The following is a 57,671-nucleotide window of genomic DNA, read 5'->3' as shown; positions in this document are numbered from 1 at the left end:
AAGATTTTTCATTACAATTGTATTATAATTAAGTTAAACGGTGTGTCTAAAACCAAAAAGAGATTGAGGGGAATTAGAATGGTAAAACATATTGTAGCTAAAGAAATCATATTGCCAAATGAAGTCGTGAAAAATGCCTATTTGACAATCGATCAAGGGAAATTTGTAGGAGTTTCGACGGATAAACCATCAAAAGGAGAAGTTATTGATTACAGTGAAGCAATCGTTGCACCTGGCTTGGTCGACACGCATATCCATGGGTACAAAGGGTTTGATGTCATGGATAATGATCTAGAAGGATTGAAGATCATGTCAGAGGGATTATTATCTTGTGGCGTAACTTCATGGTTACCGACGACTTTAACCGCTTCTACTGAGGCGTTAGACGCTGTGTGTCAAACAATAGGAACTCATTATCAGGAAATGACTGGGGCAAAGATACGAGGTGTTTTTTTAGAAGGTCCCTTCTTTACTGAAAAATATAAAGGTGCCCAAAATCCTAAATATATGGGTGACCCTTCAATTGAAAAATTAAATAAATGGAATCAACTTTCTGATAATTTAGTAAATAAAATTGCGATCGCACCAGAAAGAAAAGGGGTATCATCTTTCATTCGCTTCGCTAGCGAAAATGGAATCAAAACGGCATTAGCGCATAGTGATGCGAGTTTTGAAGAAGCAGAAGCTGCAGTAGAAGCCGGAGCTAATATTTTTATCCATACTTATAATGGAATGAGTGGCTTACACCATAGAAATCCGGGAATGGTTGGGGCGGCATTAGCTTTGGATAATGTCTATGCGGAAGTCATCTGTGATGGATACCATGTACATCCAGCCGCTGCAAAAGTTGTTAAAAAAGCTAGAGGTGCAGAAGAAATGGTCTTAGTTACTGACTGTATGCGTGCTGGTGGGCAAGGAGAAGGCCACTCAACTTTAGGCGAATTTGATGTCGTTGTAAAAGATGGTCAAGCCCGTCTAGCGGATTCCGGCAACTTAGCAGGTTCTATTCTAGAGTTAAAAGACTCGGTAAAAAATGTTGTCAAATGGGGAATAGCAACTCCGGAAGAAGCCATTAGGATGGCTAGCTTGGCGCCTGCGAAATCTGTTGAGATTGATCATCTTTGCGGACAAATTGCTCCAGGTTTAGAAGCAGATTTTATCGTATTAAATGACGAGTTAGAATTGTTAGCGACTTATTTAGATGGAGAAAAGAGATATCAAGCGAATTAAGTGAATACTGAGCAAATTAAGTAAATGACAGAATGTAGTTGAATGATTATGCTTGTGCTACAAATTGATTACAAACGCTATTGTGGGGCGATGTTATGATAGACTAAGTCATAATAGGAGATATCAAGGAGGGGAATTTGTGCATAAAATTAAGCGTTTTTTATTAAGCTGTATGGCTGTTGGGCTAATTTTTAGTCAGTTCAATTTACCCATTGGCCATGCGATGAGGGCAATCAATGCTCAAACAGAAGCTAACACAAGTCAAATGAATACTCCAGAAAACTCTGAATCTTACGAAGTGTCAGATTCTAGTAGTGATACCCCACCAGAACCACCAAAAGATTTCGATCCACCAGTTGATTCGAGTGCTGTTACACCTTCAGACTCACCAGAAGAAACTTCAGCAGATGAAACGAATTCAAGTGAATCATTAATCGAAAGTAGTGAATCAAGTTCAGATGAAACTTCAAACGAGAGTGAATCAAGCGAAAGTAATAGTGAAAGTAATAGTGAAAGCACCAGCCAGACAAGTAGTCAGGAAGAATCGAAGGATTCTACACCAGATGAAACACCCGTTCAGAATATTTTGCCAGGTAGTTTAATGATTAAACCAATGAACATGTTAGAACCAGTCAATGTTCCTACAACAGTTCGTCGAATTATCAATTATTATGGCAATGTGACTAAGAAATTATTTAGAGTCATGGTTCCTTTGGGGCAGTTACTCATTTTTCCTTATGAAGGGCAAGTAGTATCAGATTTTAATCTGACATTAGTAGACTATTTTGAAGATATATTAAAAACTATTACAAATTAATGCCTATCAAGGCAATAGAAAACAATCGGCTAAGGCACTGACTATTCATTGCTGTGATCGATTGTTTTTTTAATCAGCCAAGAAGCTGAATATGTTACAATGGTACTAGTCAAAATTTACTAAATAGGATCTAGGAGCTATAAGAACATGATAAAAGCGATTATATTCGATAAAGATGGCACGATTATAGATTTAGGCAATACTTGGGATGAACCTACCATTCATGCGATGGACGTTATGATGCAGTTAACGAATTTATCCCCAGAAGAACGAACGGCATTTAAAAGAAAAATGGGTGTTGAGGCAACAGAGATTGTACCAAATTCGATGGTTGCAGCAGGAAGTATTCATGAACAATCTGTTTTCCTATCAGAAGTTGTTCCTTTACCTATATCAGAAATTGAATTGAAATTAGAGCAATTATATTATGATTATATTTCTGCTTCTGAAGTATCACTTAATGTTGTGAACCATGTTGAAACCACTCTAAGTGAATTAAAAGAAACATATTTTCTAGGTCTGGTTACAAATGATAACCGCCGAATTACAGAAGCCACCTTAACTAAAACGGGACTAAACAAGTATTTCGATTATGTTGCGAGTGCGAATGACTTTAAACCCAAACCAGATCCTTCTGCGTTATATGATTTGAAAGAAAAGCATGGAATCGACTTGGATGAGATGGTTTATGTAGGTGACTCGAGTGTTGATATGGAATACGGTAAGCTAACGAGAGCAGCTATCGGTTTAGCGTTAGAACCTAGTCATCTTGAGCATTTAACAGCAGCCGATTATGTAATCGAGTCATTTAAAGAAATCCCAGCGTTAATTGAAAAAATAAACACCGAAATGGAAGGATGAACGATATGATTAACTATTTCAAACGATTATCAATTGCTTTACTGATTAGTATGAGTGTGCAGCCTGCAACTTTAATTCAAGCTCAAGATGATGAGCGAGTAAACATTTCACCTATCGAACAAATCGAAGAGGCTATTCCAACTGAAGAATCCGAAGAACCAGAAGCTTCACAAGAAGAGGAAAGTTTACCTGAAAATGAGACACCCGTGACTGAGGATACCGAGCTTTTCTCTGAAGTAACCTCTGAAGAATCAGCTGTCGATTTAACAAACGAGATTGATCCTGCCACACCAAGTTCTTTAGTTGAGGCGATTCTGGCTCAGCAAGGGCATACTACCTCTGATGTGACATTTTTTGAAAATGTGTCAGAAGATGTTTTCAATGAATCATCCAGAGCTTATATACGAGATGAGGATATTTATTATTTGATTTTACTAGACGGTTTAACTTTACCAGAAATGTTCATGCTGTCAGTTGAAGAGGGGCAAGTCGCTCGTTCATTTACGTCTATTGACGATTTAATGAGTTTAGCTGCGGAAGCTTTAAATACGAATCCTGATGCTCATGTTGGAACAATTATCGAAGATTTCTATCAAATAAGTCAAGAGAATATGGATGAATTTATGGGGAAATTTGTTGAGGAAACAAACTCACCAACGCATTACCAGGACGTGCTTGATGAAACAATCGCTTTGGATAATTTCTTACTGACTGTAATGTCTGAATGGCTTCAAAATGAAGCCGTTATAGGAACAGGTGTAGCTGTTGATGACGGGCAAGTATTCGGCTTAGACGCAACAACTGAACCAGTGTTTAGAGAAATCATTACTAAACATGCTCCAGACTATCCTGAATTGGAGTCCCTATTATCTCAATTTCCTACTGGTTTTCAAGGGAACATTGCCCTTAACTTTGAATTAGGAGAATTAGGTTTAGGTCTGGTTGGAGAAGGCGGAGGTATTCAATACTTCATTCGATTAGAAGAATTTGAAGTGCCTCTGCCTACAGAAGATCAATTGTTCACTGCAGACGAATTTATTGAAAGAGTAGGATTTGATGTGATTTCTGAGTACAGAACGATTCGTACTGAAGCTCAAGAGACAGCGGAGTAGTTTAAAGATAAGTGAGGCATAGACTATGTTTGGTAACGAAGGTGTTCCTTTAACAGCGACTTGGAAAGATCGTGTCAAAGGGAGTTGGTGGAAAGCTCCATTGATTATTCTAGGGTATTTTTATGTTCGTCTGTTACTTGAATTAGAAGTTGTTCATCGCGGATTAGACGCGATGGACTCTTCTGTTTCAATGGACTCGTTGACGACTGTTGGTGACTTGATGAGCATCATGGCTGAAGCAGAACTGTTCTATCATTTACAAGCAATAGTAACAGTGATTGCTGTTCTCTTAATTGTCAAACTATTTAAAATGAAATTATTTTCTTTTCACTCGTTAACTTGGCGAGGCTTGTTAGTTACATTTTTATTGTTCATTCTATTTATGATTATTCAAATGCTCTTTGGCTTAGGAATTGACCGTTTAGTTCCTGATTATACTCAAGCAGATAACCAAGAAGCTGTCATAAAAATGGTTGAAAAAATGCATCCTTTGGCGATGTTTTTTAATATCGTGATTTTAACTCCGATTATTGAAGAGATTGTTTGTCGTGGTTTAGTAATGAAATATACGTTTTCTTTGTTGCCTGTGATAGGTGCTTTAGTTTCAATGGTTTTCTTTACATTGCTACATGGGCCTTCGAACTGGATAGATTTCGTAGTATATTTCATCCTATCAGCAGGGATTACTCTAGTTTACTGGAAGTCTCGTCGCTTGGAATATGCTATAGTGTTCCATGTGTTTCAAAATTTCCTTGGCTTTTTATCTATTTACTTGGTACAATAGATGTTAATGGCATAGGGATTAGAATGAATATATATAATATATATGATATAAAAATAAAAAAAGGAGGCTCATCATGGCTGATTATGAGTGTCTTAACGATCATGAGATCGAACAAGAGATGGATAAAGTAAATGAAATTTTAAGTTCTGCCAACTTGGAGCGTAAGGCAACCGTTTTTAAGGTGTTAGGTGATTTGAATCGTGTGAAAATTGTCGAAGTTTTAATGAACTATGACCGTTTATGTGTCTATGAAATTTCTCGTTTTATAGATGCTTCAGTAGCAACAACGTCTCACCACTTAATTACACTAAGAAAAAACAGTATTATTAAGTCAGAAAAAGAAGGCAAACGTGTGATTTATTCACTAGAAGACAATGAAATTTCAGACTTAGTTAATACAGCAAGTCATTTAAACATCGAATGTCGTACAGTAAGACAGAAGAGAATGCTAGCACAAGAGTCTAAGATTGTCTATAACTAAACTCATTTAAAGTAAATAAGTAAATGAACGAGCTGATGAGCAAAGGAAATAAACCCTAGCAGTCAGCTTATTTTTGTGTCGATAATCCTTTTATTAAAATGTAAACGAATACATCTATTTTTAAGTAACCTCTGTTATAATGAATATGAAATTAACACATTAAAGAAGGGTGATATAGTTGGATATGATAGAGAAAAGTTTAGCTTTGCATCAAGAAAAGAAAGGCAAAATTTCAGTTGAGAGTAAAGTAGCGATCAATACACGTGAGGATTTAGCGTTAGCTTATACACCTGGAGTTGCGGAACCATGCAAAAAAATTGCAGAAAATAAAGAAGATGCTTATAAATACACAGCCAAAGGTAATCTTGTTGCGGTTATTACGGACGGTACTGCAGTTCTTGGCTTAGGTGATATTGGTCCTGAAGCAGCCATGCCAGTAATGGAAGGTAAAGCGATTCTTTTGAAAGAATTTGCAGGAATAGATGGCTTTCCGATTTGTTTAGATACGAAAGAAACAGAAGAAATTATTCAAACCATTATTAATATTGCCCCTACATTTGGCGGTATTAATTTAGAAGATATTTCTTCTCCACGATGTTTTGAAATTGAAAAAAGGTTAGATAGCTTATTACCAATACCTGTTTTTCATGATGACCAACATGGAACTGCGATTGTTGTTACAGCAGGTATTCTAAACAGTTTACGGTTAGTTCATAAACAATTAAATGAAATCAAAGTAGTTTTAAACGGACCGGGAGCAGCTGGGACAGCGATAGTTAATATGTTATTAGATTTAGGCGTTGAACATGTTATTGTGTGTGATGAACATGGAATTTTAAGTTTAGATAGAAAAGCGCCACTAATCGATCACAAACGTGATTTAGCTAGCAGAACGAATCCAAATCAAACGGTAGGCGATTTAACTGAAGCCTTAAAAGGGGCGGATGTTTTAATCGGAGTATCAATTGGTGGAATCGTTACACAGAAGATGGTAAAAGCAATGAATCGCGATGCGATTATCTTTGCAATGGCTAATCCAGTACCGGAGATTTTATATCATGAAGCAAAAGAGGCTGGGGCAAAAGTTGTTGGAACTGGACGTTCAGATTTTCCAAACCAGATTAATAATGTGTTAGCTTTTCCAGGTATTTTTAAAGGAAGCTTATCTGTTAGGGCGACAACAATTAATCCAGAGATGAAATTTGCGGCAGCCAAAGCCATCGCAGATATGGTGACTGATGAGGAATTATCCGAAGAATACGTTATTCCTGACGCTTTAAATAAAAGCGTAGCCAATCAAGTGGCTAAGTATGTCGCTCAAGCAGCAATCGACACTGGAGTTGCCACTAAAGCCAGCGAAGGAGCTTTTCATGGATAGAATAGAAATGGATTCCTTAGGTGAAGTCAGAGTAGCTAAAGAGGCTAAATGGGGCGCTCAAACGCAAAGGAGTTTAGAAAATTTTAAAATTGGTGATGAAAAAATGCCATTACCAGTTATTAAAGCTTTAATTCAAATTAAGCAAGCTTGCGCGGTAGTGAATCAAAAAGAAGGGAAGCTTTCGAAAGATATCAGTGAAAGTATTCAAGAGGTCTGTCAAAACTTACAAGAAACTTCTGAAATGACCACGGAGAATTTTCCCCTGTCAGTATGGCAAACGGGGAGTGGGACGCAAACGAATATGAATGTTAATGAAGTTATCGCTCATTTAACGTCTAAAGAATTAGCCATTCATCCGAATGATCATGTTAATCTTTCGCAAAGTTCGAATGATGTATTTCCTACTGCCATGCATATGGCAGCATACTCTCAGGTGACAAAAAGACTATTGCCAGAATTAGAAGCATGGATAAGTGAGTTAGATATCTGGATGCGACGGACGATCGATAAAATTAAGTTAGGTCGCACTCACTTACAAGATGCTACACCGATTACGTTTGGACAAGAAGTGAGTGGTTGGAAAGGAATGATAGAGGGTAGCCTTGATATGATTCGCTCAAATAATGAACGTTTATTAAAACTGGCAATTGGAGGGACAGCCGTTGGAACAGGACTGAATGCCTCGGCTAATTTCGGAGAGAGCGTTTCGATGGAATTGGCTAGTATGACGGGTTATCCATTCGTTAGCGAGCCTAATAAATTTCTAGCTTTAACGAGTCATCAGCCACTGTCAGTAGTCCATGGCACTTTGCGAGCATTATCTGCTGATTTAATGAAGATTGCTAATGACATCCGTTGGTTAGCGAGCGGCCCTCGAGGTGGATTGGGTGAACTTACCTTACCGACTAATGAACCAGGAAGTTCGATTATGCCAGGGAAGGTTAATCCAACTCAAGCCGAAGCTTTAACGATGGTTGTCACTCAAGTCATGGGTAATGATGTGACTATTCAAATGGCTGCAAGCCAAGGGAATTTTGAGTTGAATGTTTATAAACCTGTGATTATCTATAATTTTTTACAATCTGTCACACTGTTGTCAGACGCGATGCAATCATTTAGAGAAAAATGTTTAGTAGGTATCCAGGTCAATGACGACCAAATGACTGACTGGGTAAACTCTTCATTAATGCTGGTCACGAACTTAACGCCATATATCGGTTACGAGAAGGCTGCTAAAATTGCTCAATATGCGTTTATTAATGAACTGACATTAAAAGAAGCGGCTATGGCACTAGAATATGCAAATGCAGCTGATTTAGATAATTGGCTAGATGTGGATAAAATGATCTGATGTATCGATTATTTTTATAAAGAGACAATTCAACGATCTAAGAGAGGGCATCAAAACTCTCAAAGCTATCCCATTTTCTAAGTTGGTATCGTTCTAATAGATATTCGACTGGATATTCGTTAATATTAAACAGACAAGTAAAGGGGGAATTTCGATGTCAAAAGATGAGATTAAGCAAGAAGAAGTAAACGTTGATAAAATCAAAATAGAACAATTTGATTATAATATCAACCCTTATCAAGCAGTAACAACTGAAATTGATGAACATAACGAGCAACATGTTGTATTAACAAACATTAGTAAACCTAGGCGTAAACAAGTACCTGAGTATACATCGCAGTTAAGAGGGCGAATTGTAGAAGTCCCTAAAGAAATCTACGAGGCGTCAGGTATTATGATTTTTGGAAGCCGGATTAAATCTTTATTATTTACAACGGATGTTGCAGTGATTCGTAATAGTAATGCTCAATCAGTTATGGCGGTTTATCCTTTTACGCCACAAGGCACCATTACGCAAGCAGTGATTAATTCATCATCAGTTCCGGTATTTGCAGGCGTTGGTGGAGGAACAACAACTGGTCAGCGAAGTGTTCAGCTAGCCTTCCAAGCAGAAATTATGGGGGCTTATGGTGTAGTCGTCAATTCACCAATGAAAAGCGAAGTGATAGAAGAAATTAATAAAACGATTGATATTCCTTTGATTGCCACCATTTCTAGTTTCCATGATGATTTCATGTCCAAATTAAAAGCGGGAGCAGATATATTAAATATATCAGGTGGCGCAGAGACAGTTGCTTTAGTGAAACATATCCGCGATACAGTTGGACCTGAGGTTCCAATCATCGCAACAGGGGGACCATCAGGAGAAGATATCACAGCAACGATTGAAGCCGGAGCAAATGCTATTACTTACACGCCACCAACTTCTGCTGAAATATTTGCTGAAGTAATGAAAAAATATCGACACGAACTAGATGAGACATCTGAAGCTGAATTCTAAAAACTAAACTAAACGCCATCTTTTGGAATTTGTCGAAAGGTATGGCAAATGTCAAAAAATGATTAACTTAATGGATTGAACATGTTATAATGATGTGGAAAGATAGAAGGGGGAAAATTATGTTTAACGAAAAAGATATCATTGCTGTTAACACTTTACGTGCGTTGAGTGTTGACCAAGTAGAACAAGCTAACTCAGGACACCCAGGTTTACCGATGGGTGCAGCACCAATGGCATATGCATTGTGGGCAGGACATTTAAATATTAACCCTAAACAGTCGAAGTGGATTAACCGCGACCGTTTTGTATTATCTGCAGGACACGGTTCTGCTTTACTGTATAGCTTGTTACATACAGCAGGATTTAACCTATCAATCGAAGACCTAAAGAATTTCCGTCAATTGAATAGTGCGACACCAGGACATCCTGAAGTGACACATACAGATGGTGTTGAAGCAACAACTGGTCCTTTAGGACAAGGGATCGCTCAAGCTGTAGGTATGGCAATGGCAGAAACTCATTCTGCTGCTTTATATAACACACCAGAACATGAAATTATTGATCACTATACATACGCTTTAGTAGGTGACGGAGATTTAATGGAAGGTATTTCATATGAAGCTGTTTCATTTGCTGGTAAACAAAAATTAGGTAAACTAGTTGTTTTATATGATTCAAACGACATCTCATTAGATGGCGATTTAGATCAAGCTTTCGTTGAAGACGTTAAAGGTCGTTTCGAAGCACAAGGCTGGCATTATTTACGCGTTGAAGATGGAAATAACTTAAATGAAATTTCTGACGCAATCGAAGCAGCCAAAGCTCATGCTGAACAACCAACACTAATTGAAATTAAGACAGTTATTGGCTACGGTTCACCGCAACAGGGAACGGCGAATGTTCACGGAAACCCATTAGGAGCTGACAACTGGACAGTTACTAAAGGTGTTTACGGTTGGGAACATGAAGCATTCTCTGTTCCAACAGAAGCCGCTGAATTATTCTCAGAAAAAGTAACTCAACGAGGCCAACAAGCACATGCTGAGTGGGAAAAAGCATTTGATGCTTACGCTGCAGCTGAGCCAGAAAAAGCAGACGCTTTAAAATTTGCTTTCTCAGGTCAATTACCCGCTGATTACGATGAATTATTAACATTTGCTGATGTAGATACAAAGGCAGATGCGACTCGTAACTCAAGTAGTAAAGCAATCCAAGCCATCGCAGAAAAAGTTCCATTCTTCTGGGGCGGATCAGCTGACTTATCTGGATCAAACAAAACGATGAACAACTCATCAGAAGACTTCATGCCTGAATCGCGCGATGGCCGTAACATTTGGTTCGGTGTTCGTGAATTTGCAATGGCAGCAATGATGAACGGTGCAACTTTACATGGTGGTAACAGAATTTACGGAGGGACTTTCTTCGTCTTTACTGACTACTTGAAAGCAGCTGTGCGTTTGTCAGCAATTTCTGAATTACCAGTTACTTATGTAATGACTCACGATTCAATCGCTGTTGGAGAAGATGGACCGACCCATGAACCTATCGAGCAATTAGCCGCTTTCCGCGCGATGCCTAACTTAAATGTTTTGCGTCCAGCAGATGTGAATGAAACATTCGTCTCTTGGAAAATTGCATTAGAGTCTCAAACTCGTCCAACAATGTTAGTTTTAACTCGTCAAAACGTACCTGTTTTGCCAAACTCTAATAAACTTGCTGAAGAAGGCGTACGTAAAGGTGGGTATGTGATTTCACCATCTGAAGCTGAGACACCAGAAGGTATCTTAATTGCAGCAGGATCTGAGGTTTCATTAGCAGTTGAAACACAAGCTAAATTAAAAGAACAAGGAATCGATGTATCAGTAGTTTCAATGCCTGCAACGAACTTGTTCGATGAGCAATCTGCAGAATACAAAGAATCTGTTCTTCCAAACGCAGTTCGTAACCGTTTATCAGTAGAAATGGGATCAACTTTTGGTTGGGCTAAATATGTAGGGCTTGATGGAGTAACTTACGGAATTGATACATTCGGTAAATCTGCACCTGAAAAAGACGTTCTACCAGATTTTGGTTTCACAGCAGAAAACATCACAAAAGTTTATACAGATGCATTTAAAAAATAATTAGTACAATGAGTTTAAGCTACTAGTGACCTATGGTTGCTAGTAGCTTTTTTGACTCTACTTTAGATGAACGATCAGTCCCAAAAGATGAAAGAATCAGTTAGTTATGATAAAATTTAAGTATTCTTAAATAATTAAGCTTGTAGATAGGAGAATCGTCAAATGAAGTTGCCTAGGCCAAGAACACGTTCGATTAAGGCTGCGTTACTGATGATCATTTTCATCATTCAAATTGTCTGGTTAATTATAACATTCAATAATCTGTTAGCGTATTCAGTGTGGTTAAATATTCTTTTAACACTATTTTCAGTAGGGATGATTTTATATCTTGTGATTAAAAATGAATCTCCTGCCTATCGGATGAGTTGGATTATTCTAATTTCACTATTTCCGGTTTTTGGTGGCTTATTTTATTTCTTATTTGGTAATAAGAGACCCGCACGCAAAATGTCTAAAAAAATTCAAGAACAAGTTCATAAAGACTTAGATAAAATGTATGAAGTACCTAATGCTAATGAGGCCTTATTGGAACACGATTTTCGAGTAGGAAGTTTAGCAAACTATATTAATAATTATGCTAATATGCCAGTTTATTCGAATACAGACGTGGAATATTTTCCAAGCGGTGAGTCAATGATGGAGACACTTATTAGAGACTTAGAGAGTGCTCAAAATCATATATTTGTAGAGTTCTTTATTATTGAAGGGGGACAAATGTCCGACGCAATTTTTAATGTATTAAAGAAAAAAGCGGCGGAAGGCGTCGATGTCCGCCTAATTTATGATGATTTTGGTTGCTTGATGCGCTTACCAAGCAACTTCGACAAACAGATGGAAGAAATCGGCATCAAAGCGTTAAAGTTTAATCCGATTAAACCGAATTTAACCTTGGCTTATAATACCCGTGATCATAGAAAAATCATTGAAATTGATAGTACCATTGCTTATACGGGCGGTTTAAACTTAGCAGACGAGTATATTAATACGATTGATCGCTTTGGTTACTGGAAAGACAATATGATCAGACTCCAAGGACCTGCAATTTGGAACTTAACGACGCTCTTTTTAGATATGTGGAACGCATTTTATCCAACGGATGAAAGTTATGATAAATTTATAAATAAAGAAGTCCGTTTGCAGACAAACCAATTGATGGATAGTAAAGAAGCGGTTTTGGCAAAAGGCTTTGTTCAGCCTTTTGGTGATTCGCCATTGGATGATGAAGCGTTGGGTGAAAATGTTTATCGTGATATTCTCAATATCGCGCAAGATTATGTGTATATTTACACACCTTACCTAGTTATTTCTTACGAGCTTCAACAAGCTCTAACGCTAGCTGCTAAAAGAGGTGTGGATGTACGCTTATTGACGCCAGGTACACCAGATAAAAAAGCAGTTTACCGGATGACTCAATCTTACTATGCGCCTTTACTTGAGGCTGGAGTAAGAATCTATGAGTATACACCAGGGTTTTTACATGCGAAGACTTTTGTCTGTGATGATAAGATAGCTTCGATTGGCACAATTAATCTGGATTATCGTTCGTTATATTTGCATTTTGAAACGAGCACAATGCTATATTATCATCCTGTGGTTGATGTTATTAAGCAAGATTTTTTAGAGTCACAAGCAGAATCGCAAGAAATTTACTTAGAAGATACGCGAACAAATTTCTTAGGAGAATTATGGGATTCGTTTCTTAGAATATTAGCGCCATTTGTATAAAAGAAGAAAAAAATCACTTAAGGAGGGGTGTACATGAAATGGGAAGATTTAAGGAAAAGTCGAAACATAAAGGACAGACGTGGTCAAAGAGGTAGTCGAAACTCAATGCCGAACTTTGGTGGTGGTAGTAACCGTAGCGGTGGCATGGGCTCTAGTTTACTGTGGCTGTTACTGGGTTCAGGTGGCAAGAGTAAATGGATCCTCATTGCAGTTGTTGCCTTTATGTTGATAGGTGGTGGTGGTAGTGGCTTGTTTGATCTAGGGTTTAACACAGACAATAACGTGTCACAAACACAACGTCAAGAAGACGTATTGCAGAACGATTCACTAGCTGCAGATACAACAGATGCAGAGTATGAATTTTTATCCGCTGTTCTAGGGAGTACGGAAGACTTTTGGGCACAAGAATTTGAAAGGTATGGGTTAGAATATCGTTATCCGACACTGGTTGTATTCTCTGGCAGTGTTGAGACTGAAGGTTGTGGTTTTGGAACGACTCAAGTGGGGCCGTTTTATTGTCCGGCAGACGAAACACTGTATATTGATTTACAATTCTATCGTGATTTAACTAATCAATATGACGCACCAGGTGACTTTGCTATGGCGTATGTTGTTGCGCATGAAGTAGGACATCATGTCCAAAACTTATTGGGGACAATGGATGAATTCAATTCAGCAAGACAGAGAATGTCAGAATCACAAGCGAATGCTTTGACTGTTAGATTAGAATTACAAGCGGATTATTTCTCAGGCGTTTGGGCACGTTACGTTGAAGGAGAAGGAATTCTCGAAAGAGGCGATATCCAAGAAGCGATGCAAGCTGCACATGCTGTAGGGGATGATACTTTGCAAGAAGAAGCCTATGGCCGTGTAATGCCTGACTCATTTACTCATGGCACGTCCCAACAGAGACAAGAATGGTTTATGCGTGGTTTTGAAAGTGGAACAATTGAAGGTGGAGACACGTTTAATACTTCGATTGATTAATAATCGAACGAAGTCTAAAGATTTAAGCAAGAATTTGCTTCGTCACTCAATTCTTGCTTAAATCAATTATAATGTAATTTGATACACTAAAAGTTTATTAAGACTATTTTGTTAAGGGAGTTGTTGAATGTGTCACATACAGATGGTGCTGAGAGTAGAGTATCACGCCGAGCAAGTCAAGAGCGAAAGAAGCGCAATTTGATAAGTAAGATTGTGGTGATAGGATTGGGTTTGCTTGTTTGTGTAGCTGCTGCGATGTTTATCCCTTCGGATTCAGCGCAATTTAATACACAGGAAGTTCAAGCAGCAGTCCAACAACTCTATTTAAATGAGCAACAGGATTATTTAAATCCAGATGTGACTCGTGAAATGATTGAAGACACGGTTGAAAAAGTTGATTACTTAGGAATAAAGGAAACAGAAGCTGTTTATCAAAAAGCTCAAGAAGCACGCCAAAAATTCTTGGCGATTGAGGCTTTGTCTAATGTTTATGCGACAGAAACAGCTGTGATTGAAGGAGAGAGCGTTCAAGCCGATCTTAAATTAAAAGAGGATTTAACGCTCGCTTCAATTCAAGAAATAAGTACCCGTCATCAATTAACGGGTGAAGATGAGTTAACTACACAAATCAATCGTCTATATACTGAAGCGACGCAGGTGCTTGAGGAAGTGGCTACTGTTGAAGAACTACTGGGAACATTGCCGAATGACCTGTCAGGTGAGGTTAACTTAACTGAACTTTTACCACAATTAATCGAAGTTGAAACGGAACTAGAACGTTTAGAGGGGCAGCCTTCAATTGAAACTTTCCAATCAGATTTTGAGGATAAAGTAACGGAGGTAGCCGACGTCATTAAAGAACAAGCTGAGACAACGGAGTTTGATGAAGCGCTACTGGAGACGATGTTTAAATGTAATACTTTGTCCAAAAATCTTAGTGGATCGATTTTAGATTCACGTAAATTAGTTTCGTTAACCTTTGATGACGGACCTAATCCACTTTACACACAACAAGTCTTGGATATATTGGCCAAATATGAAGTAAAAGCAACGTTTTTCTTGTTGGGACAAGAAGTGGAACGTCATCCTGATTTAGCTAAGAAAATTGTTGAAGAAGGTCATATGGTTGCCAACCATTCCTTTGGTCATCCGAATTTGGCTGAAATTTCAGATGAGGAAGTATTGAAGGAAATCAATCAAACGCAAGACGTTATATTTGATGCGACGGGTGTCACACCGACAATGTATCGTATGCCATATGGGGCAGGGGGCGCTCGTGTCGTCAATCTATTTCCCGAATTGGAGTCTGTTATTTGGAATGTAGACTCTGAAGATTGGATTAGCGATGATGCGTACTTAATTTACGAAAACGTTGCTGCCAATATGTTGCCGCATACGGTTATTTTAATGCATGATAAGCACCAATCGACGGTTGATTCACTTGAACTCATTATCCCAGATTTACTCGATCAAGGTTATGAATTCGTCGACCCATTAGAAGTAGGGATGGAATTTTTATACTACGAATAAACAAAACAGCAGGTCATCTTCTCTTTTAAAAAGAAGGTGACCTGCTGTTTTTATAGGCGTTCAAGAAAGCTATGATCCCATTCATAATAAACACATGCTTTACTTAATTAATTTCAGTTGTGTATCCTCGATTTTATAAAGGTGATCAGCTACCTTTTCAACAAAATAGCGATCATGAGAAACTAATAAGACAGTCCCTGGATAGGCTATAATGAAATCTTCTAAGGCTTCCCTAGTGTTTAAATCAATAAAATTAGTCGGCTCATCCAAAATAAGAATATTTGACGGTTTGGCAAATACTCGTGCTAAGGCAATGCGTGTCGCTTCGCCTCCGCTTAATGTTTTAAGAGGTAAATGGACCTGATTATGATCAAAACCTAATCGGATCAAGAGAGCGCGGATGATGTGCTCTGGATAATCTGATTCTGATAGTAATCACTCTAGTGGTGAATGAAGTTGAGTTAAGTGATAGTCCATCTGTTGGTAAGTCATAATCTCAGCTTTAGGTGACACGCTAACTCCTTCATTTTGTTCGAGGATATAAGATAGTAAACTACTTTTACCTGTCCCATTATTGCCTGTCAGAGCAATCGTTTTATTCAATGGGAATTGAAAGCTGACCTTATCCAGTAGTGTTTTATCCCCACGTTTCAATGTAATGTCTTCTCCCATGATAGGGTAATCATTATGGAGTGTAAGATGAGAAATCGTTGGGAATTGGATCCGATCTTCTCGTTTAGGCGCATCAACTTGCTTGAGTTGTTCCAACCGTTTGACAATCGCACTAGCGGATTTGTGTAAATTCTTTTGAACAGTATCCTTTTGTTTGGAACTATTCAAGCGGCTCGGTTTTATGTGTCTCTTTTTTTGCTTAGACGAAACCGTTCCCGCCGATTTAGCTTGTTGTTGCTTTACTGAGGCTGCTTTTTCTAGACGAGTTTTTTCTAGTTGGTACTTTTCAAACGCATGGTCCTGTTCGCCGATTGCTTGATGTTTTTGAGCTAAATAAGCATCATAGTTACCAGGATAAACATTCATTGTTCCGTTTTCTATTTCCCAAATGGTAGTTGTTAGCTGATTTAACAAATAGCGGTCATGACTGACTAAAATCAAGGTCCCATAATAATCACGAAGTTCTTCAGTTAGTAAATCAATACTTGTTTGATCTAAATGAGTGGTTGGTTCATCTAAGATTAAAGCCGCTTGATAAACACTAAGTGCTTGAATGAGGCGGTATTTAGTTAATTCGCCTCCACTCAGTGAATGAAGGGGCACGTTAGATAAATTGAAACGACTCATTAAGTCACTGTCTAAATCTTCTGCTCGGTAGAGTTCGTCGATTTCAGCACTTTGAGAGAAGTAATTAAAGGCTGTATAGGTATGAACCCTTCCTTGATCAGGTACTAGTTCGCCAGCAATTAATTTAAGTAAACTAGATTTTCCATGCCCGTTACCACCAATGATTCCGATACGGTCATTTTCATAAATGCTCAGCCGATCGATTGTAAAGAGCTCTTTGCGGCCAAAGTTATGGTGAATATTCTGTAAATCTACGATTAAATTTTCCGATGTTTTGCACTCCTTTTCAGTCGTGCACGTTTGCGACAATTCTGAAGAAAGTACGCCAAAAAAGGATAGCCTAGCTATCCTTCGACATGTTTGAATGTAAAAATGAGCATACTCATCGTAAGAAAGTGTCGTTAGTACAAGACTTTTGAATAATCTATTTAATTAACATTTATTCAAAAGATCTAACTTAATTCTCATCGATGATAGCATTTCTACACCTCTTTCTACTATGTTATCCTCAATATTATCACGAACGACGGGATTGTCACCCCTTACATCGTGCGTCCTTGTGATAGACGGGTGTCTAAATATGCTCTATAATAGAAGGGTATAGAAATTATTCCTTATTCAGAAATTAAACTTTAAAGAAAAGAGGGGAGAAAAGTGAGCGAAAAACATTTAAATAGTCCATCACATCCAGAAAATGATCATGATGAGATTAAAGTGTTTCAAGGATTGACTCAAACGGCTATTACGAATAATCGTCAATTATTGGATATTCTTGATTTAAATGCCGAACAATTAACTTATTATTTAGAAGAGGCTATCCTAGAAAATCCATTTATTGATTTAGATTATGCTTTAGAAAAAGGTGTTGCCAACATTCATCATCATGAGAAAGATGCGACGATTCAAGGTGTGGATCCGCAACTGCCACGTATGCCTCAAAATTTATCGACATTTTTATTTGAACAAATCATGTTATATCGTCAAACAGACATTCGTGATGCGATGGTCCAAATAGTGGATTATCTAGATGAACGAGGTTACTTGCCGGATTCTTATCAAGACTTGGCTAAAAAAATTAACATGCCACCGATTGTAGTCTTAGATGCGATTACGCTACTTAAGCAGCTTGAACCAGCAGGAGTAGGAGCACGCGACTTGCAAGAGAGTTTGATGTTGCAAACGGAACAAGATAATCATGCGCCGAACGTCGCTTATCTATTATTGGAAGAACATTTCGCTTCATTGTCTGAACAAGATTATGCTGAAATAATCGATCAAACAGATTTAAGCTACGAAGAAGTGATGGAATGTGTGAACTATTTCCACACCTTGCGCCCTTCACCAGCGACCTTATTTGACCAACAAGAAAAAATTAATTTAATCCCTGATGTGACGGTTGTTAAAACACAATCTAAGTTAGGTGTGAGGTATAATCGTCAATACTATCCTAAAATTAACTTCAATCAAGCTTATTATGATGAAATGAAGAATAAAAAAGATAGTGAGTTACTTGCTTATATCGAGCCACATCAAGCAAATTATTTAAAACTATCTGAGAATTTACGCTTAAGAGAACAATTAGTTTTAGAGGTAACCAAAGCGATTGTCATTGCTCAAAAAGATTTCTTTACGAAGAAAACTCAAGAACACTTGCCTTTATTAATCAAAGATATTGCACAAACCGTACGTTTGTCAGAACCTATTGTTAACTTAATTGTCACAAACAAAAATCTAGAGTTTGATAAGTATGTCTGCCCACTCACAGACTTCATTAATGTGACAGCTAAAAGAGGGCGCAGTGGGCTATCAGCGTCTAATATTAAGCAATTAATTTATGAAATTTTAGAAAAACATTCGGATGAGATCTCTGATGAAGAAGTAGTGGAATTACTAAAAGATCAGAAAATTATGATGAGTCGCCAATTAGTGCATAATTATCGTCATGGTTTCTCTCAAACATAGTCATTAAAAATAAATATCCCTCATGACCACTTGGTGGTTTTGAGGGATATTTGGTCCGATTAATTAGTTAGGTTCGTAGTAAAACAAGGAGTGGCTTAAGTTCATCACATGCATCGGTGTGAGAATGTCGGTTGCTGGATTATAGTAAGCAATCATCACTAAGCGGTTACCTACTTCGGTGATGGCTGAGTTGAATAAAGCAACGTCATTTTCAACTACAAGCTGCGCTGATTCGCTATATGGCATTGGCACAATGATGCGCGGGATATAAAGCGTTTGGCCATTTAATTGCATCGAAATTTGGTCAACAGAGACATCTAATTGAGCTAAGGCTTCGTTAGAGTGAATAGTGTCAGTAATATTTGTAAGTGCACCGTCGGTTACTTGAGGCGTATTAGCGAACTGTTCCTCCTCGCTAAAGTTTGTTAGATAATACTCTTCCACTGCGACCAGTAATTGAGCGGGATCAATATTGTCTGGGCTCGTGGATACAGGATAGTCTGATTGTCCAATTATTTCTTCCTTAAATAACGAGTTAACGGCATTAGTTTCTTCATCTTCTTCAATAACAGTGACGCGTTCAGTTTCGGTTTCAACTAAGGCGCTTGAGGTTTCAACAGAATCACTGTCTGTTTGTGCGTCCTCAGTAAACAATTGACACCCTGTTAAAAGAACAAGGCTGAGAAGACTTAATATATACTTTTTCATTTTATGTTCCCTTCTTTCGACTTAGTATTGGACTAGGTCATTCATCCAGTCAATTATAACAAAATAGGACGGATACTCTATAACAAACTGATAACAGCCAGATTAAATTGCCAGAGCGAAGAAGGATTTGTGCGTTTTTTTTGCTACTTTAAGGACGAACTACTTGCATATCTCTAATTCGTTACTTATAATTAACAAGGTTAACTATTCAAACAGTTAAATAATTTATAAAGGTGATGAAAATATGATAGAGAATGACTTAGCACAGAAGATGTTCCAATTATTCTATAATATGGCTCGTGTAGCCAATTGGGACCTACTGCCTATGATGTCGAAAAGTGAGTATATTTTATTGAGAAAAATAAATAATTGTCAAATGCAAAATCATCGCTTAACTCTATCTCAAATCGCACAGGAACTAAAACTGTCTAGTCCGGCTATTTCGCGGACAGTAAAAAATGTAGAAGCCAAGCAGTGGATTGTGCGTGAAATCGATGAAGATGATCGCCGTAATTCCTTTATAGAATTAACAGCCTTAGGAAGCGAAGAAATCACCAAAGCAAATGCGATTATTTATAACTTGATGAATGAATCTTTGAATAAAGTTGGTGAAGAAGAAGTGCTTGCCTTCTTTGAAACGGGGGATAAAATATATCAAGCAATAGGTGAAACCTTGGCAGAGACTGTCAATAAAAGTAATAAGTAAAAGAAGAGGTGTAAATTTATGAAGTATTTATTAGTACAACTGAAACCGCATTGGAAATATATTGCCATTATTTTAATTGCCCATATTGTCCAAGCCTATACAACCATTTTATTACCAAGCCATACGTCAAATTTAGTTGACACTGGGATTCAGAATAGTGGTTTTGAGCACGCTGTGCCATTAGAATTAACAGAAGAAACCCATCATTATCTTTCAGCTGTGATGTTACCGCAAGAACGTGAAGTGCTTGAAGAAAACTATGCAGTTAATGATGAGGGCCATTATAGTTTAGTTGATGTAGACAGTGTTTCTACAGATGATTTTGAAACGTTGGAAAGCAATTTTTCTTTACCGTTAGCGATTTTACAAACGATCAGTACTTTACCAGAAACAGAAGCGACCCAAGCTAAGCAGATGATTAGTCAAGTAGCTGGAGACGCGGATGCTGTGACGAGTATGCGTGAAGCCATCGTGCCAGAATTAGAAGTTCTAGGCGAGTCTGCCGTTCGTAATGCGGGGATTCAACTAGTGATTTCTGAATATATTGCGACAGGTAACGATGCAGATGCAGTTAAAATAGATTACTTGTTCCGAGAAGGAGCAACGATGTTACTAATCGCTTTGATAACATTCGGCTCAGCAGCCTTAGCCTTTTATCTAGCATCAATTGTTGGTGCTGAGGTTGGTTATGATTTAAGAGACAAAATATTCAGTAAAGTGTTAACATTTTCGCAAAACGAGATGGGTGAATTTTCTACTGCCTCGTTAATTACTCGAAGCACTAATGATATTCAACAGTTACAATTAATCGTCACACTACTGTTGAGAGTGATTATCTTCTCTCCAATTCTTGCAATGTTTGGAGTCTTTACTATTTTTACAACACACTTTAGCATGGCTTGGGTGTTGGTATTAGCCGTTACTTTAATCGGAATTTTAGTAGCGATACTTTTCAAACTGACAATGCCAAGATTTAAGATGTTACAACAACTAATTGACCGTGTAAACTTATTAGCACGTGAAATCTTAACAGGTTTACAAGTCATTCGTGCCTTTGGCCGCCAAGACAAAGAGAGCGAACGTTTTGATGGAGGAAATACTGATCTCAGAAATACCTTCCTATTTGTTGGTCGCACGATGTCCCTAATGATGCCAACGATGATGTTGATTGCCAATGCTATTTCGGTCTTAATTGTTTGGGTAGCTGGAAGTCGTATTGGTGCAGGCGAAATGCAAGTAGGGGAAATGATGGCTTTCATTACCTACACAATGCAAGTGATTTTCTCATTCTTAATGTTCTCATTAATGTCGATGCAAATACCACGTGCGTTAATTTCAGCAGGTCGTATTCAAGAAGTGTTGGATAAACCTTTATCCATTGCAGATCCTGTTGAACCAGCTGTACTTGAGGACGTTAAAGGTGAAGTAACGTTTGATAATGTGACCTTCAGTTTCCAAGATTCTGAAGAGGAAACATTGAAAGACATTAATTTTACTGCTAAAAAAGGTGAAACAACCGCAATTATTGGTAGTACGGGTAGCGGAAAATCAACCTTGCTTAGTCTATTAATGCGTTTTTACGACCCAACAGAAGGGGCAATTTTAATTGATGGGGTGGATATCCGTCAATTAAGTCAAAAGCAATTACGTGCAATAATCGGTTTCGTTCCTCAAAAAGGAGTTCTTTTCTCAGGGGATATTCGCAGTAATATTTCGTATGGTGTAGAGTCTCTGTCAGAAGAGGCATTAAAAGAAGCAGCAGAAATCGCGCATGCAACTGAATTTATTGAACAAAAAGATGAAGGATATAGTTCTTCCATTTCTCAAGGAGGGACGAACGTTTCCGGCGGTCAAAAACAACGATTATCGATTGCTCGAGCGATTGCTAAACAACCAAAAATACTCATTTTTGATGACAGTTTCTCTGCCCTAGACTATCGTACAGATGCTTCATTAAGACAAACGTTAAAAGAAAAAATTTCTGATGTGACAACCATTATTGTTGCACAAAGAATTAGTACGATTCTGGACGCTGAAAAGATTATAGTTTTAGATGAAGGGGTTATTGAAGGAATTGGGACTCATAATGAATTGATGGTTAATTCAGCTGTGTATCGTCAAATTGCAACTTCTCAACTCTCTCAAGCAGAGTTAGATGAACAAGAGATTAAAGGGAATGAACGAGTAGAAGCCCGATCACAAAAGAGTGATTCATCTCAATTAGGATTGGAGGAATAAGCATGTCAAAAGAAAATGAACCAAAAAAAGCGGTTGGACCTGGTTCGCGTCAACAGAATGTTGGTGGCAAACCAAAAAACTTTATGTCAAGTATTTGGCGAATTGGGCGAGAAATTTTCTCTCATAAATGGAAAATGATCCTAGTGCTTCTGACGACTGTTTTATCAGTCATCTTCAGTATCCTTGGTCCTAAAACCTTAGGAGGAGCTACCACAGAATTATTTAACGGTATCGTCAGACAAACGCAAGGAACCGGAAGCATCGACTATACTGCGATTGGTCGCATTCTGTTATTTGTGTTGTTCTTGTATGTTGTAAGTTCTATTTTTGGAGCCTTACAAGGGTTTATAATGACAACTGTAACGGAAACAGTGACTTATGATTTAAGAAAGAATATGATTGCCAAAATCGACCGTATGCCGATGAGTTATTTTGAATCGCGTCCCTACGGTGAAGTGTTATCGCGTATCAACAACGATGTGGATACATTGGGCCAATCCTTGAGTCAAGGTGTGACCCAATTATTAACCTCCGTATTAACAATGGTTGGTATTGCCGGTATTATGTTAAGTATGAACTGGGTCTTAGCGATTGTTGTGATGATGATTGTTCCGATTAGTTTTGCGGTCATTCGTTTTATTATGAATCGTTCGCAACGTTACTTCCGTTCACAACAAAAATCTGTTGGTGTCATTAACGGACAAGTTGAAGAAGTATACTCGGGTCACCAAATTGTTAAAGCATATAACCAAGAAGAGCGTACCTTAGCAGAATTCTTGATTGAAAATGAGAAGTTAAAAGAATCAGCCTGGAAGTCTCAATTCTTTTCAGGTGTTCTATTCCCATTCATGCGCTTTTTAGGTAGTTTAGGTTATGTGGCTGTCGTACTTGTTGGAGCTTACATGGTCATGATTGGCGCAATGAACGTTGGTGATATTCAAGCCTTCACGCAATACGTCAACCGTTTCACGCAACCAATCTCTCAACTGGCTCAAATTGTTTCAATGATGCAAACGATGGCTGCGGCTGGAGAGCGTGTCTTTGAATTCTTAGATGAAGATGAAGAGAGTCAAACAGAAGGAGATATCTTAGATGTTTCTCAAGTTAAAGGTGAAATTCAGTTCGATCATGTAGCCTTTGGTTACAATCCAGATCAAACGATTATTAATGATTTCAGTGCACGTGTGAAACCAGGTCAAAAGGTTGCTTTAGTAGGACCGACCGGTGCAGGGAAAACAACAGTCGTCAAATTATTGATGCGTTTCTATGACGTCGATAATGGTTCGATACTAGTGGATAACCAACCGACTAATCAGTTTAGCCGTCAAAGTTATCAACAAGCGATGGCCATGGTATTGCAAGACACTTGGTTATTCAAAGGTAGCATTCTAGAGAACATTCGTTATGGACGTTTGGATGCTACTGATGAGGAAGTTATAGAAGCAGCCAAAGCGGCTCGAGTTCATCATTTTATTAAGCAATTACCTGGTGCTTACAAATTTGAAATTAACGAAGAAGCGTCTAACGTCTCGCAAGGTCAGAAACAATTATTAACGATTGCGCGTGCAATTTTAGCCGATCGCCCAATTCTGATTTTAGATGAAGCGACAAGTTCGGTTGACACACGTACCGAGATTTTAATTCAAGAGGCAATGGATGAATTAATGAAAGGGCGGACGAGTTTCGTTATCGCTCACCGCTTATCGACGATTAAAGATGCCGACTTAATTCTATATATGGAGCAAGGTGACATTGTTGAACAAGGAAATCATGAGATGCTTATCGCCAAAGATGGCCGTTATGCTAACCTATACAATAGTCAGTTTGCTACAACATAAATAACAGACTTTTAAAATGAGAGTTTGATTAGATTGACAGTTGCTTGATGAAAGAATAAAATTGATTCATCAATGTGCGCAATGGTCAAAAGTTTTCAAAACCGCATATTTATAAAACATGACCGCATCCTATGCTTCTTAAGCTAGTGCGGTCCTTTTTGTATCACAACCTAGAAAGAAGGTTTTAACATGTTAGAAATAGCTCCCGAAACAATTCAATGGGAAACATTAGATTTTGGTTATATCGATACAGGAAAAAGCTTCCGTGCGTATTATAAAGACGGGCAATGGAGCGAAGGAGAAATTGAAGCAAGTAAACACATTAGTATTAGTGAGGCATCGCCTGTCTTTCATTATGGACAAGCTTGTTTTGAAGGGCTAAAAGCTTATCGAACGAAAAAGGGTGAAATTCAACTATTTAGACCAGATCAAAATGCTGATCGTATGATTGCCTCAGCCGAAAGATTATTAATGGCGCCTTATCCTAAAGAGGCGTTTATTAAGGCGGTTCATGAGATTGTTAAAGCGAATGCTGAATGGGTGCCACCTTATGAAAGTGGGGCGACTTTATACATCCGTCCATTTTTAATCGGGGTGGGGGATGTTGTCGGTGTTAAACCAGCTGAGGAATATATTTTTGCGATTTTTGTTACACCTGTGGGGCCTTATTTTAAAGGTGGCTTACAACCCTTTAAGTTCCTTATTAGTGACTTTGACCGTGCCGCTCCTAACGGAACGGGCGCCGCTAAGGTGGGAGGCAATTATGCCGCAGGGAACATAGCCAGTAAGATAGCAAAAGATAATGGTTATGCAGATGCAATCTTTTTAGACCCAGCCACTAAAACTAAGATTGAAGAAGTCGGTGCAGCCAATTTTTTTGCGATTACCAAGGATAAGCAGTTAGTAACACCGAAATCCCCTTCGATTTTACCAAGTATTACCAAGTATTCCTTGCTGGAGATTGCACGTGAGCGATTAGGCATGGAAGCTATTGAAACGGATGTCTATGTGACTGATTTAGCTGAATTTTCAGAAGCTGGGGCAATGGGAACGGCAGCCGTTATTTCGCCCATAGGTTCAATTACCTATGGGAAAGAAATCTATGTCTTCCATTCTGAAACAGAAGTAGGGCCCATTACACGTCGTTTATATGATGAATTAGTCGGTATTCAATTTGGAGATGTAGAAGCACCAGAGGGTTGGGTTCAAAAGGTTGAGTGCTAGGATGACTTTAGTAGTCAAAGCGGTCTTAGGCCCTATTTGATGGCGTCTCGTACTTGTTAGAACAGACAAGTGGAGAAAATCAAAAGGTTAAGTTTTTTAAAAGGACTTCAAAATAAATTGCAGAACGCTAGGATGACTGATACCATAAATCATATTGTCAAAATTATTTTGTATGAACAAGGAGATATAATGATGTTGAGATTGGTAAAAGTGATTGGCACAGGTATAAAACGATTGATACAACTCATCCTTTTAGCAATCACATTATTTATGAGTATCCTACTGTTAATCAATTTATTCACGATTGGTACGACCTATCAATCAATGCTTTCGATTGATGAATTAGTCGAAAGTGAGTTTATTGCTGAGGACGTGCCAGTGATTGTATTAGGCGCAGGAGTTGTTGATAATGCCGAACCGAGCCAAATATTAAAACAAAGACTGGATCAAGCAGCCACTTTATTTGAAGTTGCACCAGATAAGCAATTTATTATGAGTGGCGACCACCGGGATCAATATTACAATGAAGTGGCTGTCATGAAAGACTATTTAATTGAACAAGGTTTGCCGAGTAATCAACTGTTTTTAGATCATGCAGGTTATTCGACATATGATAGTTTGTATCGTTTAAAGAATGTCATCGGTGAAGATAAAGTCATTATCGTGACACAAGGCTATCATCTTTCGCGCGCGTTAATGCTTGCTAGAGGATTAGGGATCGATGCGGTAGGTGTGCCGGCTCCTGATTCAAAGTCGAGTCGTGTATACCGTGAAGTAAGGGAAGTATTCGCAAGAGTAAAAGATTTTGCGGTGACTTATTTAGGTTACCAAGAGGAAAATCGACCAAATTTAGCTGAAAGCTTTGATTTAAATATGATGGGCGATGAAACTAACGATAAAACGAATTTACTTGATTAACTAACGATTATTTTCGTTAAATGATAATTTGGTTAAAATTCAGCTTGACTTTGAGAAGAATACACTTTAGACTATAATTATCAAATAAACCTATAAAATATGAAATGAGGCAACTTTTATGCAAACGACTTACTTATTACAAGCTAAACGATTTTTTAACAACTACTTTAGATAGTGTTTGTGTCTGAACTTATAGATACAAACACAGAACGAAAGTTTGTATCTATGAGGAGTTGTTTAAAAAACATGCCCGCATAGATAAATCTGATAAGATTAAAATCTATGAGCGGCTTGTAATGAGTAACCGTCTGTATAGCCATTTTTAGAGGCTTATGCAACAGTTATAAAGACCTAATTAGGATTTTAATCGAATCCAATTAGGTCTTTTTTTTGTTGGTTTACTACTGAACGCTATCAATATTCTGGGAGGAATAATAATGAAAAAATTATACAAATACTCAAAAATGGTTATGGCAACTCTTGCAACAGCTGCGAGTTTAGTTAGTGTTTATACGCAAACAAATCATGTCGCCCTTGCTCAAGAAGATGCTGCTAAAGCAGCAATTAGTGTAGGGATTTTTCAATTTAATGATCATGGTTCATTAAATGCTAACCGTGAAGGGTTTATAGATGGACTGGCTGAGTTAGGTTACGTAGAAGGCGAAAATCTGACGATTGATTACATGAATGCCAATGCTGATATTGCAAATTTACAATCGATGAGTGAATCTTTAGTGAATAATAATGATTATTTATTCGCAATTGCTACACCAACTGCTCAATCTTTAGCAGGAGCAACAACGGAAAAACCAATCATCTTCTCATCTGTAGCAGATCCTTTAGGAGCGGGTGTAGTGGACTCCTTTGAAGAACCAGGCCGTAATTTAACAGGAACCACGAACATTGGTCCTATTGCTCAACAGATTGATATGTTATTTGAGATTACACCAGATGCTAAGAAAGTCGGCATCATTTATAATTCAAGTGAAGTGAACGCTCAACACCAAGTCGATATTGCAGTGCCAGAAATTGAAGCTCACGGAGCAGAAGCTGTCCTAGGGACCATCACTTCGACGAATGATATTAGCCAAGTGATGGGGAATCTAGTGAAAGAAGTCGATAGCATTTATTTAGTAACAGACAATTACATCGCATCTTCAATGCCATTGGTAGGAGACATCGCTAAAGAAGCTGGTTTACCAGTTATTGGTGGTTCAAACGATATGATTATCGAAAATGGTTTAGCAACCTTTGGTTTAGATTATTATGAACTAGGCGTACAGTCAGCTGAAATGCTCGTAAGAATAATTGAAGAAGACTTAGATCCTGCAACTGTTCCAGTAGAAAAAGCAAAAACATTAGAATTAATTATTAATGAAGAATACGCTGAAGCGATTGGGGTGGATCCAACGACAATCAAAGCACCAACAGAGTAGAAAGATTAGTTTTAGATGAGAAGATAGTAATAGGATTAAAAAAAGCGGTTGACATTAGCCGTTTTCTAATTTAATATAAATCTAACGAAGAAATATAACCTTTAAAAGCGAGGAATAAAAATGATTAAGCAATTAATATTACAAAATTCAACATTCTATTACGGCTACTTTAGATAGGTTTGTGTCTAGAACTTTTAGATACAAACGATAAACGAAAGTTTGTATCTATGAGGAGCTGTGATTTAGAGTGCCCCGCATAGATAATCTATACAGATTAAAATCTAAGCGGGTGTAATATTAAACTAGCTTAATTAGCCAAGGGTTAATTAATCAGTTATAAAAAGACCTTAGTTAGATTTTAATTATATCTAACTAAGGTCTTTTTTCGTTGTTGTCCAATATTATAAAAAACAAATTCAGGAGGAATTTACTATGAAAAAAACATATCGTTATTTAAAGTCAACATTAGCAACTGTATTAGCTGCAGCTACATTGGTAGTACCCTTAGGCAATACGATGGTCGTACAAGCACAAGAAGCTATTAGTGTAGGTATCTTACAATATGTTGAACATGACTCGTTAGACGCAACGCGTGATGGATTCATTGATGGTTTGGAAGAAGCTGGATATGTTGAAGGCGAAAACTTAACACTGAATTATTTAAACGCAGGAGCTGATAATGCTAACTTGCAATCAATGGCTGAAACACTAGGCAATGGCAATGATTATGTCTTCGCCATTGCGACACCAGCTGCTCAATCAGTAGCTAACGCTGTTTCAGATTTACCGGTTTATTTCTCGGCAGTAACGGATCCAGTAGATGCTGGTTTAGTAGAAAGCTTAGAAGCACCAGGGAAAAACATTACCGGAACAATTGATGCTGGACCAATCAAAGAACAAGTAGACTTGTTATTAAGCATTGCACCAGATGCAGAAAAAATCGGGATCATTTATAACTCCGGAGAGACAAACTCTAAAGGTGAAGCTCAAAAAGCAACAGACTATTTAGAAGAGTTAGGTAAAGAAGTTGTCACAGGTACAGTGACATCTACTAATGATATCAGCCAAGTAATGGGTAACTTAGTAAAAGAAGTCGACGCAATCTTTACAGTAACAGATAATACAATTGCTAGTGCAATGCCATTAGTAGGAGACTTAGCCAAAGAAGCAGGTCTACCAATTGTTGGTGGTTCAAAAGATATGATTGTTGAAAATGGCTTAGCAACCTACGGTTTAGATTATTATGAACTGGGTAAACAAACGGCTCAAATGCTAGTAAGACAAATCGAAGACAACTTAGACACTGCAAGTATTCCAGTTGAATCTGCAGCTGTTTTAGAATTAGTAATAAATGAAGAATATGCCGAAGCAATTGGTATTGACCCAGCAAGTATTCAAGCACCAACTGCTACAGAAGATACTGACAACACAGAAGAAACAACAACTGAAGATGAATCTGATAAAGAAGACGACTCAACAGAATAAACAGCTTAAAGGAGCTAATTAGTATGTTATCTAAATTCAAACACATTGTAATCAAATCAATTAAGTTTTCAGCAGCAGTTAGTTTACTCCTCGCGCCATTCGCTACGCTTCAAACAGTCAACGCACAAGGTGATGAGCCAATTAAAGTTGGCGTCTTACAATTAGTTCAACACGAAGCGTTAGACGCAGTTTTAAAAGGGTTCACTGAAACACTTGATGCATCGGACTATGCAGACCGAATTGAATGGGACATTCAAAATGCCAATGGAGACCAATCAACACTACAATCAATGAGTGAAAAAATTGCACGCGACAACGATATCTTGCTTGCGATTGCCACACCAACCGCACAAGCTTTAGCAACTGCAGAAACAAAGAAACCAATTTTTATTGCTGCTGTAACAGACCCTGTAGAAGCGGGACTCGCAGACTCTTTAGAAAAACCTGGACGAAATGTGACAGGAACAAGTGATATGGCACCCATTGATGAGCAAGTAGATTTACTCGTTAGAAATTTTCCTGATGTTAAAACAGTAGGGATTATTTATAACTCAAGTGAAGTGAATTCAACAGTTCAAGCAGAGGTTGCGACAAAAGTTTTAGAAGCAGCAGGTCTCACAGTAGAAATATCAACAGTGACCAACACGAATGATATTGCACAGAATATGACGTCACTAGTTGAAAAAGTCGATGCTATGTTTATGGTGACGGATAATACAATTGATAGCTCGATTGCTTTAGTAGGAGATATTGCCAAAGAAGCAGGTATTCCTACCATTGGATCATCCGATTCGGTTGTGCTAACAAATGGTTTAGCGACACTTTCTAGTTCTTATGAGGATTACGGCATTCAAACAGCCGAGATGGTTATTCGTATGCTAGATGAAGAGTTAGATGCAAGTGACATGCCAATTGAATTAGCGAAAGAATTTAATATTGTGGTGAACCCAGAATTTGCGGAAGCCATTGGAATCGATCCAGAATCAATCAAATAAATCGAAAGAAATGAGGTGCAAAAGATGAAATTAATAAAAAAAATAGCGACAATAGCCACATCACTATCCTTATTATCAGTGCTTGCTACGACGCCTAATCATACTGTGTCCGCTCAAGAAGAAACACCGATTAAAATAGGGGTTTTACAACACGTAGAGCATGAAGCGTTAAATGATGCGCAACAAGGCTTCATTGATCGAATGAATGAAGAATACGGTGATCGTATTGTTTGGGATATTCAAAATGCCAGTGGGAATATTGCTGGGCTTCAATCACTTGCAGAAAAATTAGCCCGTGAAAGTGACATTCTTTATGCGATTGCGACGCCTGCAGCTCAAACGTTAGCTTCTGTTGAAACGCAAAAACCAATTTTCTTTTCAGCAGTCGCCGCACCTTTACAAGCTGGCTTGGTTGACTCAATGGAAGAACCAGGACGCAACTTAACAGGAACCACTAACCTTGGGCCAATTGAAGATCATGTTGAGTTACTAATCAAGAACTTCCCAGAAGCTAAAAAGATTGGCATACTCTATAATTCAAGTGAAGTGAATGCACAACATCAAGTAGATATCGCCACGAAAGCCATGGAAGCAAAGGAATTAACACCAGTCTTAGGAACTATTACAAGTACTAATGATATTCAGCAAGTATTGAGTTCCCTACTCGAGGAAATTGATGTATTATTTATGGTAACGGACAATACTGTCGACAGCTCAATCGCTTTAGTCGGAGATATGGCTAAAGAAGCCGACGTTCCAACTGTAGGATCTTCTGATTCGGTTGTGAAAGCCAATGGTTTAATGACAATTTCAAATTCATATATTGATTATGGTATCCAAACAGCAGAAATGGCGATTCGTTATATCGAAGAAGACTTAACTGTTGCAGAAATGCCTGTTGAAATAGGTGAAAATTTTGTTATGATTGTGAATGAAGAATTTGCTGAAGAAATTGGAATTGAACCAAGTTCATTGGTAGGATTAGACTAGTTGTGTTAAACAACTAAATAGATTAATTAGTCACGTTAGAAAAGAGGAAAATCATTATGTTAGATGTTATCGCATCAAGTTTTACCCAAGGTTTGCTTTGGGCAGTCATGGCGGTCGGGGTGTATATTACTTTCCGTTTGTTGGACATTGCAGATTTATCAGCTGAAGGGGTATTTCCGCTTGGTGCAGCCGTTAGTGCTTCGATTATTTCAATGGAGTACAGTCAAGAACTCGCACCATATATACCGTTTTTAGCAACATTAGCCGCGTTTTTTGCAGGGTCAATCGCAGGGTTCGCAGCAGGTTTGATTCATACAAAATTAAATATACCTCCTCTATTGACTGGTATTTTAGTTTTAACAGGATTGTATTCAATCAACCTAAACATTATGGATGGACGTCCTAATATTGCTTTACTTGGAAAAACGACAATTTTTACAGGTCTACAAGCAGCAACAGGTTTAGATAAAAATACAGTGGTTGCCATTGTGACGCTTCTTATTTTACTGTTAATCATTGGTTTATTGGTCTTGTTCTTACATACAGAGATTGGTTTAGCCTTAAGAGCAACAGGTGACAATGACAAGATGAGTGAAGCAAATGGTATTAACACGAACCGTATGAAGATTGTTGGCTATATGATTGGTAATGGTTTAATTGGCTTATCTGGGGCAATGCTGGCTCAGAATAATGGTTTCGCTGATATAGGTATGGGAACAGGTACAATCGTTATTGGTTTAGCTTCAGTTATTATTGCTGAAGTTGTTGTTCCAAACTTATCATTAGGCAAACGACTAACAACAGTGATTCTCGGAAGTTTTGTCTATCGTCTAATTATTGACACCATCTTGAATCAGCCATTTATCAGTGTCAAGGCGACCGATTTAAGATTATTCCAAGCACTTCTCTTAATGCTTGTACTTTACTTGCCGGAGTTTAAAAAACAACAAGCGGGTAGTAAAAGACGTCGAGAACTTGCTAGAGGGAGAAGATAACGATGGCAGAAAAACGATTAGAATTAATAGATATTCATAAAACATTTGAAGCTGGCACAGTGAATGAAAACCATGTATTAAAAGGTGTGAATTTGACACTTGATGCAGGTGACTTTGTCACAGTTATTGGTGGGAACGGTGCAGGGAAATCAACTTTATTAAATACCATCACAGGAGCCTTGTCACCAGACTCAGGTTCAGTCATTGTTGATAATCAAGATGTAACGGCACTTTCCACTGCCAAACGGTCTAAACTTATCTCACACGTCTTCCAAGATCCGAAGATGGGTACAGCAGCTCGTTTAACCATTCAAGAAAATTTGGCCTTAGCAAACAAACGTGGTTTAAAGCGTGGTTTGACAAAAGGTGTAAAAGCTGATGACAAAGCAATGATGCGTGAGCGTTTAGCTACCTTGGAACTAGGTCTAGAAAACCGTTTAACAACGGATGTTATGTATTTGTCAGGTGGCCAACGTCAAGCGTTGACATTGTTAATGGCTACTTTACGCCAACCAGAATTATTACTTTTAGATGAACATACAGCGGCTCTAGATCCTAAAACGAGTGAAATGGTTCTCAATTTAACAAATAAAATTATTCAAGAACAATCATTAACTGCTTTAATGATTACTCATAATATGGCAGATGCTTTAACCTATGGTAATCGTACCATTATGTTACACCAAGGACGTATTATTCTTGATGTAAAAGGTGAAGAAAAAGCTAATATGACAGTAACCGACTTATTAGAAATGTTTAAACGTGAATCAGGTGAAAGTATTACGAATGATGCCATGCTTTTATCTTAAAAAAAATCAGTCTTAAGCGTGACGCAAGTCAGTTGTGAGTGAAGTATAATGAAATTCACTCACCAAATATAATGAATAAACTGCATGTGAGCGAGTATTAGTTCATATGCAGTTTTTTTAAGTATGTTATTATATTGTTGCAGTGACTAGGACGTGATAAACTTATTATGTCTTTTATCCACTAAAATTTTATAAACACAGGAGGAATTGTTATGTATTTTGATTCGACATATATTTTAGTCTTAATTGGCATGGGAATTGTTATGTTTGCTCAACACAAAGTGACGTCTACGTTTGCACAGTTTGACTCGGTTGAGGTAGTCAATGGCATGACAGGGCGCGATATTGCAAGGGCTATTCTACAACACAGTAATATCCATGATGTAACGATAGAACACATCCAAGGCAATTTGACAGATCACTATGATCCAAGAAATAAAGTGTTGCGTTTGTCAGATGCAACGTATAATTCAAATTCGATTGCTGCTGTAGCAGTAGCTGCTCATGAATGTGGACACGCAGTCCAACATGCGCAAAATTATCATTATCTAAAGTTACGTAGTTTTCTCGCACCTTTGACACAAATTGGATCAACGATTGCGATGCCTCTAATTTTCATCGGTCTGATTCTTAGCTGGATGGGGCTTGTCACATTAGGGATTATTGCATTTTCCTTAGTACTCGTCTTTCAATTAGTTACTTTGCCAGTAGAATTTGATGCAAGTAAACGTGCACTAACGATTCTTGAAGATGGCGGCTTTATCCTTGCTAGCGAGGTGCCAGGTGCGAAGAAAGTCTTGAATGCAGCTGCTTTTACTTATATTGCGGCGACACTAAGTACAGCCTTACAGTTATTGCGTTTAATTTTAATTTCAAACAGACGTAGAAATTAGAGATTTATTAGGAGGAATGTTGCGATGAGTTTATGGTCGAAGATGAAGAAAAGAAACATGAATCCCCAGCTAGCGCAGGACTTACTTGCAAAGTCTCATGCTGAACTCAGCAAGATGCAGCCTATCAATATTATGATTGCCGGAAAAACTGGGAGTGGTAAGAGTACCCTCATCAATGCACTCTTTAGAGAAAAAATTGCAGAAACAGGTGTTGGTATGCCCATCACACAAGAGGTACAAAAGTTGACAAAAGAAGGTATTCCTTTGACACTGTTTGACACACAAGGTTTAGAGTTAAATGTGGACGTTCAACATGACGTATTGACTAGTTTATCCGCTTTGATTAAACAAGAAAAAGCTAAAGGGGAGCGCGATCAGTTGCACCTTGCTTATTATTGTTTAAATGCAAATATGTCACGAATTGAATCTTATGAAATAGAATTAATTTCTGCTATTGCACAACAGTTACCAGTCATACTGATTTTGACACAAACAATTGGGGAAGAAACTGAGCGCTTTGAACAGTATCTGCAATCAATGGCACTGCCGGTTGAAGCAATTGTCCCTGTATTAGCTAAAGATTACCGAATACAGAAGAGTTACAGTATTCAATCGTTTGGTCTACAAGAACTGATTGATATCACACTTGAAGTGATTCCGTCTGAGGTCCATAAGGCTTTTATCAACGCCCAACGAATAGATATCCAACTTAAAGAAGACAGTGCTAAGAGTTGGGCTAAAACATATATTTCGTCTGCTTTTGGAGTGGGCTTTACACCAATCCCGATTGCAGATGCAAGTTTGCTGGTTCCGATGCAGATTACAATGCTAGGTCATATTACAGCAATCTTTGGTTTGTCATTAGACAAATCTCAAATATTAAGTATGATTGCAGGTATCGGTGGAACAGGTGGGGCAACTCTATTCGGTAAATTCCTTGTTAGCTCAGCTTTTAAAGTCATACCGGGTATTGGGACAATTACTGGTGGTGTGATTAGCGGCGCGACAGCTAGTGTGTTAACCGTCACTTTGGCTTATAGTTATATCGAAGTGCTAAAGCGAATTGCAATGGCTGAAGCAACAGGTCAAGATCTGAAGTTAGTCGAAATTCAAAAGCTGATGAATCAGAGTTTGAAAGATCAACTTGCTATTGTATCGGATATTCTGCCTGACTCAATAAAAAACCGCTTTGTGCCTGAATGGTTAGACTACTTTATTAAATAGCTATAGTCAATCTTGCGATTGATAGATACATTTAACTTCCTTTACACTTTATGCGGCATAAAGTGTAAAGGAAGTTTTATATTTGGAACAGTTTGTACGCTTAGCAGTCAAATGCAAAAGCCTTGAGAAAAATCTCAAGGCTTTTTATTCATTGCGATTATTATTTAATTTCTTTACGTTTAAATAAAGTCATTCCAATAAAAGTGAAGCTAAGAATGTAAAGAATGGCGAGTAAGTTCCCTGCATTCTCAACACCAAACAGTGAAACGTTACTCGTGGGTCTTAATTCAGTCAGAACATAGGGTCTAATGTTGCGAATGATAGTGGTCGCAAGGGAACCTAAACTTAAAATCATCGGCATCATCACGAGTGATGTCATGAGTACAATCATTGGCATCGCACCATCGGATACAAATAACACAGCTATATATAATGACAGATAGGCTAGCCAAATAGGTAAATATGCTAAGAAATTATCCATAACAATCCTATCGAACAGCAGTTGAAAGTCAGTTGGATAGAAAATTTGAAGCGTGATGGCAAATGATAAAAAGGATATCAATAAGAAGACAAGAGCAAAAACTAAAGCAACCATTGATTTACTAAAGTATAGGCTGGGTCTGGAATAGCCCACGCTCGCGCTGTTAACAATTGTTCGATGTTTATTATCATTGTTAAATGCTGTGATGGTTAAACCTAGTAATAAATAAGGAGCCATAGCAGTCGCAAAGTCAGCATAGGTACTAACGATGATAAAACTAGGAATCATCATTTGAGAATCAAAGTTTGCCCCCAGAAAATAAGGAAGTAACACCATGGCAACACTCATCAAAATAGCCATCAATAGCCAAACTTTAGATGAACGACGAATCTTCAATTGGTAAAATTCAGCTTTTATTAAATTAATCATCTTTTAGTACCGTTCCTTTCGCATGAATCATATTGAGAAAGACTTCTTCTAAGTTATGTGTTTTACGTACAAGATGCGAAAGTTTGAAATCATTATGAATCAAAAGATCCGCCATGTCTTCTGCAAGTATACTCAGTTCGTAAACTCTAATCGTTTGGTCATTACCTAAATCCATTTTAGCTTCGCTAAAGTGGTTTTGTAATAAATTAATGGCTTGCAAGGGCTTATCTACTTTAATCTCATAGAAGCTTTGGATTTTCTCCTGCAACTCCTCTTTAGTAAATTCATCAATCTTATTACCTTGCTCTAACACGACGAAACGTGTGGCTAAGTGTTCTAATTCTGACAGAATATGAGAAGAAACCAAGATCGTTAAGTCTTCCTCTTTAGCCAATTTAATCAATAACTCTCTCACTTGGATAATACCTGTTGGATCTAACCCATTAGTTGGCTCATCAAAAATCAGTAATTGAGGGCGATGTAATAAAGCCAGTGCTATGGCTAATCTTTGCTTCATCCCTAAAGAAAACTCTTTAAATTTTTTGCGATTTGTATCCGCAAGATCGACGAGTTCTAACATTTCTTGAACGCGTTCTTTTTCATTCACGTTTCGTTGAATACGGTAGAATTCTAAATTCTGCTTGGCTGTTAAATCCGGGAAAAAAGCAGGTGATTCGATAATTGTTCCAACAAAATGACGATTGTCTTGTGTTCCTTTCTCATCTAAAGAGCCAAACAAACTGAGGGAACCAGAATAAACAGGAGTCAGCCCGGTTACAATTCGGAAAAAACTTGTTTTACCAGCTCCGTTTCGTCCAGCAATTCCGACAATATCTCCTTTGTTGACGGTCAGGTCAAAGTTATTTAAGGCAAGTTGTTTGCCATAACGTTTCGTTAATTGTTTTACTTCTAAAATAGCTTCATTCATTATAGGTCGTCCTTTCATAGGTAGCAATTCATCGGGTGTGATGATTGGATAAGGTCAGTATCGCATGATTCAGTCCTAAAGAAATCAGGCGTGAGTTGTAGAAAGTTATAAAATCATACTAACGGCTGAATATTTTATAGTCTAGCAGATAGAAAAGTCGTCTTATTATAGCATACGGCCATTGGAAAACTTAAAGATAAGGGCTAAGGATAAACTGTTGACAAATGATAAGCGGTCCAGTAATATACTTTAATGTAAATGGTAACTGTTACGAATTAGATAATTTGAGGAGATCTTATGAAAACAAAAACAATGCAATTAACCAAGCGATTATTGGCCCTACTAGCTGTCCTGTGCTTTGGACTAGGACAATTACCAACTGTTGTGGCACAAGATAAGAAAGAAGTGATGACAACTTTCTATCCCGTCTATTACTTAGCCCAACGTATCGGAGGCGATGCAGTTGAAGTATCGATGTTGTTGGAAGGTAACCAAAGTGCTCATGACTATGAAGTGAGTGCTAAAGATGCAGCGAGAACCCAAGCAGCCGATTTGTTTATTTATCAAAATGACGAAATGGAATATTTTGTCAGCAGTTTATTGACCTTAATCGATACGCAAGCTGTTCAAGTATTGGAATCTACGGCTTCGATTGACTTGTTAGCAGGTGAACACCATGAAGAAGAACACCACGAAGACGAACATCACGAAGACGACGAAGACCATCATCACCATGAAGATGATCATCACGGACATTCACACGAGTATGATCCACATACTTGGTTAGACCCAATGATTTATGCTAAGCAAGCCGATAATGTTAAAAATGCTCTGATTGAACTAGATCCAGCCAATCAAACCGTCTTTGAAAAGAATGCAGCCCAATTGATTGAAGAATTGACTCAACTAAATGATGAATTCAAGACGCAATTGAGTGCTTTAGAAAATCGCCGAATGGTTGTCCAACATGCAGCCTTTGGTTATCTAGCCCATGCTTATGATTTACAGCAGGTTGCCATTGCAGGAATTTCAACGACTCAAGAGCCTAGCGCACGAGAATTAGCCACGATGCAAGATTTTATAGCAAAAGAGCAAGTCAATGTTGTCTTCGTTGAACCATCCCTTGATTCAGCGATCGCAAAGGCTGTCACAAGCGACAGTGAGGTTGAGTTACGTCCTTTAAGAACACTTGAATTTGTTTCAACTGATGAAGAAGCTCAAGGCGTCGATTATTTTTCAATTATGCGCGATAATTTAGTTGAATTAACCCGTTAAATCGCCTATGCTTCTAAAGTAGTCAGTAAAATATAAACATGTAAAGACTTAACCGAACAAACAGCCAGCAGACTATGGCTTACTTTGTTCGGTTACTATTGTGTAAAATCAATGAAAGAAAAGGGTGAAAAAATTGTCAATTCTCGAAGTATCTAATCTTTCCTACTATTATGATAATGAGAAAGTTTTGAACGATATCAGCTTTACTGTAGACCAAGGCGAATTTGTTATTTTGACAGGTGAGAACGGCGCAGCCAAGTCGACTTTGATTAAAAATGTCATTGGTTTACTTAAACCGGCCACTGGCTCTGTCAAACTAGCCAAAGTGAATCATGAAGGCGAGAAATTATCGATTGGTTATGTCGCACAGAATGTGTCATCATTCAATGCTGGCTTTCCGAGTACCGTCCAGGAATTCGTAGAATCTGGTCGCTACCCTAAAGGCCGCTGGTTCAAACGTTTAGATGAAATAGATTATGAACATGTAGACCGTGCATTAAAATCGGTCGGCATGGATAAATTACGTCATAAGAAAATCGGAGAGTTATCAGGCGGTCAAAAGCAAAGAATCAGTTTAGCAAGAATTTTTGCGACCGATCCGGATGTCTTTGTTTTAGACGAACCAACTACCGGAATGGATATTGAATCAAGACGCGCTTTTTATAAGCTATTGAAACACAATATCGATCACCACAATAAAACAATTTTAATGGTGACCCATGCGGACACCGAAATTGAAGGCTATTATAGCCGAGAAATTCGTTTAGTAAGAGAGGAGGGCTCCCCATGGAGATGTTTCAGTATGACTTCATCCAACGCGCATTCATTGCCGGCGCAGCCATCTCGTTAATCACGCCGATTTTAGGTTTGTTTTTAATCCTAAGACGACAATCTTTAATGGCTGATACCTTGTCGCACATTTCACTAGCAGGAGTCGCTTTGGGGACCTTTCTAGGTATCGTTCCGACCTACACCACTCTAGTAGTTGTTATAATTGGAGCGATTCTGATTGAATACTTACGTCAAATCTACCGAGATTTCTCCGACGTGTCCGTGGCGATTATGATGGCATCCGGAATGGCTGTGGCCTTAATTTTAATGAGCTTAAATACAAATGCCGGCTCCTTCCAAATTGACCAATACCTCTTCGGCTCAATTATTTTAATATCACCGGAAGAAGTCAATATGTTAATCGGTTTGGCCTTGATTTTAATCGTACTCTACACGATTTTCAGAAAGCCACTCTATGTCATGAGTTTTGACGAAGCATCTGCTAAAACTGCAGGTTTGCCCGTTCGCTTTATTACGATTGCATTTTCAATCGTCACAGGAGTCACCATCAGTATCATGATGCCAATCGTAGGCGCTCTATTAGTATCCGCCTTAATTGTGATACCTTCAGCGACCGCGATTAAAATCTCAAGAAGCTTCACACAGACGATTCTATTCGGGATCATTATCAATATTATCGGAATATTCGGCGGTCTGAGCGCCTCATACCAATTCGACACCCCACCAGGCGCCTCAATCACCATCGGCTTTGTCATTATTTTCATTATAGTTTCAATCGCAACAGCCCTCAAACACCGAATGAACCGTTAATTCTAACAAAATAGTAATGATAACCTCAAAGCGTTCGACAAATTGTCGAATGCTTTTTGTTTGTGCAACAAATTGAAGGCTGATTCAATTGTCTGTGAAAAATTTTAGCATGATTATCTTGTCTCGAAAATCCTCTTATAAAAGAGTCATGACAAATTTTCAAGGAAGTTCATATCGATAGTTGCTTAAGAAAGTGAGTGGTATGATTTTACTAGGAGGGAACTTTTATGAGAAATGTAAAAAGAAGAAGCATCATACTATTGGCAGCACTCATCGTCACGGGGACAGCGAGCATTAACTTAACTAATTTAAGCCAGACTAATTTTGCTCTCCAAACAGCAGACGCTGCCACTACTTATGATCAGACTCTCTTGCCAAAAGAACATGCTGAAAAAATTATTGCGACCTTACAAGAGTTGTATCCGAGTGCCCAACTCCCGATATTTGTCTTAACTGAACAAACGCCCAATTATGTAACTGCTGCCACGACAGGATCAGCTGATCAAGACAACTTCAATATTTTATATTATGCGCAAGATGACCCGATTGCTGTTGATGATCAAGTGCTCAATGAACTGACACCCATCGCATCTTATCAAAAACTAACTTATGAAACTGAACAAGAAGCGATTGAAGCAGTTAACCAGATTATTGATTTACAAGGAGAAGAAGTCGATCTTGGTTACAATTTGACCGGCTATCTACAAGGAGCCGCCGGATCAACTTACTTGAATTGGCAAGAAGGAAACTGGAGTCTAATAGTCAGAGCGAATAATGCTGAAGAAGAGGATCCTGTTGAACTAGGCCAAGCAGTTGTAGAATACCTTGAAAAAGTCTACTTGCCAGCCCCAGAAACAGCGGGGCAAATTACGTTAGAAGCCTCTTCGAAAGATGACTTCAACGCAAACACTACAATTTGGCAAGAAGGAACAGTAGTTTACCGCGTCAGCCATTTTGAAGCCATGCCAGTTATCAAGATGGCCGGCTCAATTACAGAACCTACCCAACAATAATCTAATGCACCTAGTGACTCGCTATATGTGAGAAGCTGGGTGCTTATTTGTTTTTGACCAATAATTCTAGCCCCTCGTCATAAGGTGTCCAGTTTATTGGGTGGAGTATATTGAGTGGAGTTTAAGTGGCTGTGAGAGTGGGGAAGATTCCACTCTTGGACAGGACGAGCGAAGAAAGTTTCAGTCGTTGACTGTACGAGCGAAGAAAACTTCAGTCGTTGATTGTACGAGCGAAGAAAACTTCAGTCGTTGATTGTACGAGCGAAGAAAACTTCAGTCGTTGACTGGACGAGCGAAGAAAGTTTCAGTCGTTGACATTAATGTTAAAGGATAATAGAAAATTACCAATCTAGAGTTTTCGAAAATATCTCAAAGATTTATTAGGCGCCCAAAAGGAAGCGTATTCTGACTAAAAGTAACGGATTTAGATTTTATTACGTTAAAGTGTGAACTTTCTTAGGTTTTTAATAGGAAAAATATAAAAATGAATTCGCTTACCTTGAGATTTCATCTGATTGGGCGTAAAATGAAATTAAAGAGAGTGTAATCTTTTTGTAACAATAGAAAGAGGTGTGAAAGATGAAAAAGCGGCAATCTAAACGTCAAGTTATCGCGTTTCCGCTATCGCTCATTACAAGTGCAATCATTTTGGCGATGGCAAGTCAACCCGTTCTAGCCCAAACAAATTCACATACCGTCCAAGCAGGAGAGTACCTCTATTCAATCGCACAACAATATGGTGTATCAGTCAGTCAATTGAAAGAATGGAATCATTTAGCAAGTGATGACATTCACGTTGGCGTACAATTACTAGTCACCAGTCCAGAATCTGATGTTGTCGAATCTGATTTAGTCGAAACGGACTTAGTCACTGACTCGGAAACAATCGAATCTGAATTGGTCGAAACGGACCTAGTTACCGCCCCTGACACAATTGAATCCGAGTTAGTCGAAACCGATCTAATCACTGACCCTGACGCAGCAGAAACAGCAGAAACAGCAGAAACAGCAGAAATAGCAGAAACAGCAGAAACAGCAGAAACAGCAGAAACAGCAGTAGATGTAAAAGTACCAAATGAAACTGAAATTGTCGAGCCGGTAATGATGACGGTAGCGGCTCAAGAAGAGGCCGCCACTCCAGAAGCCCAGCCCGTTGCAACGACCGACATTCAAACACTGCAAGTAGCTAGTGTTGAGGAAGATTACAGTAGTGGGACCGTTGTGATTCATGTGGTAAAAGCCGGTGAGTATCTTAATCTAATTGCTCGTAATTATGGTGTGACAGCAAACGAACTGCGCTTGTGGAACCATCTGACGAGCGATACATTACAGATTGGACAAGAATTAAAAATTATACCAGCCACGCTTACCCCAACGCCAACACCAACTGACCCTCCGGCAGATGATGACGATCATAGCGGTGATGTTGTGAGTTATATCGTTAAAGCTGGGGACACTTTATGGGCCATTGCGACACGATTTGGGGTCAGCACAAATGATTTACGTTTATGGAATCACTTAACGACCGATCTGTTACAAATTGGTCAAGAACTGAAGTTGATTCCCGATATTACCGACCCAACCTACCCTGAAGATCCGGATGACCATAGTGGAGATGTTGTGACTTATATTGTAAAAGCTGGCGATACTTTATGGAGTATTGGTAACCGCTTCGATGTGAGTTTAAATAACCTTCGTTTATGGAATCATCTGACGAACGACATCTTGAGGGTTGGTCAGGAGTTGAAACTTATTCCGCCAGTTCCAGCACCAGAACCAACTGATCCTGAGGATCCACCAGAAGAAGTGACAGTTCATATCGTCCGTTCCGGCGATACCTTATGGGCAATTGGTCGCCGTTATGGTGTGACAGTCAATCAAATTAAACAGTGGAACAATTTGAGATCTAATTTCCTATCGATTGGGCAAAGATTAAGTATTGGTACCCCAACTACGACGCCACCGCCAACTCCAACCCCGCCGCCAAGCACTGACACAAGATATACGGTGCGCTCAGGCGATTCGCTATGGAGCATTGCGACACGTCATAGCGTAACAGTTGCCCACTTGAAACAATGGAATGGATTGACAAGTAATTTATTGACGATTGGTCAAAAATTAATCGTTGCTGGCGAGGTGACTCCAGCTCCGCCAACGACGACTCGTTACACTGTTCGCTCGGGTGATACTTTATGGGCGATTAGCCGTCGTAATGGCGTAACAGTCAATCAATTGATGACTTGGAACAAGTTAACTTCAAGTTTCTTATCGATTGGCCAACAGCTAAACTTGAATGTCCCAAGAGTGACTTATGAAGTTCAATCTGGCGATTCACTATGGAAAATTGCGACGCAGTTTGGTAGCACGGTAGAACAACTGAAAAATTGGAATGCTTTAACGACTAATGTCATCTACACCAATCAAGTGCTCATTGTTAAATAAGCTAGAAAACACCCTCAATTAACGACGAACGTTAACGGAGGGTGTTTTAGTGATTAATAGACATCGCATAAAATTTAAGTTAAAGCAATCGACCATACGATCGTCGCAACAATAAATAACACTAAACCTACAGCGGCTAACCAAGCTTGCCAGCGCGCCATATTGAGGGTTGAGCCGATTCCATAGCGTTTCTCGACAAAAACTGCCGCATCATCAGGGTTATAGTAAATCACCCCTGCGATCCAATGAGCATCATCCTCATTGTCCCAATAAAGATTAGTGTCTTGTGAGTGGTCACCGGGCAACTTGAGTTTTTCACCGGCTTGTCCGTAGTGAATGGATAGATAAATCGAGGCGCCAATTGTAATCACTAAAAAAGCGATGATGAAAGCAATTAGCCAGCCGAAATAGCCTTCTTGAATAAAAATCGAATATAAAAACATAACTGACATCAATAGTTGAGTCAAGATCGCAATCAAGAAGAAGTAGCGCGCCCAGGCTTCTCTAAATAAACGACTTTTTTCACTCGACAGTTGCGGAGCAACAGGTGACAATTTTTGACGAGATTTAATAAAGCTATAATATGAAAATTGCAGCAGCGGTATCATCAGTAGTTGAATACCAGGCAAAGCCAAAACGGTCCACCAGCTTTTAGCAACGGAACGATTAACTTCCATATTCATTCCCCAATTAATCGGAATTTGTTCAGGAATGCGGTCGAAATAAATCACCGCTAGAATAACAGGGATACTGATTAAGAGCAGTTGTGACCAGAAAAAAGTTTTAAAACTAATAGTGGATAATTTCTTATGATACTCCGTATCGATGACCGTTTTACTTTTCTTAGCAAAAGCCTCAATCGGTAACGTTTGTTTCCATTGAATAATGCTTCGGCGGTATTTCAAATACAAGAGGAACGACCAGATGATTTGAATCGTAATGGCAGCAACTGAGTAAATCCCCAAAAAGAGTTCTAATTGTTGCTCATCTAGCTTTAGAAAAGAGATAAACAGTAAGGGCAAGACAGCTACAATGCTAATTCCGATGGTCCAGTAGGCATACTGCTTCGTGTAGCGTTTAATTTTTTCATTCTGTACGTATTGACTGGGAAGGGCGACACCAAAAGGCGTCGACTGACGACTGATTAACGGGGTAATCCCGACTGAAAATCCTGCTGCAATAATGGTCAGTATCATAATGACATTAAAAGTCCACATACTCATCTCTCCTTTGGTGTTTGTTTAAGTTCTTGTGATATATCGTTGGCCCACTGAGTAAATTCCGCCTGAGTAACGCCATGAACAAAACCGTCAATCATCAGTGTTCTAAGCTGTTCCTTGAGTTCAATCTGATAGATGGGTGCCTCTAATTGAACTTTATTTAAATAAATACTGTAACCTTGTTGATTTTTGCTGAGGACCCCTTCATCAACCAATAGATTATAGGCTTTATTGACGGTATGCATATTCACACCTAAATCGCTGGCAAGGCTGCGAACACTGGGTAAAGTTTGGCCAATAATCGCTTGACCGCTCACAACTGTTTGCTTAATTTGCTGGGTAAGCTGCATGTATAAAGGGACTTGGCTATTTGGATCAATTTCGAAAAACATGGAATCACCTCTCTTAAAAATTAACCGCTTGTTATATATCAACTATAACGCTTGAAGCTATATTTTGTCAATAGGGGGCTGTCAGTGGAAAGTGTGCCAAAACTATAGGTGAAAAGAATTGAAACCGTATCCATTAAACCTTACAATGAAGTTGAAATTAAAACAAAAGGAGGAAGTTTTATGGCACAGAGTAACAAGGGTTTCAAAGCAAGCGTCCAGAAACTAGGAAGTCACTTAAGTGGCATGGTTATGCCGAATATTGGAGCGTTTATCGCTTGGGGGATCATTACAGCACTCTTTATTCCAACAGGTTGGTTGCCGAATGAGGAACTATCATCGTTAGTGGGACCAATGCAAACGTATCTTTTACCTTTATTAATTGCTTATTCAGCAGGTAATATGGTACACGCACATCGTGGGGGAGTCATCGCGACTGTCGCTTCAATGGGTGTGATTGTTGGGTCCTCTGTTCCAATGTTCATTGGTGCAATGATGATGGGACCGTTCGCCGCTTGGGTGTTGAAGAAATTTGACGAGAAATTTTCAGACAAAATCCCGTCAGGTTTTGAAATGCTCGTTAACAACTTCTCGTCAGGTATTATCGGTTTTATCTTAGCAATTATCGGTTACTATGCGATTGGGCCAGTTGTAACGTCAATGACCAACGCCTTAGCAACGGGTGTAAATACAATTGTTGAAGCAAACTTATTACCTTTAGCTAATGTCTTTATCGAACCAGCCAAAATATTATTCTTAAACAATGCGATTAACCACGGAATCTTAACACCTTTGGGTACTCAAGAAGTGGCAGAAGTCGGAAAATCAATTCTCTATCTATTAGAAGCGAACCCTGGACCAGGTTTAGGTGTCTTACTTGCTTTCATGATGTTTGGTAAAGGAGCAGCTAGAGCGTCTTCTCCAGGTGCAATCATCATTCACTTCTTCGGTGGGATTCATGAAATTTACTTCCCATACGTGATGATGAAACCTTTAATGTTCTTGGCGGTTATTGCCGGTGGGGTATCGGGAACATTCGTTTTACAAACCTTAGGCGCTGGTTTAAGTGGCGCAGCTTCACCAGGTTCAATTATTGCAATTTTAGGTATGACAGCACCAGGTAGTCATGTGGCTGTTCTTGCAGGGGTTGCGACAGGGGCATTAGTATCATTCTTAGTCGGAGCAGTAATTTTAAAAGCAGATAAAACAGTTGAAGCAGACGATAGTTTTGAACAATCACAAGCAGCAATCGCAGCGGCTAAAGCTGAATCAAAAGGCTTACCAAGTGATACAGTGGTTAAATCTGATGCTGTACCAAGTGTAGATACTATTGATCGCATCGTGTTTGCGTGTGATGCTGGGATGGGTTCAAGTGCCATGGGAGCTTCACTTCTACGTAAGAAAGTTAAAGCAGCTGGTTTAGGTTTATTAGTAACTAACTCTGCGATTAACAGTTTAAAAGATGATGGTAAAACATTAGTGATTACGCAAGAAGAATTAACGACTCGTGCGCGTAAACAAGCACCTTCATCAACTCATGTTTCTGTAGAGAATTTCTTAGATGATAAACGCTATGACCAAATACTGGCAGATATGCAAAGTGGGCCATCATCAGTAAAAAAGTCTGAGGCAGTCGTTGAAGCAACGGATACAGTTACAGAAACAGCTGCTCCTTACACTAAAGTAAGACGCGTCATCTTTGCACACGGCGACCAAATAGCTTCTAGTGCAATGGGTGCGTCTCTACTACGCAATCAAGCGAAAAAACAAGGCTTAAACCTTGTTGTGACCACGTCTCCATTAGCAAATATTGCCGATGATGCACACTCGTTAATTATTACTGTAGCTGATTTGAGTGTAGCAGCTAAAGAAACTGCACCGTCAGCGCAACACTTAACGCTTGCTTCATTACATGAAGAAGGTCAATACCGTGATCTTGTGTTAAAATTTAAATAAGCAATTGAGGAGCCTTAAGCAGTGGAGATTATTCACTGCTTGAAGCTGTTTGAGGGGGGATAAAGTGTATTTTACAAATCGTGAGAAAATAATTCTTGAACTTTTAATAGAATATCCAAATGGTGTGACATTGGAAGAACTGCAACGAATTCTCAATGTAAGTAAACGCACTATTTACCGCGAAATTGCTAGTATCGAAGCAAGTCTAGCTAAATTTCAACTTCAAATTAACAAGCCTCGAGGAGCGGGTTATCGCTTAATGGGCGAACCTTTTCAAATTCAAACTCTAAAGCAGAAAGTATATCAAACAACTCATACAAGTTTTGATATGATTCAGCGTCAGCATGCCTTGGCCATTACTTTATTGTTAGCGGATGAGACTATTACGATGGACGCACTCGCTTATGATTTCGAAGTCAGTGTCGGGACCATCCATGCAGATTTAAATATGATTGACGAAAGTCTAGAGGGTTTTGCCCTTAAAATTGAACGCTTGAAAACACGAGGCATTCATGTCAAAGGTGGGGAAAAAGAGCGGCGGCAAATTGTGAGCAGTTTACTTTATGGGAACATTAACGAATATGATTTCTTTCAATATTTACACCAACTGACCGCTCAAGATTTACCATTTAGTGATCATTTCTTTATTAATGTGATGTCACCTAATGCTCTATATTTAGCAAGAAAAGTCATTATGAACGAAACCAAAGATCTCTTTGATAGTGTGACGGATAATCAGTTGCAGCAAATTATTATTATTCTCGCTTTGTCGATTGATCGAATTTTAAAAGGGTCTATTATTGATACTGCGATTGTTGCACGGGACATCCCAACCGATATTATTAAGTTGTCCCATCAAATTTTGGGTTTTATTGAGACGATATTGAAGTGTCCAGTGAACATGAACGAACGTCACTTCTTTGCCTTACAATTGGAAGGCTTGAATTATAAGGCGCCTCAAAACATTTTTATCGAGAGTTTTAATGCTGAAATATCTTATCAAATTAAGGAGTTTATTCGGATTACCTCTCAGGAAACAGGCTACGATTTTCGTAAAGACGAGACATTGTATGAAGACTTAATGGCTCATATCAAAGCAGCCATTAAACGTCCGATTTCTCTGGTTCAGAAAATTGACAATCCCTTGCTCCAGAAAATTTTAGATGAATACGACTTAATTTACGAAGGGGTCAAAGTTGCCAGGCGAGAAATTTTTGCGGATAAAAAATTATCACAAGAAGAGATGGCTTATATTGTCATTCATTTCGCCTCTTCTTTAGAAAGATATCCAGGAAATCGTAATATAACGGCCTTAGTATTATGTTCGAGTGGTATTGGGACGTCTAAAATTTTGGAAAGTCGTATTCTGAAATATTTACCTGAAATTAATGTAGTGGATGTCTCGAAAATATCTCAGATGGATAACATCCATTTCGAACATTACGATATTATTTTGTCGACTATCTTTTTACCAGGTTTCCAGCATAGCTACCGGGTGATTTCACCTTTATTATTAGATGATGAAGTACGTGAGATCCGAGAATATATGAAACAGGCATTACTCAATGATTTACCAAGAAAAGAAGCTCCTACAGAGGCGCCAAAGTCGGCCGAAAACTTTGAAGATGTGTATCAAACCATGAAAATTGCGAATAACCTTTTGCAGCGCTTTGATGTGAAACAAAGCAACAGCTTAGAGACTTTAGAGGATAGCTTATATCAAATTTTACTTGAGATAGAGGGCTATATTGTGACGGATGCCACGCAAGTGACGAATCAAGTGGTTCAAAGATATTTGCAAGCGCCGATCGGCATTCCGAATTCTAATATTGCACTGTTTCATAGTACGAATCGGTGGGTCTCAGAGCCCTATTTTGCCATTTTTGATTTGGACCGGACCTTCCCGATTATGGGGATGGATCGACGCAGTATTGATTTGCAGCGAATTCTTTTGATGCTGGCACCTGAACCGTTATCAACAACAAATGAAATGTTATTAGGTAAAATCAGTAGTTCGATTATTGAAAGTGATTTAAATACTGAAATATATAAGTCAGGGTCTAAAGAACTGATTTATCAATTATTAAGTTCGTTATTGGTCGACGAGATTCGAAAAATAGATTAAAGACGCTTGACTTGAAATGAAGCGAGGAGGATAAATAATGGAATTAACACATGAAATGATTAAACTGAACCAATCCTATACAAGTAAAGAAGAGGTGATTCGCGCGGTCGGTGACTTGTTAGTCGCAGGGGGCGCAGTGGATCCAAGTTATATTGAATCGATGCTTGAACGTGAAACAATTGTCACGACACACATGGGGAACTTTGTTGCGATTCCTCACGGAACGGATGAAGGAAAAAAACACGTGCAGAAAACGGCGATAGCTTTAATTACAGTGCCAGAAGGGGTCGATTTTGCTTCCGGCGAAGATGAAGAGAAATTAGCGATGGCGATTTTTGGTATTGCGGGCATTGGCAATGAACATTTAGATTTATTGGCTAAAATCGCAGTCTTTTGTTCAGATGTGGATAATGTTGTGCGTTTAGCGGATGCTCAAACGGAAGAAGAAGTGATCGCTATGCTTGGGGAGGCAGAAATATAATGAAGAATGTACATTTTGGCGCAGGAAATATTGGACGTGGCTTCATAGGGGAAATCTTATTTCAAAATGGATTTGAAATTACCTTTGTGGATATCAATGCGACGTTGATTGACGCTTTAAAAGAGCGTGGTACTTATGAGATTGAATTAGCAGATGAATCTAAAGAGAGAATCACAGTGACCGGCGTGACGGGCTTAAACAATCAAACAGAACCAGAAGCTGTCGTAAAAGCTGTTGCAGAAGCAGACCTTGTGACAACAGCCATCGGGCCGAATGTGTTACCCTTTATTGCTGAATTGATTGCTAATGGCTTGCAAAAGCGCCGTGCCAATAATGTCATGCAAGCAATCGATGTGATAGCTTGTGAGAACATGATTGGCGGCTCAGATTTCTTAAAAGAAAAAGTCCTTGGTTTCTTAACTGAAGAAGATTTAGCTTATGTCGAAGAATATGTCGGCTTCCCGAATGCAGCGGTTGACCGGATTGTACCATTGCAATCACATGAGGACCCTTTATTTGTCTCGGTTGAGCCTTTTAGTGAGTGGGTCATCGATGCGACGCATAGTAAAGCGAAAGAGAGTCATTTAGAAGGTGTTGAATATGTGGTGGATTTAGAGCCTTATATTGAACGTAAATTATTCTCAGTAAATACTGGGCATGCGACTGTGGCTTACAATGGGAGCTATAAGGGCTTTGAAACGATTGATGAAGCCATGGGTGATCCAGAAGTGTTAGCTTTATTAAAAGCGGTTTTAAATGAGACTGGTGCCTTATTAGAAGCTAAATGGCAGTTTGACCATGAAACACATCAAGCGTATATTGAAAAAATTATTGGTCGTTTCGAAAACCCTTATATTTCGGACTTGAATACACGTGTGGCACGTACACCTATTCGTAAATTAGGTTATGATGAGCGTTTCATTCGTCCTCTAAGAGAAGCCAGTGAGCGTGGCTTAAGTTATCAAGCCTTATTGGCGACGGTGGCACGTATCTTTAAATACGATGAAGAAACAGATGAGCAAAGCGTTGAGCTACAATCTTTACTAGCTGAGAAACCTTTAGATGTAGTGATTCAACAAGTAACAGGAATTGAAGAATCGAGTCTAGTGGCTGAAATTAAGGCCGCTGTAGAGACTTTATAAGCCTTTTAAGAGACTATCACGCTGAAAAAAAAGCCTGATAGTCTTTTTTGAAGTGGCAGAGGACGTGCGGTTGACAAGTGTGTTTTATTGAGAGATTCCAATAAAAAGCGAGTCTTTTGAGGTGACAAGGGGAGTAAGAGTGAAGTAACATTCAGTCATTTTTCTTGTGATAGATTGATTCTTATACGAACTATTCTCTAGAAATATATCTTAACGTTAATTATTTTGTTATACTAGGGGTATTAACGAGAGATAAGGAGTAGCGCCATGGCTGAAAGTCCAGTTAAGATTAAGAGGAATCACCGTATTTTATATATTAGTAACTATTTAACAGAGCGTCCCAACAAGCTAATCAGTTTATCTTATTTTGTTGAGTATTTTGGTAGTGCGAAGTCTTCGATTAGTGAAGATATTGATTTTATTCGAGAGGTTTTTGCTTTTAATAAGATTGGTCAAATTTCTACGGTAGCGGGGGTTGCTGGTGGGGTTATTTTTTATCCTCAAGTGGCTCAGGTAGAGACGGATCAGTTGCTTGCGGAGATTGAGGAGAAGTTACAAACGGGTAAGCGTATCATGCCAGGTAATTATATTTATTTGGCGGATATCCTTCAGGAAGCTGAGACCTTAAATTTAATCGCACGTCATATTGCGTCTTTCTATCAAGAAGAAGAGATTGATGCAGTAATGACGATTGAAACCAAGGGGATTGGTTTAACTGTTGCGGTGGCTCGTTATTTAAATGTGCCACATGTGATTGTTCGTCGCGATTCTGCTGAAGCAGAGGGTTCAACGATTTCGATTAACTATATTTCGGGGTCACATCAGACGGTTAAGAAGATGGAATTGACTAAAAGTAGTCTGAAGGCTGGTAGTAAAGTTTTAATTATTGATGACTTTTTGCGTAATGGTGGAACAGTGAGTGGTTTAATATCCTTGTTGGATGAGTTCGATTGTCAGCCGGCCGGGGTTTGTGTGTTCGCTGAAAACACGCATAAAGAGCGTGTACATATTGAAAATTATGTTTCTTTCTTAAAGATTGAAATAGTTTACAATAAAGACGCAGGGCACTTTGAGCTTCAGATGTTGCCAGGAAATTTTTTCGATGGAAAATAATCAATAGACCTATGGTATTCAAATAGCTATAATAAGTAATGGAAAATTAATAAATAATTCGTTTTAGAATGAGGAGTGTAAAAATGAGTAATCGGATGGCGATCGTTTTGGCCGCAGGTAAGGGTACGCGGATGAAGTCTAGTTTATATAAAGTATTGCATCCTGTGTGCGGTTTACCAATGGTAGAACATGTCATTCGCTCTGTTAAGCAGAGTGGTGTCAGTCAAATCGTGACAATTGTTGGACATGGAGCAGAGAAGGTACAGGAAGTTTTGGGTGATTATTCTCAATATGCTTTACAAGAAGAACAACTAGGAACGGGTCATGCAGTCTTACAAGCGAAAGACTTGCTAGGTACACTTGATGGAACGACTTTAGTCATTTGTGGGGATACGCCTCTTTTAACTGGTGAGACTTTAACTGAGCTATTTGATACTCATGAGAAAAGTGGTGCCAAGGCGACAATTTTAACGGCAATTGCTGATGACTCAACAGGTTATGGACGAATTGTTCGTTCAGCTAATGATGAAGTTGCTAAAATCGTTGAGCAAAAAGATGCGCAAGCAGCTGAATTAGCGATTAAAGAGATTAATACAGGAACGTATGTTTTTGATAACCAAGCACTATTTAATGCATTGAGTCATGTTACAAATGATAATGCTCAAGGTGAATATTACCTTCCAGATGTGATCGAATTAATTAAAGCAGATGGCGATGTTGTATCTGCTCATATTATGGATGATATGGATGAAGCAATTGGTGTAAACGATCGAGTGGCCTTAAGTCAAGCACAAAGAACGATGATGCGTCGTATTAATTTAGCGCATATGCGTAATGGTGTGACATTCGGTAACGCTGATTCAACTTATATTGAGCCAGATGTAGTGATTGGTAATGATACGGTAATTGAAGCGGGAGTTCACTTAAAAGGACAAACGATCATCGGATCAAACTGTTTCGTAGGAATGAATTCTGAAATTGTCGATAGTCAAATTGCTGATCATGTGACGATTACTCAATCAGTTATTGAAGAATCAATAATTGGCGAGCGTACAGACATTGGACCCTTTGCTCATATTCGTCCAAATAGTGTCTTAGGAAAAGAAGTACATATTGGTAACTTTGTAGAGGTTAAGAATAGTCGTGTCGGTGATGAAACAAAGGCCGGTCATTTAGCTTATATCGGAGATGCGGATTTAGGCAAGAAAATCAATGTAGGTTGTGGCACTATTTTTGTTAACTATAATGGCAAAAGTAAAGCACGTTCTAACATTGGAGATCAAGCGTTTATCGGTAGCAATGCGAACATAGTTGCGCCAGTAAACGTTGGCGAGAAAGGCTTTGTTGCTGCGGGATCAACAATTATCAATGATGTTCCAGCTGAAGCATTAGCAATATCTCGTACAGAGCAAAAAAACGTACCAAATTATTGGGAAAAACTTTCGAAAAAGTAAGCAATTTAAATAGGTTTTAACCCCTATCAGGGTTATAATATAACTAACAGACGGCAAGAAATCATACCAAACGGAGGGCAAAAAAAAGTGGCTATAAAACATTATAATGATCCGAAATTAAAGATTTTTTCATTACGTTCTAACGAGCCTTTAGCAGAAAAGATTGCTGCGGCAATCGGGCTAGACTTAGGAGAAATTGAAATTTCGCATTTCTCAGATGGAGAAATCAAGGTAAATATTGAGGAAAGTATACGTGGAGACCATGTTTATATTATTCAATCAACTTCTTTCCCGGTCAGCGACAACTTAATGGAATTGTTAATTACAATTGATGCTTTAAGACGTGCGAGCGCTAAGACGATTAACGTCGTAATGCCTTATTATGGTTATGCTCGTCAAGATCGTAAAGCTCAATCACGCGAGCCAATCACTGCGAAGTTAGTAGCAAACATGCTACAAATGGCTGGTGCAACAAGAATGGTTACATTGGACTTACATGCTGTTCAAATACAAGGATTCTTCGATATTCCAGTTGATCATTTAATGGGCGCGCCATTATTGGCGAACTATTTCTTAGATAATGGTTTACACGGAGACGACGTTGTTGTTGTTTCTCCTGATCACGGTGGTGTAACGCGTGCACGAAAATTAGCTGAATTCTTAAAATCACCTATTGCCATTATTGATAAGCGTCGTCCAAAAGCGAATGTGGCGGAAGTGATGAATATTGTTGGTGAAGTTTCAGGTAAAACGTGTGTGTTAATCGACGATATGATTGATACAGCGGGGACAATTACTTTAGCAGTAAAAGCTTTGAAAGAAAAAGGTGCTAAAGCTGTCTTTGCATGTTGTACACATCCAGTGTTATCTGGACCAGCAATTGATCGTCTAAGAGATTCTGAGATTGAGAAAATTATCGTAACAGACTCGATTTTATTACCAGAAGATCGTCTGTTACCTAATATGGAAATTGTTTCTGTATCTCAATTAATTGGTGAAGCAATCAAACGTATTCACGAAAACCGTTCAGTGAGTCCATTATTTGTTGAAAAATTCAAAATGATCGACTAATTGACGGGAAATTAAGTAAGTCATTAATGTCAAAATGAAGAATAAAGCGTTGTGAGTATGCGAAAGTGTACTCATAGCGCTTTTTATGTGCATAAAGGCCTAACTAACCTCATGCAATACACAGGTTTAACATCACTGCTCACTTGCCAGAATTCACTTTCGTCTCAGTCGACCAACTAAACCTTGACTAGCCCTTTACGGCACTAAAGTAGCAAATTATTGAAGAAAACAATATAATGGTAAGGATGAAAAAATGATTGTTTTCTGGCAAAGTCATGCTATGATAGGAACTGTTGAATTTTAAGCAAAATAAAATCATATCGACATAACCTCCGTTGATTGGACGAGCGAAGAAAACTTCAGTCGTTGATTGGACGAACGAAGAAAACTTCAGTCGTTGATTGGACGAACGAAGAAAGTTTCAGTCGTTGATTGGACGAACGAAGAAAACTTCAGTCGTTGATCGGACGAACGAAGAAAACTTCAGTCGTTGATCGGACGAACGAAGAAAACTTCAGTCGTTGATCGGACGAACGAAGAAAACTTCAGTCGTTGACTGGACGAGCGAAGAAAACTTCAGTCGTTGATCGGACGAGAACTAGTTAAGATGCAACGGTGTGATTCATAAAAAAATTATATAATAATCGAACAAACGATTGGAGGACAGAAAAATGAATAAGATTGAAAACCGTTATGAATGGAATAATTTCCTTCGACTCGGTGTCGTGATTCTGGGTGCCCTTGTTTCCTTACTGTGTATTTATGTTTCGTTTTATTTGAAATTCTGGGGAGATATCCCGGCACGTAACTTTAGAGCCTTTGAGGGAAGTTACATCTGGATATTAATCGGATTTATTTTTATCAACATGTTATTTGAAACTTATGTTTTCTATAACAAATCGCTATTAGACCTATTCTACTTTACGATGTTGAGTCAGTTTATGTTAAGTGTGTTTATGATGGCCTTAACTTATGCAGGGAGTTGGCTAACCTTTCCACGTTCAGTCATTTTGGTGAACTTTTTTGTCGGAACAGCGGGTATTTATATTTATAACGTGGTCGCTTACCTCCTATACCACCGGATACGAGGGAAAAAGCACATTCTCGTTGTCGGTAATCAAGAGCGTGCCCTTGAAGCCATGCGTAACTTTGATATGATGGAAAACCGACGTCACGAGGTAACGCATGTCGTCTTATCAAATTATTTCTATCACGTTCGAGAGTTGGCAGACAAAGTAGATATCGTCTACTTAACTGGTTTTATCGAAGAATCAGAACGAATTAAAATCTATGATTTTTTAATGAGACAGAATAAAAAGCTCTTCATTAGTACAGAATTCCAAAACTTAATGATGGTAAACCCAAACATTATGAATTTTGAAGATGAAAGTATTATAGAAGTGTCACCTTTTAAAATTTCTGGCGAAGAAGAAATTATAAAACGTCTGATGGATATCTTAGTGTCATTAGTTTTACTAGTGATCGCTTCGCCAATCTTATTAATTACAGCAATTGTTGTAAAGTTAGATTCACCAGGACCGATTTTTTATAAGCAAGAGCGAATTACAATGAACCACCGCTCATTTAATATCCTTAAATTTAGATCGATGTCATCAACTGCTGAAGCAGAATCTGGGCCAGTCTTAGCCTCTTCAAATGACAGCCGTATCACAACAGTTGGAAAATTCATTCGTAGCACTCGAATTGATGAATTACCGCAACTGATTAATGTTTTAAAAGGCGACATGTCTTTAGTGGGCCCACGCCCTGAACGTCCGTTTTTCGTGAATCAGTTTAAAGCAGAAAATCCATATTATTCGCTAAGACACCATGTGCGTGCAGGAATTACAGGTTATGCGCAGGTTTATGGCAAGTACAGTACAGACTTCAACAGTAAGCTGAATTTTGACTTGTTGTACATTAAGAACTATTCGATGGCCTTTGATTTCAAATTGTTATTCCAAACAGTTAAAATCTTATTTGATAAAGTCAGTTCACGTGGAGTTGAGGCCGAATCGATGGCTAAACCAAGTTGGAATGATTACGAAGACCGTGTTAAAATTATTCATTAAACATCAAAGGCTGGTGAGTGCTCAAAAGCATCTCATCAGCTTTTTGAGCAAAATAGGACGAATAGCTATCTGGTCGAAGCCTCAAAAGGCATAGGTTAGCGTTTCGTTAGGAATGTCAGTCTATACATGCTATACTTTTGATAAAGTGAGGTGAGCAGTGATAGGGATTAAATTAATATTGAGAAGCCTTATCTTCTCTTGGATGATGCTCTTTTCAATAGGTAAAGTTGGGCAAAATTCACGTTTTTAGGCGAATGAACTCACGAGTTAACGATATCAATGACTGTCAATGACTGGATATTAAAGATAAATTCTGACCAATTACTGTAAATTTTCGCAGCATAGTATCGAATATATTACAGACTATTACACTGAATGAGCGATTGAATTTGCTGAGATAGAATAAGTTTAGGCGAAGGACATTCGAGTTAAAACATTGATAAATATGACAAAGGATTAAGAGGAAATCTGAATGGAAATCAGTAATGAAAGCATATTCTGACAGTGTTTTGATTATATTATTATCAAGATTGTAATAAAATCGTAAGGCCTTTGATTAGTCATGGATAAAATGTCTGTGTTATAATTAACACATAATAAAGAAAGAAAAGGTGATATTAATGAAAAAAGGATTTAAACTTTTAAGTAGCTTATTAGTAGCTCTGTTAATGGCATTAAACGTACTACCGTCTGTTTCTGCACAATCAACTGCAGGCGAAGTTTTCTCAGAAATTAATGCAGCTAACCAAACGGCTGCGTTGGAGTCAATGCATGCTAATGGTTTTGTTTCAGTAGCATTTGTGTCAGGCGAACAATCAGCAGATATCGGTCAATTTAACTTTGACTTATCTTATAACGTAGATCCGCGTTTCGCAATGGAATTCCAAGGTGAAATCGTGTCTCCATTCTTAGGTTCTGAAGCTTATACTTTATCAGCATGGGCATCAGAAGGTATTGCTTACTTATTTGATGGAGTAAACAATGAGTGGACTGTAGAAGACTATTCTTCACAAGAATATGAAATTTCAGACCAAGTTTACACTGCAATCAACGAAGCACAAGCAAATCAAACTGAATTAACTGAAGAGCAATTAGCTTTAGTTGATAAATATGCAGATTTATCAGAAACGGATACTGATTATGTCTTTACTTTAAAACAAGGTATCGATGCTAACGAATTATGGGCTGATTTAGAATCAGCAGTTGATATGGACGCATTAATCAATGATGCAATCGACCAAGCTAAAACTGCAGCTGCAGAACAAGGAATTGAATTTACAGCTGAAGAAGAAGAAATGATTCGTTCAACGTATAGTGTTGAAACATTAGCAACTATTTTAGCAACAAACCCAGTACTTTCTGTAAGCTACAGCAAAGAC

48 protein-coding genes (1 of these 48 only partly in view) are annotated in these 57,671 nt (G+C 38.4%); 41 read left to right on the top strand and 7 right to left on the bottom strand.

Annotated features, from left to right (window positions below; translation table 11 throughout):
- Positions 1-78 precede the first annotated feature (78 nt).
- The 13 genes from nagA to ACTQ5J_RS11450 all read left to right on the top strand — a co-directional run bounded on the left by nagA (position 79) and on the right by ACTQ5J_RS11450 (position 15,379).
- The gene (gene nagA, locus ACTQ5J_RS11510; protein WP_441753115.1) at positions 79-1,230 is read left to right on the top strand and encodes an N-acetylglucosamine-6-phosphate deacetylase; all 1,152 of its coding nucleotides are present in this window, start codon (positions 79-81) and stop codon (positions 1,228-1,230) included.
- 139 nt (positions 1,231-1,369) lie between these two features.
- Positions 1,370-2,047 (top strand): hypothetical protein, encoded by a 678-nt coding sequence (locus tag ACTQ5J_RS11505; protein WP_441753114.1) that lies wholly within the window; start codon positions 1,370-1,372, stop codon positions 2,045-2,047.
- A 147-nt stretch (positions 2,048-2,194) separates the two neighbouring features.
- Positions 2,195-2,908 (top strand): HAD family hydrolase, encoded by a 714-nt coding sequence (locus tag ACTQ5J_RS11500; protein WP_441753112.1) that lies wholly within the window; start codon positions 2,195-2,197, stop codon positions 2,906-2,908.
- 5 nt (positions 2,909-2,913) lie between these two features.
- Positions 2,914-4,020 carry a hypothetical protein gene (locus ACTQ5J_RS11495; RefSeq protein ID WP_441753110.1) on the top strand — a complete coding sequence of 369 codons (1,107 nt, stop codon included), beginning with the start codon at positions 2,914-2,916 and terminating at the stop codon, positions 4,018-4,020.
- Positions 4,021-4,045: 25 nt separating this feature from the next.
- The gene (locus ACTQ5J_RS11490; RefSeq protein WP_441753108.1) at positions 4,046-4,804 is read left to right on the top strand and encodes a CPBP family intramembrane glutamic endopeptidase; all 759 of its coding nucleotides are present in this window, start codon (positions 4,046-4,048) and stop codon (positions 4,802-4,804) included.
- 73 nt (positions 4,805-4,877) lie between these two features.
- Positions 4,878-5,285: an ArsR/SmtB family transcription factor gene (locus tag ACTQ5J_RS11485; protein WP_441753107.1), complete on the top strand. Its 408-nt coding sequence runs from the start codon at positions 4,878-4,880 to the stop codon at positions 5,283-5,285.
- Positions 5,286-5,463: 178 nt separating this feature from the next.
- Positions 5,464-6,663: an NAD(P)-dependent malic enzyme gene (locus ACTQ5J_RS11480; protein WP_441753105.1), complete on the top strand. Its 1,200-nt coding sequence runs from the start codon at positions 5,464-5,466 to the stop codon at positions 6,661-6,663.
- Positions 6,656-8,014, top strand: a complete 1,359-nt coding sequence (locus tag ACTQ5J_RS11475) for a class II fumarate hydratase (protein WP_441753104.1) — start codon at positions 6,656-6,658, stop codon at positions 8,012-8,014. The genes ACTQ5J_RS11480 and ACTQ5J_RS11475 overlap by 8 nt, the downstream gene beginning before the upstream one ends.
- A gap of 154 nt (positions 8,015-8,168) precedes the next feature.
- Positions 8,169-9,014 carry a hydrolase gene (locus tag ACTQ5J_RS11470; protein ID WP_441753102.1) on the top strand — a complete coding sequence of 282 codons (846 nt, stop codon included), beginning with the start codon at positions 8,169-8,171 and terminating at the stop codon, positions 9,012-9,014.
- Positions 9,015-9,133: 119 nt separating this feature from the next.
- On the top strand, positions 9,134-11,137 hold the full coding sequence (gene tkt, locus ACTQ5J_RS11465; RefSeq protein WP_441753101.1) for a transketolase: 2,004 nt from the start codon (positions 9,134-9,136) through the stop codon (positions 11,135-11,137).
- A 162-nt stretch (positions 11,138-11,299) separates the two neighbouring features.
- Positions 11,300-12,862: a cardiolipin synthase gene (cls, locus tag ACTQ5J_RS11460; protein WP_441753099.1), complete on the top strand. Its 1,563-nt coding sequence runs from the start codon at positions 11,300-11,302 to the stop codon at positions 12,860-12,862.
- 33 nt (positions 12,863-12,895) lie between these two features.
- Positions 12,896-13,849: a KPN_02809 family neutral zinc metallopeptidase gene (ypfJ, locus tag ACTQ5J_RS11455; RefSeq protein WP_441753098.1), complete on the top strand. Its 954-nt coding sequence runs from the start codon at positions 12,896-12,898 to the stop codon at positions 13,847-13,849.
- A 129-nt stretch (positions 13,850-13,978) separates the two neighbouring features.
- On the top strand, positions 13,979-15,379 hold the full coding sequence (locus tag ACTQ5J_RS11450; RefSeq protein WP_441753096.1) for a polysaccharide deacetylase family protein: 1,401 nt from the start codon (positions 13,979-13,981) through the stop codon (positions 15,377-15,379).
- A gap of 99 nt (positions 15,380-15,478) precedes the next feature.
- Here the strand turns inward: ACTQ5J_RS11450 and ACTQ5J_RS11445 are convergent, their stop codons facing one another.
- Both ACTQ5J_RS11445 and ACTQ5J_RS11440 read right to left on the bottom strand, forming a co-directional pair.
- A complete protein-coding gene (locus tag ACTQ5J_RS11445) occupies positions 15,479-15,769 on the bottom strand; it encodes an ATP-binding cassette domain-containing protein (RefSeq protein WP_441753094.1) in 291 nt (96 codons plus the stop codon).
- A gap of 45 nt (positions 15,770-15,814) precedes the next feature.
- A complete protein-coding gene (locus ACTQ5J_RS11440) occupies positions 15,815-16,987 on the bottom strand; it encodes an ATP-binding cassette domain-containing protein (RefSeq protein ID WP_441753092.1) in 1,173 nt (390 codons plus the stop codon).
- A 345-nt stretch (positions 16,988-17,332) separates the two neighbouring features.
- Between ACTQ5J_RS11440 and ACTQ5J_RS11435 the strand changes: the two genes are divergently transcribed.
- Positions 17,333-18,640 (top strand): RNA polymerase factor sigma-54, encoded by a 1,308-nt coding sequence (locus ACTQ5J_RS11435; RefSeq protein ID WP_441753091.1) that lies wholly within the window; start codon positions 17,333-17,335, stop codon positions 18,638-18,640.
- 63 nt (positions 18,641-18,703) lie between these two features.
- On the opposite strand, the gene ACTQ5J_RS11430 is transcribed toward ACTQ5J_RS11435, so the two are convergent.
- The gene (locus ACTQ5J_RS11430) at positions 18,704-19,348 is read right to left on the bottom strand and encodes a lipoprotein (protein WP_441753090.1); all 645 of its coding nucleotides are present in this window, start codon (positions 19,346-19,348) and stop codon (positions 18,704-18,706) included.
- 244 nt (positions 19,349-19,592) lie between these two features.
- On the opposite strand from ACTQ5J_RS11430, the gene ACTQ5J_RS11425 reads away from it, so the two are divergent.
- From ACTQ5J_RS11425 to ACTQ5J_RS11365, 13 genes are all read left to right on the top strand, one after another.
- Entirely contained in the window at positions 19,593-20,054 is a 462-nt protein-coding gene (locus ACTQ5J_RS11425; protein WP_441753089.1) for a MarR family winged helix-turn-helix transcriptional regulator, read from the top strand.
- A gap of 18 nt (positions 20,055-20,072) precedes the next feature.
- The gene (locus tag ACTQ5J_RS11420) at positions 20,073-22,292 is read left to right on the top strand and encodes an ABC transporter ATP-binding protein (protein WP_441753087.1); all 2,220 of its coding nucleotides are present in this window, start codon (positions 20,073-20,075) and stop codon (positions 22,290-22,292) included.
- On the top strand, positions 22,289-24,130 hold the full coding sequence (locus ACTQ5J_RS11415) for an ABC transporter ATP-binding protein (RefSeq protein ID WP_441753177.1): 1,842 nt from the start codon (positions 22,289-22,291) through the stop codon (positions 24,128-24,130). The genes ACTQ5J_RS11420 and ACTQ5J_RS11415 overlap by 4 nt, the downstream gene beginning before the upstream one ends.
- Positions 24,131-24,319: 189 nt before the next feature.
- A complete protein-coding gene (locus tag ACTQ5J_RS11410; protein WP_441753086.1) occupies positions 24,320-25,354 on the top strand; it encodes a branched-chain amino acid aminotransferase in 1,035 nt (344 codons plus the stop codon).
- Between the two features lie 192 nt (positions 25,355-25,546).
- The gene (locus ACTQ5J_RS11405; RefSeq protein ID WP_441753084.1) at positions 25,547-26,272 is read left to right on the top strand and encodes a SanA/YdcF family protein; all 726 of its coding nucleotides are present in this window, start codon (positions 25,547-25,549) and stop codon (positions 26,270-26,272) included.
- A 437-nt stretch (positions 26,273-26,709) separates the two neighbouring features.
- Complete coding sequence (locus ACTQ5J_RS11400; RefSeq protein ID WP_441753082.1) at positions 26,710-27,708, top strand: ABC transporter substrate binding protein; 999 nt, start codon at positions 26,710-26,712, stop codon at positions 27,706-27,708.
- A gap of 432 nt (positions 27,709-28,140) precedes the next feature.
- A complete protein-coding gene (locus ACTQ5J_RS11395) occupies positions 28,141-29,193 on the top strand; it encodes an ABC transporter substrate binding protein (protein ID WP_441753080.1) in 1,053 nt (350 codons plus the stop codon).
- A gap of 23 nt (positions 29,194-29,216) precedes the next feature.
- Positions 29,217-30,188 carry an ABC transporter substrate-binding protein gene (locus ACTQ5J_RS11390; protein ID WP_441753078.1) on the top strand — a complete coding sequence of 324 codons (972 nt, stop codon included), beginning with the start codon at positions 29,217-29,219 and terminating at the stop codon, positions 30,186-30,188.
- Positions 30,189-30,212: 24 nt separating this feature from the next.
- The gene (locus ACTQ5J_RS11385) at positions 30,213-31,178 is read left to right on the top strand and encodes an ABC transporter substrate-binding protein (protein ID WP_441753076.1); all 966 of its coding nucleotides are present in this window, start codon (positions 30,213-30,215) and stop codon (positions 31,176-31,178) included.
- 56 nt (positions 31,179-31,234) lie between these two features.
- On the top strand, positions 31,235-32,173 hold the full coding sequence (locus tag ACTQ5J_RS11380) for an ABC transporter permease (RefSeq protein ID WP_441753075.1): 939 nt from the start codon (positions 31,235-31,237) through the stop codon (positions 32,171-32,173).
- 2 nt (positions 32,174-32,175) lie between these two features.
- Positions 32,176-32,982: an ABC transporter ATP-binding protein gene (locus tag ACTQ5J_RS11375; protein ID WP_441753073.1), complete on the top strand. Its 807-nt coding sequence runs from the start codon at positions 32,176-32,178 to the stop codon at positions 32,980-32,982.
- Positions 32,983-33,194: 212 nt separating this feature from the next.
- Positions 33,195-33,875, top strand: coding sequence for a zinc metallopeptidase (locus ACTQ5J_RS11370; protein ID WP_441753071.1), 681 nt, complete (start codon positions 33,195-33,197; stop codon positions 33,873-33,875).
- Between the two features lie 24 nt (positions 33,876-33,899).
- Complete coding sequence (locus ACTQ5J_RS11365; protein ID WP_441753069.1) at positions 33,900-35,099, top strand: GTPase; 1,200 nt, start codon at positions 33,900-33,902, stop codon at positions 35,097-35,099.
- A gap of 160 nt (positions 35,100-35,259) precedes the next feature.
- On the opposite strand, the gene ACTQ5J_RS11360 is transcribed toward ACTQ5J_RS11365, so the two are convergent.
- Positions 35,260-36,009 (bottom strand): ABC transporter permease, encoded by a 750-nt coding sequence (locus tag ACTQ5J_RS11360; RefSeq protein ID WP_441753067.1) that lies wholly within the window; start codon positions 36,007-36,009, stop codon positions 35,260-35,262.
- On the bottom strand, positions 36,002-36,937 hold the full coding sequence (locus ACTQ5J_RS11355) for an ABC transporter ATP-binding protein (protein ID WP_441753066.1): 936 nt from the start codon (positions 36,935-36,937) through the stop codon (positions 36,002-36,004). Before ACTQ5J_RS11355 ends, ACTQ5J_RS11360 begins: the two co-directional genes overlap by 8 nt.
- A gap of 297 nt (positions 36,938-37,234) precedes the next feature.
- Between ACTQ5J_RS11355 and ACTQ5J_RS11350 the strand changes: the two genes are divergently transcribed.
- From ACTQ5J_RS11350 to ACTQ5J_RS11330, 5 genes are all read left to right on the top strand, one after another.
- Positions 37,235-38,212 (top strand): metal ABC transporter solute-binding protein, Zn/Mn family, encoded by a 978-nt coding sequence (locus ACTQ5J_RS11350; RefSeq protein ID WP_441753064.1) that lies wholly within the window; start codon positions 37,235-37,237, stop codon positions 38,210-38,212.
- A gap of 133 nt (positions 38,213-38,345) precedes the next feature.
- Complete coding sequence (locus tag ACTQ5J_RS11345) at positions 38,346-39,062, top strand: metal ABC transporter ATP-binding protein (RefSeq protein ID WP_441753062.1); 717 nt, start codon at positions 38,346-38,348, stop codon at positions 39,060-39,062.
- Positions 38,999-39,814 (top strand): metal ABC transporter permease, encoded by an 816-nt coding sequence (locus tag ACTQ5J_RS11340; protein ID WP_441753060.1) that lies wholly within the window; start codon positions 38,999-39,001, stop codon positions 39,812-39,814. The genes ACTQ5J_RS11345 and ACTQ5J_RS11340 overlap by 64 nt, the downstream gene beginning before the upstream one ends.
- A 227-nt stretch (positions 39,815-40,041) precedes the next feature.
- Positions 40,042-40,827, top strand: coding sequence for a hypothetical protein (locus ACTQ5J_RS11335; protein WP_441753058.1), 786 nt, complete (start codon positions 40,042-40,044; stop codon positions 40,825-40,827).
- A 579-nt stretch (positions 40,828-41,406) separates the two neighbouring features.
- A complete protein-coding gene (locus ACTQ5J_RS11330; protein ID WP_441753057.1) occupies positions 41,407-43,269 on the top strand; it encodes a LysM peptidoglycan-binding domain-containing protein in 1,863 nt (620 codons plus the stop codon).
- A gap of 74 nt (positions 43,270-43,343) precedes the next feature.
- On the opposite strand, the gene ACTQ5J_RS11325 is transcribed toward ACTQ5J_RS11330, so the two are convergent.
- Together ACTQ5J_RS11325 and ACTQ5J_RS11320 are read right to left on the bottom strand one after the other, a co-directional pair.
- Positions 43,344-44,486, bottom strand: coding sequence for a DUF1648 domain-containing protein (locus ACTQ5J_RS11325; RefSeq protein WP_441753055.1), 1,143 nt, complete (start codon positions 44,484-44,486; stop codon positions 43,344-43,346).
- A 2-nt stretch (positions 44,487-44,488) separates the two neighbouring features.
- Positions 44,489-44,881 carry a GntR family transcriptional regulator gene (locus tag ACTQ5J_RS11320; protein ID WP_441753054.1) on the bottom strand — a complete coding sequence of 131 codons (393 nt, stop codon included), beginning with the start codon at positions 44,879-44,881 and terminating at the stop codon, positions 44,489-44,491.
- 180 nt (positions 44,882-45,061) lie between these two features.
- On the opposite strand from ACTQ5J_RS11320, the gene ACTQ5J_RS11315 reads away from it, so the two are divergent.
- The 9 genes from ACTQ5J_RS11315 to ACTQ5J_RS11275 form a co-directional block, all read left to right on the top strand.
- On the top strand, positions 45,062-46,834 hold the full coding sequence (locus tag ACTQ5J_RS11315; protein ID WP_441753052.1) for a PTS mannitol transporter subunit IICBA: 1,773 nt from the start codon (positions 45,062-45,064) through the stop codon (positions 46,832-46,834).
- Between the two features lie 64 nt (positions 46,835-46,898).
- Complete coding sequence (locus ACTQ5J_RS11310; RefSeq protein WP_441753050.1) at positions 46,899-48,959, top strand: BglG family transcription antiterminator; 2,061 nt, start codon at positions 46,899-46,901, stop codon at positions 48,957-48,959.
- A 37-nt stretch (positions 48,960-48,996) separates the two neighbouring features.
- On the top strand, positions 48,997-49,440 hold the full coding sequence (locus tag ACTQ5J_RS11305; protein ID WP_441753048.1) for a PTS sugar transporter subunit IIA: 444 nt from the start codon (positions 48,997-48,999) through the stop codon (positions 49,438-49,440).
- Positions 49,440-50,582 carry a mannitol-1-phosphate 5-dehydrogenase gene (locus ACTQ5J_RS11300; RefSeq protein WP_441753046.1) on the top strand — a complete coding sequence of 381 codons (1,143 nt, stop codon included), beginning with the start codon at positions 49,440-49,442 and terminating at the stop codon, positions 50,580-50,582. The genes ACTQ5J_RS11305 and ACTQ5J_RS11300 overlap by 1 nt, the downstream gene beginning before the upstream one ends.
- Positions 50,583-50,849: 267 nt before the next feature.
- Positions 50,850-51,695 carry a pur operon repressor gene (purR, locus tag ACTQ5J_RS11295; protein WP_441753044.1) on the top strand — a complete coding sequence of 282 codons (846 nt, stop codon included), beginning with the start codon at positions 50,850-50,852 and terminating at the stop codon, positions 51,693-51,695.
- An 83-nt stretch (positions 51,696-51,778) separates the two neighbouring features.
- Entirely contained in the window at positions 51,779-53,149 is a 1,371-nt protein-coding gene (gene glmU, locus ACTQ5J_RS11290; RefSeq protein WP_441753043.1) for a bifunctional UDP-N-acetylglucosamine diphosphorylase/glucosamine-1-phosphate N-acetyltransferase GlmU, read from the top strand.
- Positions 53,150-53,242: 93 nt separating this feature from the next.
- Positions 53,243-54,220, top strand: a complete 978-nt coding sequence (locus tag ACTQ5J_RS11285) for a ribose-phosphate diphosphokinase (protein WP_441753175.1) — start codon at positions 53,243-53,245, stop codon at positions 54,218-54,220.
- A gap of 680 nt (positions 54,221-54,900) precedes the next feature.
- Entirely contained in the window at positions 54,901-56,292 is a 1,392-nt protein-coding gene (locus ACTQ5J_RS11280) for a sugar transferase (RefSeq protein WP_441753173.1), read from the top strand.
- Positions 56,293-56,912: 620 nt separating this feature from the next.
- On the top strand, positions 56,913-57,671 hold the 5' portion of the coding sequence (locus ACTQ5J_RS11275) for a hypothetical protein (protein WP_441753041.1). Its footprint extends 339 nt past the window's final position; the window shows 759 of its 1,098 coding nt (coding positions 1-759); its start codon is at positions 56,913-56,915; its stop codon lies off the right edge, out of view.

It is taken from the genome of Fundicoccus sp. Sow4_F4 (genome assembly GCF_052116145.1).
Taxonomy (GTDB): domain Bacteria; phylum Bacillota; class Bacilli; order Lactobacillales; family Aerococcaceae; genus Fundicoccus.
The sequence above is the reverse complement of the archived record's forward strand: the minus strand, read 5'-3'. Positions and strand labels throughout refer to the sequence as shown.

Coding starts and splice junctions, on each gene's coding strand:
- nagA (WP_441753115.1), top strand. CDS start 79: ATGGTAAAACATATTGTAGCTAAAGAAATCATATTGCCAAATGAAGTC.
- ACTQ5J_RS11500 (WP_441753112.1), top strand. CDS start 2,195: ATGATAAAAGCGATTATATTCGATAAAGATGGCACGATTATAGATTTA.
- ACTQ5J_RS11495 (WP_441753110.1), top strand. CDS start 2,914: ATGATTAACTATTTCAAACGATTATCAATTGCTTTACTGATTAGTATG.
- ACTQ5J_RS11490 (WP_441753108.1), top strand. CDS start 4,046: ATGTTTGGTAACGAAGGTGTTCCTTTAACAGCGACTTGGAAAGATCGT.
- ACTQ5J_RS11485 (WP_441753107.1), top strand. CDS start 4,878: ATGGCTGATTATGAGTGTCTTAACGATCATGAGATCGAACAAGAGATG.
- ACTQ5J_RS11475 (WP_441753104.1), top strand. CDS start 6,656: ATGGATAGAATAGAAATGGATTCCTTAGGTGAAGTCAGAGTAGCTAAA.
- ACTQ5J_RS11470 (WP_441753102.1), top strand. CDS start 8,169: ATGTCAAAAGATGAGATTAAGCAAGAAGAAGTAAACGTTGATAAAATC.
- tkt (WP_441753101.1), top strand. CDS start 9,134: ATGTTTAACGAAAAAGATATCATTGCTGTTAACACTTTACGTGCGTTG.
- cls (WP_441753099.1), top strand. CDS start 11,300: ATGAAGTTGCCTAGGCCAAGAACACGTTCGATTAAGGCTGCGTTACTG.
- ypfJ (WP_441753098.1), top strand. CDS start 12,896: ATGAAATGGGAAGATTTAAGGAAAAGTCGAAACATAAAGGACAGACGT.
- ACTQ5J_RS11430 (WP_441753090.1), bottom strand. CDS start 19,348: ATGAAAAAGTATATATTAAGTCTTCTCAGCCTTGTTCTTTTAACAGGG.
- ACTQ5J_RS11425 (WP_441753089.1), top strand. CDS start 19,593: ATGATAGAGAATGACTTAGCACAGAAGATGTTCCAATTATTCTATAAT.
- ACTQ5J_RS11420 (WP_441753087.1), top strand. CDS start 20,073: ATGAAGTATTTATTAGTACAACTGAAACCGCATTGGAAATATATTGCC.
- ACTQ5J_RS11410 (WP_441753086.1), top strand. CDS start 24,320: ATGTTAGAAATAGCTCCCGAAACAATTCAATGGGAAACATTAGATTTT.
- ACTQ5J_RS11405 (WP_441753084.1), top strand. CDS start 25,547: ATGTTGAGATTGGTAAAAGTGATTGGCACAGGTATAAAACGATTGATA.
- ACTQ5J_RS11400 (WP_441753082.1), top strand. CDS start 26,710: ATGAAAAAATTATACAAATACTCAAAAATGGTTATGGCAACTCTTGCA.
- ACTQ5J_RS11395 (WP_441753080.1), top strand. CDS start 28,141: ATGAAAAAAACATATCGTTATTTAAAGTCAACATTAGCAACTGTATTA.
- ACTQ5J_RS11390 (WP_441753078.1), top strand. CDS start 29,217: ATGTTATCTAAATTCAAACACATTGTAATCAAATCAATTAAGTTTTCA.
- ACTQ5J_RS11385 (WP_441753076.1), top strand. CDS start 30,213: ATGAAATTAATAAAAAAAATAGCGACAATAGCCACATCACTATCCTTA.
- ACTQ5J_RS11380 (WP_441753075.1), top strand. CDS start 31,235: ATGTTAGATGTTATCGCATCAAGTTTTACCCAAGGTTTGCTTTGGGCA.
- ACTQ5J_RS11375 (WP_441753073.1), top strand. CDS start 32,176: ATGGCAGAAAAACGATTAGAATTAATAGATATTCATAAAACATTTGAA.
- ACTQ5J_RS11370 (WP_441753071.1), top strand. CDS start 33,195: ATGTATTTTGATTCGACATATATTTTAGTCTTAATTGGCATGGGAATT.
- ACTQ5J_RS11365 (WP_441753069.1), top strand. CDS start 33,900: ATGAGTTTATGGTCGAAGATGAAGAAAAGAAACATGAATCCCCAGCTA.
- ACTQ5J_RS11360 (WP_441753067.1), bottom strand. CDS start 36,009: ATGATTAATTTAATAAAAGCTGAATTTTACCAATTGAAGATTCGTCGT.
- ACTQ5J_RS11355 (WP_441753066.1), bottom strand. CDS start 36,937: ATGAATGAAGCTATTTTAGAAGTAAAACAATTAACGAAACGTTATGGC.
- ACTQ5J_RS11350 (WP_441753064.1), top strand. CDS start 37,235: ATGAAAACAAAAACAATGCAATTAACCAAGCGATTATTGGCCCTACTA.
- ACTQ5J_RS11340 (WP_441753060.1), top strand. CDS start 38,999: ATGGAGATGTTTCAGTATGACTTCATCCAACGCGCATTCATTGCCGGC.
- ACTQ5J_RS11335 (WP_441753058.1), top strand. CDS start 40,042: ATGAGAAATGTAAAAAGAAGAAGCATCATACTATTGGCAGCACTCATC.
- ACTQ5J_RS11330 (WP_441753057.1), top strand. CDS start 41,407: ATGAAAAAGCGGCAATCTAAACGTCAAGTTATCGCGTTTCCGCTATCG.
- ACTQ5J_RS11325 (WP_441753055.1), bottom strand. CDS start 44,486: ATGTGGACTTTTAATGTCATTATGATACTGACCATTATTGCAGCAGGA.
- ACTQ5J_RS11320 (WP_441753054.1), bottom strand. CDS start 44,881: ATGTTTTTCGAAATTGATCCAAATAGCCAAGTCCCTTTATACATGCAG.
- ACTQ5J_RS11315 (WP_441753052.1), top strand. CDS start 45,062: ATGGCACAGAGTAACAAGGGTTTCAAAGCAAGCGTCCAGAAACTAGGA.
- ACTQ5J_RS11305 (WP_441753048.1), top strand. CDS start 48,997: ATGGAATTAACACATGAAATGATTAAACTGAACCAATCCTATACAAGT.
- ACTQ5J_RS11300 (WP_441753046.1), top strand. CDS start 49,440: ATGAAGAATGTACATTTTGGCGCAGGAAATATTGGACGTGGCTTCATA.
- purR (WP_441753044.1), top strand. CDS start 50,850: ATGGCTGAAAGTCCAGTTAAGATTAAGAGGAATCACCGTATTTTATAT.
- glmU (WP_441753043.1), top strand. CDS start 51,779: ATGAGTAATCGGATGGCGATCGTTTTGGCCGCAGGTAAGGGTACGCGG.